Genomic DNA, 57,671 nt, shown 5'->3' on the forward strand with positions numbered 1-57,671 from the left:
ATAGCGGAGCAGAGAGAAATAGAAAAGTTATTAAAGGAATAATCCTGGCGGCGATAGAGCGGTGGTCCCACCTGACCCCATACCGAACTCAGAAGTGAAACGCCGATGCGCCGATGGTAGTGTGGGGCTTCCCCATGTGAGAGTAGGACACCGCCAGGTAGTGAATGTGAACCCCGAGCTGAAGAGCTTGGGGTTTTTGTTTATAGATTTTTATTAAAAATTATATAGAATGATCTCAATTTTAATTTCTCAATATAAACCATGAAAAACTTTAGATATTTTGCGCAACGTTATGTTGATTGGGTTATTCGATTAGGTCGAGTTCGTTTCTCTTTACTTGGTATCGCTATTCTTGCGATTTTAGCTATCTGTATACAAATCTTATTAAGCACGCTCCTTAGTGATGGTATTCACTGGAGTGACATAGCTCGGTCGATCACTTTTGGTTTATTTACTGCTCCTTTTGTTATCTATTTCTTTACGCTACTTGTTGAACGACTAGAACGTTCCCGTTTAGAACTCTCTAAAACGCTTGCTAGATTAGAAAAAAATAGCCGTGATAAAAGTACCTTACTTGCAACGATTAGCCATGAATTACGTACGCCTTTAAATGGAATCATTGGCTTAAGTCGAATTTTATTAGATGATAAATTAACCGAACAACAACAGAATTATCTGAATACGATTAATCTAAGTGCGGTCAGTTTAGGCCATATTTTTAGTGATATTATTGATTTAGATAAGATTGATTCTAAGCGTATTGAATTAAATATTCAGCCTTGTGATTTCCATTCATTACTTAATGATTTCTATAATTTTGGCACCCTGATGGCAGAACAAAAGGGGCTAAAATTCTCTTTAAAGCTGGATGATAATTTACCTAATTGGCTTTATCTCGATCGTGCTCGCCTTAGCCAAATTCTTTGGAATTTAATTAGTAATGCCGTCAAATTCACTGACAAAGGTGAAGTCATTCTAAGGGTGCAGAAAATGCAAGATAATCAGTATCAATTTAATGTTACTGATACGGGGGCAGGTATTGCACCTTGTGAATTAGATAAGATTTTTACCATGTATTATCAGGTTAAAGATAATATTCATCGTTCTGCAGGAAGTGGCATTGGTCTTGCAATTTCTAAGAATTTAGCTCAATTAATGCAAGGGGATTTAACGGTTGAAAGTGAATTAGAAAAAGGTTCAACCTTTTACTTAACGATCATTGCAGAAAAAGCTCAGGCTCATGATGGTAATGCTGAAAAAGCCATGCAGCATCTTTCTATTTTATTAGTAGAAGACGTTGAATTGAATGTGGTTGTGGCCAAAAGTATTCTTGAAAAGCAAGGCCATTATGTTGATGTTGCGATGAATGGTGAACAGGCTATCCAATTATTTGAGAAAAATACTTATGATATTGTTTTTCTTGATATTAAGTTACCAGATATGTCAGGTTTTGATATTGCATACTATCTACGTAAAAACTACGAAGAAGGAATTTATGATTTTCTTCCACCTTTAATTGCCTTTACAGCAAACGTGATGCACAGCGAAGAAGAATATCAAGAGCAAGGAATGGATGGTGTATTACGTAAGCCACTTTCTTTGGTTGAATTACGTCAGTGCTTTAAAACTTTTTTAGGCGATGATATTGAATGTATCTCTGATGAAGAAGAAATTTCTCAAGTTCAAGAAGGCATCAATATTTCACTTATTGAGTTAATAGGAAAATCTCAAGCTAAAGCTAATGTGGTGTTATTTAAACAATGGATGCCAATTTATTTAGATGAATTAGAAACAGCTTATGAGGATTATCTTGCAAATTCAGATATGCAACAAACAGTGTCAGATGTCGCACATAAAATTAAAGGTGCAGCTGCCTCGGTAGGGCTTGTTAATGTTCAAAATATCGCAAAACAGGCTCAAGATACCTCATTGCCAAATTGGACATTGGATATTGCTTCATGGATAAAGCAACTCAGTAATGAATGGCCTCAAAATGTAGCTGAATTAGAAGCGTATTTAGAAAAGTAATTCATGACCCGTCATTTTCAAATTTTGATCAGTGAGAATATGCCGTCTAATTTGCCGGCAAATACCTTGATCATTAATGAGTTTTCTAAAATTCAAAATCTTCTTGGGCAAGAGTTTGAGACGATCTTGTTTGATGCCCGAAAAGGCATCCATTTAGAGGCGCTCGCTATTGCGGCAGGTACATTGAAAATGAATGGCGTCTTAATTGTATTGCTATCAAATTGGGAGAAACTTCATTCTCAAATAGATGAAGATAGTCTCCGTTGGTCAGGTTCGCTTGAGGCAATTGCTACGCCAAGATTTATGACATATTTTAAGCATTGTATTCATAAATATGGCTTCTCCATCCTTTATCATCAAAATGATTTAAAATTTGACCGCACTTTTCAACAATCATTTGTCAATCACAACGCGACCTTAGATCAGCAGAAAATCATTGAGCAAATCTTACAAAAAGAATCTGAGCTCTACTTTCTTACTGCCAAACGAGGAAGAGGGAAATCAGCTCTAGCAGGTTTATTAACGAATCAACTGGATACTAAAATTTACCTCACCGCACCGAATAAAAGTGCGGTTAAAATTTTGGCAGAATTTTCACAAAAAGAGATTATCTTTATTGCACCAGATGAGCTTTTCCTTGCTTTGCAAAATACTCCTTCTTTTTCTGAAAATGCTTGGCTTTTTGTTGATGAGGCGGCAATGCTACCGATTGCTCAACTTACTGCTTTTTCCCACCATTTTAAGCATATTTTATTTACGACTACCATCCATAGTTATGAGGGAACTGGGCGAGGCTTTGAGCTTAAATTTAAGCAAAAAATTAACCGCACTTTTTCTGACTTTGAGCTTATTGAACCGCTACGTTGGTCTAAAGATGATGTTTTAGAGGCATTTATTGATGAGCTTTTATTATTGAATATAGAGGATGATTTTAAACAAACGCCATACGATAAAAGCAAAATATGCCAAATCACTGAACGATCACAAGAGGAAATACTTTCTTCATTGCCCCAATTCTATGGCTTGATGACATTAGCTCATTATCGTACATCACCATTAGATCTACGGCGATTATTTGATGCCAATTCACAGTGTTTTTTTACTGCTGAAAATGAGCAAAATTTACTAGGCGCAGTTTGGGCATTAAAAGAAGGCGGGATTGAAGATTCATCGCTTATAGAGGCCATTAATCTAGGCATTAGACGCCCTAAAGGTAATCTTGTCCCGCAAGCACTTTGTTTTCATGCTCAACAACAAAAGGCTTGTGAATTGCATTCTTTACGTATTTCGAGAATTGCGGTTCAGCCTATGTGGCAGCAACATGGTATTGGTACACAACTTATTGAATATATCACGCAAAATGCCAATGTAGATTATTTATCAGTGAGTTTCGGTTATACCAAAGAACTGGCTCAATTTTGGCAGAAATGTGGTTTTTCTCTTGTTCATTTAGGCGAGCATTTAGAGGCAAGTAGTGGTTGTTATTCAGCTATCGCTCTAAAAGGACTTTCTACACAAGGCATTGAATTAGAAAAAGAAGCAACACAATCTTTTCAACGGAATATACCTTTGTCTTTCCATCCTCTCGTTCAGGAATTTAATATCACATCAGTAAATTGGGAATTGATTGACGAAGACTGGCTCAGCTTAAAAAATTTTGCTTATTTTCACCGCACTTTAGCTTCCGCTTTGCCAGCAATTCGTCGATTTTTAATGAATTTAGATGAAAAAGATTGCCCTTTAATGAGAGATTATTTCATTACAAAACAAATACCCTATAACAAGAAAAATGGGTTAAAATTATTACGTTCGGAAATTGCACAAAAATTAAAAAAGGAGGCAAAATGAGCGAACAAGAAAAAAAAGGTTGGTTCCGTAAAGCAGTAGATGAATATAATAAATTTTGCAGTGAGCTTGGTTTAGATAAAGGTAGTTGTCGAGGTTGTATGCCACGCATTGAATTTGATGATGATGGTAAGGTAAAAAAAGAGAAACCACTAGAACCACTCAAAAAATAAAAGAAAACAGGGTTACTTAAACCCTGTTTTTTTATACAGATAATTATTGAAAAGTAGAATTAATTTGCTAAACTAATCAACTGTTCACTCAAAAATGAGATAAAAATTGACCGCACTTATGAAAACAACCTATTTTAATTTTGATATTCCGACTCAGCCCAATGATCATAAAATTCTTGGCAATGTATTAGCGAGTGCAGATGCACTTGCTGTTAGTGAAATTGCTGAGCAATACGATGGATTGACTGTAGTTGTGACACCGGATACCAAAAGTGCGGTTCGTTTATCACAAGTTTTACCGGATTTAACTTCTCAGCCCGTTCAGTTTTTTCCTGATTGGGAAACGTTGCCTTACGATTCTTTTTCTCCTCATCAAGAAATTATTTCTTCGCGTTTAAGTGCGTTATTTCATTTACAAAATACTAAAAAAGGTATCTTTGTTTTACCTATTAGCACATTAATGCAGCGAGTGTGCCCGCCGAAATATCTACAGCACAATGTCCTTCTAATTAAAAAAGGTGACCGTCTTGTCATTGAAAAATTGCGATTACAATTAGAGTCAGCAGGATATCGTTCCGTAGAGCAAGTACTAGAACATGGTGAATATGCTGTGCGCGGATCACTTTTAGATCTTTTCCCAATGGGAAGTGCGGTTCCATTTCGCTTAGATTTTTTTGATGATGAAATTGATTCGATTCGTACTTTTGATGTTGATACGCAGCGAACGTTAGATGAAATTCAATCTATTAATTTATTACCTGCACATGAATTTCCAACTGATGAGAAAGGCATTGAATTTTTCCGTACACAATTTAGAGAAACCTTTGGAGAAATTCGTCGCGATCCAGAACATATTTACCAGCAAATCAGTAAAGGCACACTAATCTCAGGGATTGAATATTGGCAGCCGCTATTCTTTGATGAAATGGCAACATTGTTTGATTACTTGCCAGAAAAAACGTTGTTTGTGGATATGGAAACAAATCAAGCACAAGGTGAACGTTTTTATCTTGATGCTAAACAGCGTTATGAGCATCGCAAAGTTGATCCAATGCGCCCTCTTTTGCCGCCAGAACGTTTGTGGCTAAGCATTGATGCGGTAAATCATGCATTAAAAAATTATCCTAAAATTAATTTTAAAGCAGAAAAAGTGCGGTCATCTGTTCGTCAGAAAAATTTAGCGGTGTCCGCATTACCAGCCGTGACCATTCAATCACAGCAAAAAGAACCGTTATCCCAACTTCGTCAGTTTATTGAGCATTTTAAAGGAAATGTTTTATTTTCAGTTGAAACCGAAGGACGACGTGAAACCTTACTGGATTTACTTTCACCCTTAAAAATTAAACCTAAACAGATTAAAACCTTATCTGAAGCCAATCAAGACAAGTTTAATCTGTGGGTAAGTCGTCTTGAGCAAGGTTTTATTCTTGATGAGGCTAAACTCGCCGTTATTACTGAACATGAAATTTTAGGCGAGCGAGTACAACAACGTCAGCGTGATAAACGTAAAGCGGTGAATCCAGATACCTTAGTGCGTAATCTGGCTGAATTAAAAATTGGGCAGCCTGTGGTGCATTTAGATCATGGTGTTGGGCGTTATGGTGGCTTAGTGACACTCGATACTGGGGGATTAAAAGCAGAATATTTGCTGATCAATTATGCGAATGAATCCAAACTTTATGTGCCTGTTGGTTCTCTTCATTTAATTAGTCGCTATGTCGGTGGCTCAGATGAAACCGCACCATTGCATAAATTAGGTAATGAATCGTGGGCGAAAACGCGCCAAAAGGCAGCAGAAAAAATTCGTGATGTGGCCGCTGAATTACTTGATGTATATGCCCAACGAGAAGTGAAAAAAGGCTTTGAGTTTAAATATGATCGTGAGGAATTCCAGCAATTCGCTGCAACCTTCCCTTTTGAAGAAACGCACGATCAAGCTATGGCGATTAACGCAGTCATTTCGGATATGTGCCAGCCTAAAGCGATGGACCGTTTAGTTTGTGGTGATGTAGGCTTTGGGAAGACGGAAGTGGCGATGCGTGCCGCATTTTTGGCTGTAATGAATCATAAACAAGTCGCTGTATTGGTTCCAACAACCTTGTTAGCTCAACAGCATTACGAGAATTTTAAAGATCGTTTTGCTAATCTTCCGGTTAATGTGGAAGTGCTTTCTCGCTTTAAAACAGCCAAAGAGCAAAGACAAATCTTAGAAAATTTAGCCGAAGGAAAAGTCGATATTCTGATTGGAACCCATAAATTGATTCAGTCCGATGTGAAGTTTTCTGATCTTGGCTTACTTATCATTGATGAAGAACATCGCTTTGGTGTGGGACAGAAAGAGAAAATTAAACAACTTCGAGCGAATATTGATATTTTAACGCTGACCGCAACACCAATTCCTCGTACTTTGAATATGGCGATGAATGGTATTCGCGATCTTTCTATTATTGCGACGCCACCGGCTCGTCGAGTGAGTATCAAAACATTTGTTCGCCAGAAAGATGATTTAATTATTCGTGAAGCGATTCTTCGTGAGATTTTGCGTGGTGGGCAAGTTTATTATTTGCATAATGATGTGGCAAGTATTGAAAATACGGCAGAAAAACTGACCGCACTTGTACCAGAAGCTCGTGTCGTGATTGGTCATGGTCAAATGCGAGAGCGTGAACTTGAACGCGTGATGAGTGATTTTTATCATCAACGTTATAACGTATTAGTTTGTTCTACCATTATTGAAACAGGGATTGATGTACCAACGGCAAATACGATCATTATTGAACGTGCAGATAATTTTGGTTTAGCTCAGCTTCACCAGTTGCGTGGTCGAGTGGGACGTTCTCACCACCAAGCTTATGCCTATTTACTTACACCTCCGCCGAAATTAATGACGAAAGATGCGAAACGTCGTTTAGAGGCATTAGAAAGTTTAGATAACTTAGGTGCAGGCTTCATTCTTGCGACGCACGATTTAGAGATCCGCGGTGCAGGTGAATTATTAGGGAATGAACAAAGTGGGCAAATTGAAAGCATCGGTTTTTCACTTTATATGGAATTACTTGATGCGGCAGTCAAAGCCTTAAAAGAGGGCAGAGAACCTTCATTAGAAGAGATTACACATCAACAAGCTGAAATTGAGCTACGTGTTCCAGCTTTATTGCCAGATGATTATCTTGGCGATGTGAATATGCGTTTGTCATTCTATAAACGGATTGCGGCAGCGGAAAGTAAGCAAGAGTTAGACGAATTAAAAGTTGAATTAATTGATCGCTTTGGCTTATTACCTGAAGCAACTAAAAATCTTTTACAAATTGCTGAGATGCGTTTAATGGTGAAACCATTAAAAGTACTGAAAATCGATGCAGGGGCTCAAGGTGGCTTTATTGAATTCTCTCCTTCAGCAAAAGTTGATCCAGAAAAATTCATCAAATTAATTCAACAAAATCCAATTGTTTATCGCTTTGATGGACCATTAAAATTTAAGTTTGTGAAAGCGCTTCCAGAAAATAAAGAGCGGTTAGAATTTGTGATGGATTTAGTCAAGACGCTGACTGAGTAGCAAGTAAATAAAAAGGCTGACAACATGTCAGCCTTTCTTTTTTACGTTTTATTAGTGAAGCGCTTCAACAACGCTTAAGAACATTTTTAAGATACCGGCATTTAATAAGTCGATAAAGAATGCCCCTACCATTGGTACAATTAAGAACGCTTTGTGAGATGGTCCAAAACGGCTGGTAATCGCTTGCATGTTAGCAACGGCTGTTGGTGTAGCACCGAGACCGAAACCACAGTGACCTGCACTTAATACAATCGCATCATAATCTTTACCCATCATACGGTATGTGACGTAGATAGCGAAGAAAGCCATGAAGACAACTTGAACCGCTAAGATAACCAATACATCTGTTGCAAGACCTGCTAGCTCCCAAAGTTTTAGAGACATTAAAGCAATCGCTAAGAAGATAGATAAACCTACGCTGCCTAATACGTCAATCGCTGAATCAGCCACTTGGAATTTGAATAAGTGGGTTAAGCTGTTACGAATGATTACACCTGTAAATAAACACCATACGAAGGTTGGTAATTGAATGTGTGTACCTTTTGTTAAGCCATCTAAGTATTGACCGATGAGTAAACATAAAGAAAGCATTGCGATGGTTTCAATGATTGAGCGCGCATTAATTTTACGTTTGTAAGTTGGGTGCTCAAATGCTTCTTGTACGTCATCTATTTCATCATTCTCTGGATTTTCACCTTGTTTTTGATGATTTAATAAATAACGAGATACTGGACCACCTAAGATACCACCAAAGACTAAACCGAATGTGGCACATGCCATGGCGATTTCTGTGGCAGCAGGTAGATTAAATTCTTTAGTGAAAGTTTCTGCCCATGCCGCACCTGTACCATGACCACCAGTTAGGGTAACTGAACCGGCAAGTAAACCGTAAGCAGGATCAATGCCTAATAATTGAGTACCCAGAATACCGATAATATTTTGGCAAACAATGAGTATTGCCGCTGCCAAGAGGAAGATAACTAATGGTTTTCCGCCTTTAATTAAGCGAGCAAAGTTTGCACTTAAACCGATAGAGGAGAAGAAGACTAACATCATCGATGTTTGTAAGCTTTTCTCAAAAGTGAATGAAGTGCCATTTACTTTGTATAAAACCGTTAATGCAATAGCCACAATAAAGCCGCCAACAACAGGCTCAGGGATATTAAATGTTTGTAAAACTCGAATGCGTTTTACTAGAAAAAAACCGAGTAATAATACAAAACTTGCTAAAGCAAGTGTTTGATAGGTATCAAAAACAATATTCACGAAATATCCTCCTATTTAGTTTGGTTTCGAGAATTCTTATGAGTTGTGTTCAGGTTCAACCACCACAATGTCAACATTACTATGTAATCCACGTGGTAATTGGGAGCCTTTTCTGCCACGTTCAGCACGGAATTTTTGCAGATCTTCCGGTTTTAGAGTAATTTTTCGTTTACCGGAATGGAACTCAAGGCTGGCTTGCTCTGAAATTAAGAACAATTTCACCAATAATTCTGACCGCGCTTTTGCATTCGCTGCTGGAATACTGATGATTTTGTTGCCTTTCCCTTTTGATAATGCCGGTAAATCCCGTACCGGAAAAATCAGCATTCGGCCCGCTGAAGTGAGGGACACAAGAAGTGAGGCCGACTCGGAAAGTGTCTCAGGTTTCAAGACTTTCGCATTTTCTGGCAAAGAAATCAAGGCTTTTCCAGCTTTATTACGTGCAATTAAATCTTCAAATTTGCAAATAAAACCATATCCTGCATCTGATGCCATCAATAATTCTTGTTTTTCAGGTTCCATAATAACCTGTTCAATAGTCGCACCAGCTGGTAATGTAAGTTTACCGGTGAGCGGTTCACCTTGGGAACGCGCAGAAGGCAAGCTTAATGGATCTAAAGCGTAGCTACGACCAGTACTATCAATAAAGATTACGGGTTGATTGCTTTTACCACAAGCGTGAGCGAGATATTTATCGCCTGCTTTATAACTTAAGCCTGCCGGATCAATGTCATGCCCTTTTGCACAGCGTACCCATCCCATTTCAGATAAGATAACAGTAACGGGTTCAGCCGGAGTCATTTCACTTTCAGAAATGGCTTTTGCTTCTTCACGTTCAACTAATTGAGACATTCTAGGGCTGGTGTATTTTTTTGCGTCTTCTTGAATTTCTTTTTTGATCAAAGTATTTAAGCGACGCTCAGATCCTAAAATTAACTCTAAATTTGACCGCTCTTCTTCGAGTTTATCTTTTTCAGCTTGTAATTGATGTTCTTCTAATTTAGCTAAATGGCGTAAACGTAAGTTTAAAATGGCTTCTGCTTGTTCATCACTTAAGTTAAAGCGAGTCATTAAAACTTGTTTAGGTTCGTCTTCAGTACGAATAATCTCAATGACTTCATCAATATTGAGGAAGGCAATCATTAAACCATCTAAAATATGTAAACGAGCGAGTACTTTATCCAAACGATGTTGTAAACGACGAGTCACGGTAGTGCGACGGAATGTCAGCCATTCAGTAAGGACTTGAAGTAAGCCTTTCACGGCTGGTTTATGATCAAGCCCGATCATATTCATATTCACACGATAGCTTTTTTCAAGATCAGTCGTCGCAAATAAATGCGCCATCAAGGCATCTGTGTCAACGCGATTTGAACGTGGTACAAGCACGATACGCACAGGATTTTCGTAATCTGCTTCATCACGAATATCTTCCACCATTGGCAATTTTTTTGCTGTCATTTGCTCAGCAATTTGCGCAATGATTTTTGATGGTGAAGATTGATGAGGAAGTGCACTAATGATGATTTCACCGTCTTCTTTATGCCATGTTGCCCGCATTTTGATAGAACCACGACCAGTTTCATACATTTTGCGAATATCATCTTTTGGCGAAATAATTTCCGCTTCAGTTGGGAAATCAGGGCCTTGAATAATATTGAGTACATCATCTAATCCTGCTTTTGGATTATCTAATAGCAGGACAGTTGCATCTGCCACTTCATTAATATTGTGTGGTGGAATATCTGTTGCCATACCAACGGCAATCCCGGTAGTACCGTTTAACAGAATATGAGGCAAACGAGCAGGCAAATATTGTGGTTCTTCTAAGGTGCCATCAAAGTTTGGTTGGAAATCAACAGTGCCTTGACCCAATTCAGTTAATAGAATTTCAGAAATTTTGGATAAGCGAGATTCTGTATAACGCATTGCCGCAAATGATTTAGGATCATCTGGTGCCCCCCAGTTTCCTTGGCCATCTACCAAAGGATAGCGGTAAGAAAAGGGCTGAGCCATTAATACCATGGCTTCATAACAAGCGGAGTCGCCGTGCGGATGGAATTTACCTAACACATCACCGACAGTACGTGCAGATTTTTTAAATTTTGCCGCGGCATCTAAACCCAGTTCAGACATCGCATAGACAATACGGCGTTGAACGGGCTTTAAGCCATCGCCAATAAAAGGCAGGGCACGATCCATGATGACGTACATGGAATAATTAAGGTAAGCCTTTTCTGTAAAGGTGCGAAGTGGTATCTGTTCGATGCCTTCGTAATTAATATTGTTCATATTCTTCTAATCTATTTTCTGGTTGCACCGGAACTCGCATCAGAATGTTCGTGATGAGAATGCCCCATATCCATTCCTTTATGACTGTCAATTTCGTAAGGAACAGGTTGTGGTTTTTGTGGATTGGCTTCTTTAAAGGCTTCGTCTTTTAGTTTTCCGGAATAAATATTCGGATTTTTTTCGCCTTCGACCACGATTTGTCCCATTGTGCCTTTATTTACAGCACGGAAAATCGAGTGATCCATAAAGACATAAGTGCCCGGTACATCAATTCGAGTTTCCACCATGGTAGCACTGCCAGATGGAACCAAAGTTGTTTGAACATTATGATTAACAAGCGTACCGCCTTCCACATACACATTATCAAATACGGCACCAATTAAGTGGAAAGAAGAGCATAAATTTGGTCCTGCATTTCCTACGAATAGACGAATGGTTTCACCGGTTTTCGCTTTTAAGGCATTTCCATCCATTGTTGCGCCGACTTTGCCGTTGAAGAGGACGTATTCAGGACGTTCATCAATGGCTTTTTGCATACTGAATGGTTGCAAGCCGGGATCGCCAAATTCACCTTTGGTATAGAATTCACTTTGCATGATGTAAAATTCGCGATCCACTTTTGGCAAGCCTTCTTTTGGCTCAACTAAAACTAAACCATACATCCCTTTAGCAAGGTGAATATCCACAGGCTGACTGCCACAGTGGTACAAATAAATGCCCGAACGTAATGCTCTAAATTGAAAGGTGGATGTGCGGGTTGGAGGGGTTTCACTCGCGATAGCACCGCCCATTGGCACAGCAGCTGCATGGAAATCGATACTGTGGGGCATCATTGAACTCGCTGAGTTGGAAAGTTGTACTTCCACCATATCGCCTTCACGTACTCGAATGAATGGCGCAGGTACACTGCCGTTTAATGTCCAAAATTTAAATTGTACACCATCCATTAAATCCATAATTTGTTCAAGTGCGGTCAGTTTTACCACGACTTTTGCCGGATAGTTACGTTCAATCGGTTTTGGCACATTTGGCGCAAGCGTCAGTTCAGCTTCAATCTCTGGTAAATTCTCAACTGCAGTGGTTGTTGTATTTGAGGCTTTTTCTTCCGCTTGAGCAGAAGGAATAAGGCTTAAACCAGCACCTAATGTAATTGTTGCTAGGCCTAGTGCACTGTTTTTAAAAAAATCTCGACGTTGTTCGTTCATGATTGACCTCAAATAATTAAACGGTTAAATCCACTTGATCGCCATTGGTTTGTAACCAATTTTTGCGATCTTCCGCTCGTTTTTTGGCGAGTAACATATCCATTAATTCTAATGTTTCTGCGCCTTGATCTTCGCCTAGCTCATAGGTTAATTGAACTAAACGGCGTGTATTCGGATCCATGGTGGTTTCACGTAATTGTGATGGATCCATTTCACCTAAACCTTTGAATCGTTGTACGTTTAAAGTGCCTTTTTTACCTTTTAAGCGTTCTAAAATTGCTTCTTTTTCGTTTTCATCGAGGGCATAAAAGACTTCTTTACCTAAGTCGATACGATAGAGTGGTGGCATTGCCACATAAACGTGTCCATCTTGAACCAATTTAGGGAAGTGACGTAAAAAGAGTGCACAGAGTAGGGTGGCAATATGCAAACCATCAGAGTCCGCATCGGCTAAAATACAAACTTTCCCGTAACGAAGTTGAGATAGGTCTTCATTATCAGGATCGATACCAAGCGCCACAGCAATATCATGAATTTCCGTTGAGCCAAGCACTTGATCACTAGCTACTTCCCAAGTGTTTAAGATTTTTCCGCGTAACGGCAGGATAGCTTGATATTCACGATCACGCGCCTGCTTGGCCGATCCACCCGCAGAGTCACCCTCTACTAAGAATAATTCGGTTTTTTCTAAATTTTGTGATGCACAATCGGCTAATTTACCTGGTAGAGCAGGGCCACTCACTAATTTTTTACGTACGACTTTTTTGGCTGCATTCAGACGACGTTGTGCAGAACTGATCGCCATTTCAGCTAAGCGATCCGCATCTTGTACGTTTTGGTTTAGCCATAAACTGAAGGCATCTTTTAAAACCCCCGCAACAAAGACCGCACTTTGACGGGAAGATAAACGCTCTTTCGTTTGGCCAGCAAATTGAGCATCTTGCATTTTTAGTGAAAGAATGTAAGCACAGCGATCCCAAATATCGTCTGCCGTTAATTTCACCCCACGTGGTAATTTATTGCGGAATTCGCAATATTCGGTCATGGCATTAAGCAAGCCTTGGCGAAGACCATTTACGTGTGTTCCGCCTTGTACTGTTGGAATCAAGTTTACATAGCTTTCTGCAATAAGCTCACCACCTTCAGGTAACCATAATAATGCCCAGCTTACCGCTTCTGTGGATCCTTTAAATTCACCGACAAAAGGTTTTTCAGGTAAGGTTTCAAAACCATTTACTGCTTCGGTTAAGTAATCCGATAAACCATCTTGATAGCACCACACATCTTCGGTGTTATTCACTTTATCGACAAATTTAATTTCTAAGCCAGAACAAAGCACGGCTTTCGCACGTAATAAGTGGCGTAAACGACTAACAGAAAAATTCTTACTATCGAAATATTTTGGATTAGGTTTGAAGTGAACGGTGGTACCGGTTGTACGTCTGCCACAAGTCCCGATGACTTCTAATTCTTCTACTTTTGTGCCATTTTCAAAAGCAATTTTATACACTTCACCGTTACGTTTAACTTGAATATCAACGCGTTCAGAAAGGGCATTGACGACAGAAATCCCCACGCCGTGTAAACCACCAGCAAATTCATAGTTTTTATTCGAAAACTTACCGCCAGCGTGAAGCTTGGTTAAGATGACTTCCACACCTGAAACCCCTTCAGTTGGGTGAATATCCACTGGCATTCCGCGTCCATTATCAATGACTTCAAGTGATTGATCAGCATGTAAAATCACTTCAACTTTAGTGGCAAAACCTGCAAGGGCTTCATCCACACTGTTATCGATAACTTCTTGAGCAAGGTGATTTGGACGGGTAGTGTCCGTGTACATACCGGGGCGAATTTGCACCGGTTCGAGATCTTTTAGAACCGTAATTTCTTGAGCAGAATAATTTGTAGTCATTTTTAAAATTAGTTACTTATTTATAAAAAAATTAGCATGATTTTATCAAAAAATGACGCGTTTATAAAATCAAAGATGAGAAAAGATAAGGATACTATATCAAGTAAAAGTGCGGTCAAAATTTGACGTGAATTTTGACCGCACTTTGGATTCATTTGAATCTATTTAATCTGTGATAGATTGAGTTATCTCGATACTAAGCTTTTGCTTTTGTTGCTAAATATTCCTGTAAGCCTTTATCTCTTAATTTACAGCTTGGGCATTCTCCACAGCCACCTTCAATACCTTCATAGCAAGTGTGGGTATGCTGACGAACATAATCTAACGCACCTAATTCATCAGCTAATGCCCAAGTTTGTGCTTTGGTGAGATACATTAGCGGTGTTTTTAAATTGAAGGGATAATCCATGGCTAAATTAAGGGTGACATTCATGGATTTGATAAATACATCGCGACAATCGGGATAGCCACTGAAATCTGTTTCACATACGCCTGTGATAATGTCATTAATACCTTGGCCTTTTGCATAAATTGCCACATACAATAAGAAGAGCGCATTTCGGCCATCCACAAAGGTATTAGGTAATTCACCGTCTTTTTGCTCAATATCAGCGTTTGCATCCATTAAGGCGTTGTGGGTGATAGATTTGATAACCGATGTATCAATTAACGTTTGCTTTACGCCGAGATCTTTGGCGATCCAACTGGCTTTTTCTAATTCAATGGCATGGCGCTGGCCATATTGAAAGGTGACGGTTTCGACATTTTCCACGCCATATTCGGCAATGGCTTGAATTAAACAGATTGTGGAATCTTGTCCACCAGAGAAGATCACAAGGGCTTTACGATTGAGATTAGGATTTGAAATATTCATAGGATACCTAGTTTTTTTATGTAGGAGGTTTGCGAACTACAAGGTTAAAAATGAGGCGGTATTGTAGAAGTCAAAGATAAATTTTGCAAGAAAAGGACTAATTTAAGCAGGAAAAATCGGAGAAAATTGTGATACAATTTAGGCAAGCTAGTTTTAAAAAAGGTAAATACAATGAAAAAATTGATTCTTATTGTTATTGGTGCATTAGTGATTTCAGCTTGTGCAAATAAAGACGTTTATTTTAATGGTTCAGAAGGATCGCATTCAGGCATGAAATTTGATAAAGATACTCGTCATTGGGGCGTTAATCAATAATTGTTTTGATAAAAGAAAAGCCATACAGTTGTATGGCTTTTTTATTAAATCACTTCTTCTTGGCAATGTGGGCAAGTCATTAAATGTTCTTCATTATTATGCACAATATAATGCCCCATTTTTTTTGCTTTAGTATCAAGATATTTCGTATTGTAACGGTTTTCACCTACATTCAACGGTACACGTTCTACGATATTAATTCCCGCTTTTTTCATGGTTTCTACTTTTTGCGGGTTGTTTGTCATCAAGCGAACTTGCTTCACACCTAATAATTCAAACATATCGGCACATACATTAAAGTTACGTTCATCAGCTTTAAAACCTAACGCAAGGTTAGCTTCAATAGTATCCATGCCTTGATCTTGTAATGAATAGGCACGAATTTTATTAATTAGACCAATACCTCGCCCTTCTTCACGATGATAGATCAACACACCTCGACCCGCTTCGCTAATTTGACGTAATGCGGCTGCAAGCTGGAAACCACAATCGCATTTTAAACTGTGCAATGCATCACCCGTTAAGCATTCCGAATGAATGCGAGCGAGTACAGGCTCATCTTGGTTTGAAATATCACCCATTACTAATGCAACATGTTCTTTTTTTGTATCGGGAAATTCAAATCCGACCATTTTAAATATGCCATATTCGGTAGGTAAATTGGCTTGAGCAACCAGTTGGATTTTTGACATAACGTATCCTTTTTTCAACTTTATTCTGCTAAAATATGTACTTTATTTTTATTATCAAGAGGCAACAATGTTTAAAAGGCTATCATTATATACGTTATTCCTTTGTCTTGTACCATTTTTTGTTTGGGGTTTTGCTTATCATTGGCATGGAAACAACCAATTAATGGAATGGGATTATTGGCTTTATCTTCTAACCGAAACGGGTAGCGTACCTTATGCTTTAATTACCTGTGGTGTGTTTGCTTTACTTTTCCGTTTTCTTTTTGAAGACCGTAAACAGTGGATTATGGGTGTGATTGTAATGGGCCTGTCGGTATTATCTACACAAGTAATTAAAACAGGTTTAAAAACGGTTTTTGCCGAGCCTCGTCCTTTTACCGTCTATTTAGCGGAAAAAACAGAAAGTACTACGGATGCTTTTTATCATCAAGATCGTTCAGAACGTGCGAAATTAGTGGATAAATTTTATTCTACACAAGCGGATACACCTGCCTGGTTAAAAGCTCATTATGAAGATGAAACCGGTTATTCTTTCCCATCTGGACATTCTATTTTTGCCGCCACTTGGCTTATGTTAGCCGTCGGATTTAGCCAATTATTAGGGAAACGTTCTTTTAAAGCAGAATTACTGATTGGTGCTATAACCATTTGGAGCGTATTAATGTTGATTAGCCGAGTCCGCCTTGGAATGCATTATCCTATCGATTTATTTGTGGCGATAATTTCGGCATGGATTGTTCATTTGATTATTTTTGGTTTCTTACAGAAGAAAGGCTTATTTAACAATAAATAGCATCAAAGACCGGTTTTAGTAATAAAGCCGGTCTTTTTATTGCTTGTCGAAAATATGATTTTTATCATGGATTTTCATTTTGATTTCAAGGAAAATGCAACCTATATATTCCAACAATTTTGACCGCTATTTTGAGGAGACAATATGTACTACGGTATTGATATCGGTGGCACAAAGATTGAATTAGCTGCTTTTAATGAAAAATTAGGAAAACTTTATACCGAACGCGTGCCAACGCCACAAACAGATTATCAAGATTGGTTACAGGCGATTAAAACTTTGGTCGAACGTGCGGATGCCCACTTTGGTGAAAAAGGAACGGTAGGCCTTGGGTTGCCAGGTTTTGTTAATTTGACAACAGGGCTTGCTGAAGTGACGAATATTCGTGTTGCAGATAATAAGCCTATTTTAGCCGATCTTGAACGCGTTTTAGATCGTGAAGTGCGGGCAGAAAATGATGCAAATTGTTTTGCACTCTCTGAAGCTTGTGATGAGGAAAATACCCAATATCCTTCCGTATTAGGGCTGATTTTAGGCACTGGTTTTGGTGGTGGCTTTGTGATTAATGGCAAAATTCACTCAGGACAAGTGGGAATGGCAGGAGAGTTAGGCCACCTTCAATTAAATTATCATGCCTTAAAATTATTAGGCTGGGATAAAGCGCCAATTTACCAATGTGGTTGTGGCAATCAGGCCTGTTTAGATACGTATATTTCTGGTCGCGGTTTTGAAATGTTGTACCGTGATTTAAAAGGGGAAGAATTATCAGCCAAAGATATTATCGATCGTTTTTATGCGAAAGAGGAAAGTGCGGTTGATTTTGTTCGCATTTTTGTTGAATTAGCGGCTATTTCTATCGGCAACATTATCACTGCATTTGATCCGCATATGATTGTACTCGGCGGTGGTTTATCGAATTTTGATTATCTTTATGAAGCGTTACCAAAATCATTGCCAGCTCATTTAATGCGTAGTGCAAAAGTGCCTCCAATCAAAAAAGCAAAACATGGTGATTCCGGTGGTGTTCGTGGTGCTGCAGCATTATTTTTAAACTGTGAATAGATTTAATCTAAAAATACAGTGAAAATTTGAATAAATTTTATGTTATAGGATAAGAATCCAGTTCTCCTCTAAGAAAACTGGATTTTTTCTTTTGTCTATTTACAATCAGAATGTGGATTTTTTAAGTGAGGTTTTTATGCTGACAGAATTTGGGAACTGGATTGAACAAGGATTGACATGGATTATCGAACATTTTGATGAGCCATTATGGAATATCACCATTGTTATTTTATTAGGTGTAGGTCTATTTTTTACCATTACTACTGGGTTAGTGCAGTTACGTCTTTTCCCTGCAAGTATTCGCGAAATGTGGTTTGGTCGTGCAGCAGAGGGAAATTCTTTAACGCCATTTCAAGCTTTTGCAACTGGGCTTGCTAGTCGAGTTGGCGTAGGTAATATCAGTGGTGTGGCAACAGCTATTGCGCTTGGTGGTGAAGGTGCCGTATTTTGGATGTGGGTAACGGCATTTATTGGCATGTCGAGTGCCTTTGCGGAATCGACTTTAGCACAGGTATTTAAAATTCAAGATAAAGATGGCTCTTTCCGTGGTGGCCCCGCTTATTATATTACACAAGGTTTAAAATCACGTTGCTTAGCGGTAGCATTTGCCGTATCACTTATTTTTACTTTTGGTTTTGCATTTAATTCAGTGCAAGCAAACTCAATCGTAGAAGCAACTAAAAATGCTTGGGATTGGCAAGGTGAATATGTTGGTCTTGTTTTAGTGGTATTAACTGCTGCCATTATTTTTGGTGGCGTGAAGCGTATTGCAACAATTTCTAGTAGCGTAGTACCAATGATGGCGCTCTTTTATTTAATCATGGCGGTAATTATCTTAGGCATGCATATTGATATGATCCCGACGGTAATCGCTAATATTTACAAAAGTGCCTTTACTTTCCAATCTGCCGCAGGTGGGATGCTTGGTGCTTTAGTCTCCAAAGCCATGATGATGGGGATAAAACGTGGATTATTCTCTAATGAAGCAGGGATGGGGTCTGCACCAAATGCGGCCGCTGCAGCACATGTAAAACATCCAGTAAGCCAAGGTTTAGTGCAAATGCTTGGTGTGTTTGTGGATACCATGATCGTCTGTACTTGTACGGCAGTGATTATCCTGCTTTCAGATAATTACGGCAGTGAAACACTGAAAAGTATTTCCTTAACACAAAATGCCTTGCGTTATCATGTAGGGGAGTTTGGCGTACACTTCTTAGCTTTCATCTTATTGCTTTTCGCTTATTCCTCTATCATTGGTAACTATGCTTATGCGGAAAGTAACATTCGCTTTATTAAAAATAAACCTTGGTTTGTATGGTTGTTCCGCTTATCGGTATTGTTCTTTGTTTATTTCGGTTCAGTAAAATCAGGCAATGTCGTGTGGAATTTTGCGGATACGGTGATGGCCGTGATGGCAATTATTAACTTAGTCGCGATCGTTTTACTTTCCCCGATTGTGTGGAAGTTAATGAAAGACTATCAACATCAATTAAAAGCAGGAAAAGAGCCTGAATTTAAAATTGACCTCTATCCTGAAATTAAAAAGCGAGTATTAGAGCATCGAATTTGGAAATAAGCATTTAATGAAATATGAAAAGGCGGGAAATTCCCGCCTTTATTGTTTTAAATTGATCTGAAAATTGACCGCACTTTATCGTTCATTTCGATAAGTAAGGAAGTAATAAGAAAGAGCAGAAATAACCACGCAAGCTGTCATTGTATAGAGCATTGGTGCAGCGGTTTCCATTTTAAAGCTCGCTACCAAGGAACCCATCACCGCACCGACACCAAAACGTACACTTCCCATTAATGAATTTGCAGTTCCTGCCATCGTTGGGAATTTTTCTAGAATAGAGGCGGTAGCATTGGATGAGATTAATGGGTTTTGACCGACAAAAAAGGCCACACCAATTGCCATTGACCAAAAACCAAAATCAAAAAGTGCGGTTAAAAATAGCCAGATTCCTGAAATAAATTGTACGGCAATACCAATTCGTAACATGGTTTCAGCACCTAGCTTCAATACAAATTTTCCATTTAGATAAGAAGCAGCGGTCATAATCGCGATATTGATCATAAAGAAATAGCCAAATTGATCGACTGGAATGCCATAAATACCGATATAAACAATCGAACCAGCAGTGACGAAAGCAAATAAACCACCAAAGCCAAAAGAAGCTGCCGCCATATAACCTAACACTTCTTTTTGTTTGGAAAGCGTCATGAAGTTACGGGCAATGATATTAAGACGCAGGGGAATACGGTTTTCTTTTTTATGGGTCTCGGGAATAATGAAAAAGACAAGCAATGCCGCAAGAAATCCCATGATGCCAATCACATAAAAAATCATATGCCAGTGGAAATATTTCACGATATATCCACCAATTATTGGCGCAACAAGCGGTGCGATCATAAAGACAAGCGTGATGGTGGACATGATTCGAGACAGTTGATCTTTGCTAAATAAATCTCGTAATAAAGCCCCAGAAAGCACAACAGGCGCAGCTCCAAAGAAACCTTGAACGAAACGCAGCGCAGTGAAACTGCCAATAGAATGAATACCCGTTAAAATGATGGCCGTGATAGCACCAATAATGACACCTAATAAAATAATCGGTTTGCGACCAAAACTATCCCCAAAGGGACCCCAGAATAATTGTCCTGCAGCCATGCCGTAAGCAAAGAATGTCAGCGTGTGCTGAACTTGCTCGGAGTTGATATTTAGGTCTTCAGCAATATTTAAAAAGGACGGAATATACATATCCACGCCCAAAGGCGGTAGCATCGAGAGGATGCCGAGCGTGGCGATAAAAATAAAGGTAGGTTTAATATTTTGGCTCATATTATTTCACTAAATTGTCGATTTCTTCCTGAGTGAGTGGACGAAATTCGCCTTCATCTAAGCTTTCATCTAATTCAACGTTGCCTATTCTCCAACGGTGTAGCGCAACGACTTTATTGCCCAGTGCAGCAAACATTCGTTTCACCTGATGATAGCGCCCTTCAGAGATAGTCAGATTCACGTTGTAATCATCTAATACTTCTAATTTCGCCGGCTTAGTGGGTTCTTTTTCACCACGTAGCAGAATACCTTCTTCACAGGCTGAAGCATAATGGTTTTCAACTGGATCGGCTAAAGTGACTAAATAGGTTTTTTCGCATTGATGTTTTGGTGAAGTAATACGATGTGACCATTGACCATCATCCGTTAATAGTACGAGTCCTGTGGTATCCACATCTAATCGCCCTGCACTGTGTAACTTACCAGAAAGCGGCGGTTCAAAGAATTGATAAATAGCAGGGTAGTCACCATCATCATTAGAGCAAACGTAGCCTTGTGGCTTATGCAACATAAAATATTGCCCTTCTTCTACCCAAGGCAACAATTCATCTTCAAAATAAATTTCATCTTCTAGGCTTACTTTGGTCGCACCATTTTTCACAATTTCACCATTAATTTTGACCGCACTTTGGCGAATGGCCTTGGTGGCTTGTGAACGGGTTAAACCTGTATTCTCAGCAATAAATTTATCTAGTCGCATCGTAAACTCTTATTTTTGATTGAACCAGCTGACGTAATCAAACTGATCGTAATATTTTTCGCCATTCCAACCAGAAAAAGTAAATAAATCGCCCACTTCGCCTTTGTTTTCAAAGCCTTTAATGTAGAAAGCAGATTTTAATTCGGGATATGGCTTGTGGGTAAAGACAACTTTGTTTGGATAAGGCAAGTTATCAAAGGCTTGCAAGTCTTCATATTTTGCACCTTTTCCACCATCTTTATCTGTCATCATAATAAACAAGTTATCGAGGTTTAAACGCTGTGAGCGTGCTTCCCACTTTTCCCGAGCCTCTTGTTCGGAGTGGTAGTGCATAAAGTGCACCTTAAGATCACCTAATAAACCAACAGGATATGGTTTTTCTGTTTGTATAAATTGAAGCGGTTGTGCTTGATAGAATGTGATGTTCTGTAGATAGCGAACAAAATCGCTTGGGTCTAAATAAAGGTTAACAAACGGAGAATTAAAAGGCTGATTTAGATCGTGCAAAATAAATGCACCGACACAGTTAGCAGAAATCACTGACATGCCTTGGTTAGTTAACCGTTTTTGAAAGGTTTTATTAATCGCTTTCCGTTGTAATTTATTGATGGCACTTCTAAATTTAGAAAACAAACTCATTATTTATATCCTGTATATTTTTTGCGATATAGTAACGTTTTTGCTTCTGAATGTGAAGAAAAGACAAAAGTGCGGTCGATTTCACTCATATTTTTGTAATAATTTTGTAAAATTTTTGCGGTATGTCACAAAATTCTGTTTAAAAGAGAGTATAATGGCGCAAATTTTATTTAGCCTAAGTGAAAATGGAGTATTTTTATATGAGCGAACAATTACGCCAAGCCGCATTAGATTTTCATGAATTCCCAATTCCGGGGAAAATTGCCGTTACCCCAACCAAATCGCTAGAAACCCAACATGATTTAGCCCTTGCATATTCTCCCGGTGTTGCTGAGCCTTGCTTAGAGATTGAAAAAGATCCTTCAGCGGCAAGTCGTTATACTGCGCGTGCTAATTTAGTGGCCGTTATTTCAAATGGTACTGCTGTATTAGGGTTAGGAAATATCGGTGCGCTTGCCTCAAAACCTGTTATGGAAGGGAAAGGGGTATTGTTCAAAAAATTTGCCGGCATCAATGTATTTGATATTGAAATCAATGAACATGATCCAGATAAATTAATCGATATTATTGCTTCATTAGAACCTACTTTTGGTGGAATTAACCTTGAAGATATCAAAGCACCGGAATGTTTCCACATTGAAAAAGCGTTGCGTGAACGTATGGGAATTCCGGTATTCCATGATGACCAACACGGTACAGCTATCATCGTCGGTGCGGCAGCATTAAACGGATTAGAAATTATTGGAAAAAACATTGCAGATGTTCACTTAGTGGTAAATGGCGCAGGTGCTTCAGCCATTGCGTGTACTAACTTGCTTCGAGCATTAGGTTTCAAAAAAGAAAATATCACCATGTGTGACTCTAAAGGTGTAATTTTCAAAGGCCGTGGCGATAACATGGATGAAACCAAGCAATTTTACGCAATTGAAGATAATGGTTGGCGCACATTAGCGGATGCCGTTAAGGGAGCCGATGTGTTCTTAGGTTGCTCTAAAGCCGGTGCATTAAAACCTGAAATGGTGAAAACCATGGCGGAGAATCCATTAATCTTAGCATTGGCTAACCCAGTACCTGAAATTACCCCAGATGAAGCGAAAGCAGTACGTCCGGATGCGATTGTTTGTACTGGTCGTTCCGACTATCCAAACCAAGTAAATAACGTACTTTGTTTCCCATTCTTATTCCGTGGTGCATTAGACGTAGGCGCAACCGCGATTAATGAAGAAATGAAATTAGCGGCTTCTCATGCAATTGCAGGTTTGGCGAAAGAACCCGTTCCATTAGAAATTATTGCTAATTATGGTGCGTTATCTTTTGGACCGGATTATGTGATTCCAACTCCGTTCGATCCTCGTTTATTATTTACCGTGTCTTCTGCGGTAGCGAAAAAAGCGATGGAAACAGGCGTAGCAACTCGTCCAATTACAGATTGGGCAGCTTATGAAAAACAATTAAAAGCATTAGTTGCAGCTTAATCTTTCTCTTTCAAAGTGCGGTTAAAAAATGATGATATTTTTAACCGCACTTTGTGTTTTTTTATCTGTCTATGGAAGGAATAGCACATTTGCGTGCTTTAAATTAATCAAAGGGTAGCGATACCTTCAGGACTTATGAGTGTCAAAATGAAACAAACACGTTCTCCTTTATATCCGATTTTTCTCTTCGTCATCATTAATCTGATTATTTTCACCTTATCTCGTCTTGGGCTTGCGATTTGGCAGGCCGATCGTGTTTCTGCGGTATCGGGCTGGGGACAATTATTCTTACAAGGCTTGCGTATGGACATCGTAGCTTTGTGTTACCTATTTGGTGTACCAGCATTATTTACGGTGTTATTTCATAATAGCCGTATTTGGAAAATGATTTTACGCATTTGGCTCACCCTAGGTAGTGTGTTTATTCTGTTTATGGAATTGGCTACACCGGCATTTATCGAAACCTATGATTTCCGTCCAAACCGTCTTTTTATCGAATATCTAATTTATCCGAAAGAAGTCTTTTCAATGTTGATGGAAGGCCATTTAACTGCGGTCATTTTTAGCCTTATTTTTACCGTTACGGCTTTCTTCTGTTATTGGAAACTCTCGGGTTATGCGGTGAAAAACTTACGCCCAATGAGCTGGAAATTACGTCCTGTTGTCGCATTGCTTGTTGTTGCAGTTGCCTTTTTAGGGGCGCGTTCGAGTTTTCAGCACCGTGGTGTGAACCCTGCAATGGTGGCTTTTTCTTCCGATGGGTTAGTCAATTCGCTCGTGTTGAATTCAGGCTATTCTGTTCTTTATGCCGCCCAACAATTTAAAGACGAAGGGGCATCTTCTGAAGCCTATGGCAAAATGGATACCGATGAAATGTTGCGTATTGTTAAAGCAAGCCGTGGCCGTCCTGAAAGTGATTATATTTCAGAGAAGATTCCAACCTTAACGAAAAACCAAGCCACTTATCAAGGTAAACCGAAAAATATCGTCATTATTTTGGAAGAAAGTTTTGGCGCGCAATTTGTCGGTACATTAGGCGGAAAACCACTTTCACCTGAATTTGATAAATTAGCCAAAGAAGGCTGGTTATTTGAAAATCTCTATGCAACTGGTACACGATCTGTACGTGGTATTGAAGCCACGACAGCTGGTTTTACACCTACTCCAGCACGTGCGGTAGTGAAATTAAATAATAGTCAAAGTAGTTTCTTTACCATTGCAGATTTACTTGCTAAACAAGGTTATAACACGTCTTTTATTTATGGCGGTGAAAAACACTTTGATAATATGGCAAGCTTCTTCTATGGCAACGGTTTCCAAAATATTATCGATCAAAAGGATTATCAAAATCCAAAATTTACTGCGACTTGGGGCGTGAGTGATGAGGATTTATTTGATAAAGCGAACGAAACCTTTACCCAATTACAGAATGAAGGAAAACCATTCTTTAGCTTAGTGTTCAGTTCAAGCAATCACGATCCTTTTGAATTTCCTGATGGTAAAATTGAGCTTTACGAGCAACCAAAAGCAACCCGTAATAACAGCGCAAAATATGCAGATTATGCGATTGGTTATTTCTTCAAATTAGCGAAACAATCTAATTATTGGAAAGATACCGTGTTCTTGGTGATTGCCGACCATGATTCTCGTGCAGCTGGGGCAAGCTTGGTGCCAATTAAGCATTTCCATATTCCTGCGTTAATTTTAGGTGATCATGTTGAGCCACGCCGAGACAGTCGTTTAGTGAGCCAAATTGATATGCCAACGACCTTACTTTCTATTGCGGGTGTAAGTGGTAATTATCCGATGATTGGGTTTGATTTAACGCAAGATGTGAATCCGAATCGTGCCTTTATGCAGTTTGATCAAACTCAAGCCTTAATGAAAGGCAATCATGATGTTGTTATTCAAACACCAAATAGCAAAGCAAAAGGCTATGTGTATGATAAAGAAAAAGATACATTGACTGAAAAAGAGGTGCCGGAAGAAATGAAAAAAGAAGCATTGGCACATGCTTTACTTGGTAGCTATTTGTATAAAAACCGTTTATATAAAGGCAGTGAAGAGAAATAAAGTGCGGTCAGTTTTAAGCTAAATTTAAAGGGCGAATGATTTCGCCCTTTTTCTTTATATGATTTGCTCTTAGTGATTTTCAGCAATAACACGTGGGAATAAAATATTGTTTTCACGGTGAATATGCATCATTAAATCATCTGCAAATTCTTGGATGCCGCTGTAAAGCGCACGCCATGTATTGCAAGCATCAGCCGGAGGCGTCATATTGTTTGTTAATGATTTCAATACATCTAAATGTTCGCCGTGTTCAGCGTGTTCCATTTCCATCATACGAATTGGCATTTGCGCCATCATATAGTTACCTGCTTTGATCATAGGGAAAAGCACGTGCTCTTCTTTCATCATATGGTTGCTCAAATCCTCATAGATATTGCGTAATTCAGCCGCCACACCTATTGGGCAATTTTCACGATCGCCATGAACACTTTCTACACGATCCGCTAAGACGATTAATTCTTGAAGTTGTTCACGGTGACGTTGGTGGTAGCGAACTAAAATATGATCGATAATTTCAGGATAAGTTGCATTAACCCAATATTCTTCAGGATTTTCTGCTTTGCTATTTTGAAGCTCGGTTAAACGGGTTTCAATTTCTGCTAAATTTAATCCTTTTTCTGCCGCTGCATTTGCAAGTGTATCAGAACCACCACAGCAGAAATCCAAATCGTATTCACGAAGTAGAGAAGTTGAGCCGGGTACGCTGACAGCGATTTCACTTAATTTTTTATCTCCAAAAGACATAATGAATCTCCTTATTGATGAGGTAGAGTTAAAAAGTTGAGTGAAATACTAAGATAATGAAAGAAAAATGCAACGGATTTTTTAGCAAAGTATGATTTAAATCAAAGCTAAAAGTTAAAGTTACCGTGTTGTAGGTAGGTATTGATGCGTATTAAAGTGAAAGTTGCATTGCTTTGATGAGGTGTTATTATTCGAGCATAGAGAGGGGATAATAATGAAGCGAATCTATCGATTTTTGGCTATTGGCTTGGTATTAGTAGTTTTAGGTGTTGGATATTTTTTTACAAATTTAACGATTTTTGACGGTACATTTATTCAACTAAATACGTCACAAAAAGTGAGTTATATTCCTTTTGAAAACAAGTTAAATATGAAATGTGACAAGGCTGGCGATTCAGTGCCTAAATTAGCCTCTTCTCGTTTTCATTTAATAACTTGGAATGTGCATAAAGGGCAAGATAAGGGTTGGCAAGAAGATTTAGCACGACTCTCTAAACAAACTGATTTTTTGTTATTGCAAGAGGCAACGCAGCATCAAAATTTAAACACATTTTCGACCGCACTTTTTGTGTCCTCTTTTTCTTTTAAAGATCTCTTATCAGGTGTAAAAACATTCACCAAAACGCAACCAGAATGGTATTGCGGTGGTGGCGTAGCAGAACCATTAATACAAATTCCCAAAGTGGCAAGTGTGATGAGTTTTCCATTAGAAAAAGGCGATAGCTTACTACTTATTAATGTGCATTTGATTAATTTTGAATGGGGGATTTCCGCTTATCAAACTCAGTTAGAGCAGCTTTTTTCCTTTGTCGAAAATCATCAAGGCCCCATCATCATATCTGGCGATTTTAATGCATGGAATGAGCGTCGTCTGAATTTAGTCAATAATTTGATGCAAAAATATGGACTAGATGCAGTGACGCTATCTCAAGATGAGCGGGTTAGATTTTTAGGTTATCCACTGGATTATATTTTTACGCGAGGCGTAAAAGTGGTAAGTGCGACATCAGAAGTGGTTACTTCGTCAGATCATAATCCGTTACTGGTTGAATTCGAATTGGAATAAAGCGCGGTCAGATTTTGAGAAAATTTTAGGGCTAACGTTATGTTAGCCCTATGTGTTAATTACTTGGTTTGATTAATTAAAAATTGTGTTAATAGAGACACTGGACGACCTGTTGCACCTTTATTTGCACCTTGAAGCCAAGCTGTCCCAGCGATATCTAAATGTGCCCAAGTGTACTTTTTCGTAAAGTTAGAGAGGAATGCGCCTGCAGTAATAGCACCGCCCCAACGACCGCCAATATTCGCTAAATCAGCAAATGGGGATTTTAATTGTTCTTGATATTCTTCACTTAACGGTAAACGCCAAGCTTTGTCAGTGGTTTGCTGTGCAGCTTGTAATAATTGTTCTGCTAAGGTATCATCAGTTGAAACTAAGCCACTGTTATGTTGGCCTAGCGCTACCACGCAAGCGCCTGTTAGGGTCGCGATATCAATCACATATTGCGGTTCAAAACGTTCTACATAGGTGAGTGCATCACAAAGCACTAAACGTCCTTCTGCGTCAGTATTTAACACTTCTACAGTTAAACCATTCATCGTGGTGAGAATATCACCTGGACGATAAGCATTGCCATCTGGCAAGTTTTCACAACCTGCTAATACACCGATAACATTGAGTGGAAGATTTAATTCAGCAATGGCTTTCATTGTACCGAATACTGAAGCTGCACCGCACATATCGTATTTCATTTCATCCATATCTGCGGCAGGTTTTAAAGAAATACCGCCTGCATCAAAGGTTAAGCCTTTACCCACTAATACGATTGGTTTCGCATTTTTATCAGGTGCATTGTTGAAATGTAAAATAGACATATAAGCCGGATTTTGTGAACCTCGAGATACGGCTAAATACGCATTCATGCCAAGCTTTGTCATGTCTTCTTCATCAATCACATCGAGGGAAAGTGCGGTTGATGTTTCAGATAATTTTTTAGCTTGTTCTGCTAAATAAGCCGGTGTGCAAATGTTAGGTGGCATATTCGCGATATTACGCGCAGCTTTTACACCATTTGCAATGGCTTGTGCTTCTGCGATGGCTTGCTTAACTTGTGCGTCATCGGTATTAAAAACGATTTCTTGAAGTGAGATAGCATCCGCTTTTTTACTCTTAAATTCATCAAATTGATAAAGGTTATGTTCGATGCTTTCAACAGTAAAACGCACATTCCAAAATAGATCGCGATCTTTAATTTCTACATCGGTTAAATTATTCACCGCTTGCTGAATATTTAACTCTTTTAATGTTTGGGTAACACGCTGGATAATTTGTTTAAATTGGCGTTCAGTCGTTTCACCTTTTTTGCCACAACCTGCTACTAATACGCGTTTAGCGGCAAGATTTGGTAACGAATGAAGCAGAGTCGCTTGGCCAATTTTGCCTGAAAGATCTTGGCTTTGGGCTAACTGACTGAGGTAGCCTTGTGTGATTTGGTCGATTTCATTGAAACTTTTTGTCAATTCATTGTTCTCATAAATGCCGATGATAAGGCAATCGGTTGATTGAGAAAGTGCGGTTGAGTTTGCTTGATATTTCATGTTATTTCCTTATGTTGCTAATTTGCTATTTAAATCAGTGAAAATAAGGTATCATACGCCATCTAAATTAGCCAGTTTCCCGTGTTTTTTAGTTAGAAAAAAGAATGATATTAACCCGATATTTAACAAAAGAAGTCTTTAAAAGCCAAATTGCAATTTTGTTTATTTTGCTTTTAATTTTCTTCAGCCAACAGCTTGTTCGCGTGCTTGGTTCAGCAGCAAATGGCAAAGTGCCTGCCGATCTTGTGTTCTCTCTACTCGGATTAGGGATGCCAACAATGGCACAATTAATGTTGCCATTATGTTTGTTTATCGCCATTTTGCTGACTTTCGGTCGACTCTATGCAGAAAGTGAGATTACGGTAATGCGTGCTTGCGGTGTGGGACAACGTATTCTTGTTCGTGTGGCGTTAATTCTTTCTTTGTTCACAGCTGGCTTGGCTGCTTACAACGCATTGTGGCTTTCTCCATGGGCCATTCAAAAGCAAGCGGCGATTGTCGAAGATGCTAAAGCGAACCCAACAATGGGTGCATTGGCTTCTGGTCAATTCATGTCCACAAGCAATAATAATTTCGTCTTATTCATTGATAAGATTAACGGTAATCAAATCAGTGATGTTTATCTTTTTCAAATGAAAGCCAAAGGTCAAACGAAACCGTCAGTAGTTACCGCTGAAAAAGGTGAGTTAAAAGCGTTACCAAATGGCGACCAAGTCTTGAATTTACAGAATACCTTGCGTGTAGAAGGTACCTCGGTACTTCCTGATTTCCGTATTACGCATTTTGATGATTACAAAGCGTATTTGGGTCATCAAGAGACAAATACAGAAAGTGATGAAGCGGCTGAATTATCTTTTGAGCAATTATTAAAAGATAAAAGTCCTGCAGCCAAAGCTGAATTGCATTGGCGAATAACCTTAATTTTAGCCGTGCCTTTAATGGCGCTTATTGCTGTACCAATGAGCAAAGTAAATCCTCGCCAAGGCCGTTTTGCGAAAATCTTACCGGCATTATTACTTTATTTAATTTACTTCTTATTACAAAGCTCATTTAAATCTGCAGGTGGTGCAGGTAAGCTTGATGCAGGTTTGTTAATGCCGGTGGTAAATATCGCCTTTTTAATTTTAGGGATTGTGCTGAATAGTTGGGATAGCACAGTTATGCATAAATTCCGTCGTGTATTCAGAAAAGGATAATAACAATGTTGATGAATACTCTTGATCGTTATATCGGTAAAAGCATCTTAGGGGCAATTTTTGCCACACTATTTACGTTAGTTGGTCTTTCGGCAATTATCAAATTTGTGGAGCAATTTCGTAGCGTCGGGAAAGGCTCTTATGATATTTGGCAAGCCGTGGCTTATACAGGCTTAACGATGCCAAAAGATGTCGAAACCTTTTTCCCGATGGCTGCTTTGTTAGGTGCATTAATTGCGTTAGGTAATTTAGCCAGCCGAAGTGAATTAGTGGTAATGCAATCTGCGGGTTTTTCTCGCTTTAAAATTGGATTAGCTGTCATGAAAACGGCACTTCCACTGGTACTTTTTACCATGATTATTGGTGAGTGGGGAATTCCACAAACTGAACAGTTTGCCCGAGATATGCGTACTCGTGCACTTTCCGGTGGTTCAATGCTTTCGGTGAAAAATGGTGTATGGGCAAAAGACGGTAATAATTTCGTGTATGTGCGTCGAATTAAAGATGATGCAAAATTAGAAGATATTTACATCTATACCTTTGATGACCAGCGTAACCTCACTCATTTGAAGCATGCGAATCAAGCGCAATATTCAGCTGAAAATAATCAATGGCAGTTACGCCAAGTCAATAATTCAGCAGTATCAAAAGAGCAAATTACCACGACAAATCGTTTAACAGAAGATTGGGCAACAAGCTTAACACCAGATAAATTAGGCGCAGTTTCATTACGTCCAACATCATTATCCATTTCAGGCTTGTATGAATATATTGCGTTCTTAAAACAGACAGGACAGGATTCTCGCCGTTTTGAATTAACTTATTGGCGTAAGATTTTACAGCCCCTTTCTGTAGGTGTGATGATGATGCTTGCGTTATCTTTCATCTTCGGTTCATTGCGTAGTGTCACTGCAGGGGCAAGAATCGTAACGGGGATTTGCTTTGGTTTCTTGTTCTATGTCGTCAATGAAATTTTTGGACAAATGAGTGTGGTATTTAATGCACCAGCTTTTTTAGGTGCACTGATGCCAAGTCTCTTGTTTATGGCGATTATTTGGTGGTTACTCGCAAGAAAACGAGACTAATTGATACAATAAACGAAAAAGGCGAGCTGAGAAGGTTAGCCTTTTTGTTCGCTAAAAAAGTGCGGTCAAAATTGACCGCACTTTAGGAATTTAATCTTCTTTAAATTCTCTCATCATTTCTTCTGCTTTTTTCACCATTTCTGCGGAACCAATGAAAAGTGGTACACGTTGGTGAAGTTCACTTGGTTGAATATCTAAAATTCGATTGTAACCATCAGATGCAATACCCCCCGCTTGTTCTGCTAAGAATGCCATTGGATTGCCTTCATAAAGCAAACGAAGCTTACCATTTGGATAGTTAGTTGCACTTGGGTAAATATAGATACCACCTTTTAATAAGTTACGATGGAAGTCAGCTACTAATGAACCAATATAACGTGATGCATAAGGGCGGTTAGTTGCTTTATCTTCTTCTTGGCAGTATTTAATGTATTTTTTTACCCCTTGTGGGAATTTGAGATATTGTCCTTCATTGATGGAATAGATTTTGCCCTCTTTTGGCATCTTCATATTTTCATGAGAAAGACAGAATGTACCGATAGATGGATCATAAGTGAAACCATTTACACCATGACCAGTGGTATAAACCAACATGGTAGACGAACCATATACGATATAACCCGCCGCAACTTGTTTATTACCCGGTTGCATAAAGTCTTCTAAGGTAACAGGTGAGCCAATCGGTGAAACGCGACGGTAAATAGAGAAAATCGTACCAACAGAAACGTTCACATCGATATTGGATGAACCATCAAGTGGGTCGGTCAAAATAATATATTTTGCATTACGAGCGCGTTCAGTATCAAAAGCGATAAAACTTTCTTCTTCCTCTGAAGCAAAACCTGCCACTTCTTCACGTGACATAAGGGCTGCATTCATGGTGTTATGGGCGAACAAGTCCAATTTCATTTGGCTTTCACCCTGCACGTTTTCGACACCAGATTGGCCAAGGATATTGGTTAAACCTGCTTTGTTGATATCACGATGAATGATTTTTGCTAATAAACGAATAGAAGACAAAATACCACTAAGTTCCCCTTTTGCATTTGGGTACTCCGCTTGGCGTTCAACAATAAATTCACTCAATGTTTTCATGTTTATTCCTTTTTTATAATTGTTAAATAAATAATAGACCCTTTTATTATATGTTATTTGGCACTTCTGATTGAGATCAAAATGTGAAGAATGAGATCTGCATCACACTTTATTTTTAATACAAAGCCTTGACAAAACGTATATATCCTTTAAAAAAGATATAATAGATAAATAACGTCACAGTAAAGGAATACTGTTATGAAACTTACTCATTTTCCTTTCAAATCAAGTTTACTTGCTTGCAGTATCGCTTTGCTTACTGCTTGCAATTCAATTACTTATCATCCAACTAAAACGATTGAGCAAATAGATCCACAAAAGGGATATCGCTTGGAAAATGCGATGCAGCAGGCATTGCAAAAAGAAAATTTAGTGATTGTCACTTTTTCTGGTGGAGGATCTCGCGCGGCATCTTTAGGTTATGGCGTGTTAGAGCAGTTCCAAAATGTCTCAGTGCGTCCAACAGAGAAAGGTAGCACCTTATTGCAAAATATTGATATTGTGTATGGGGTGTCTGGCGGCTCAGTATTAGCAGCCTATTTTGCTTTGGAGGGACAGGATATTATCCCTAAATTTAATAATTCTTTTTTGAAAAAGAATTTCCAGAAAAAAGTCATCAATGAAGTATTTTCGATGGGTAATGTGCCTCGGCTTACTTCCCCACAGTTTGGTCGTAGCGATTTGTTGCAGGAACAGCTCAATCTTGCTTTATATCGTGGGAAAAAATTTGCAGATCTTGAACAACGTAAAGGACCTTTTGCCGTGATTAATACCACAGATATGACAGCAGGACAGGAAGTTTCTTTTACGCAAGATTTCTTTGATTGGCTTTGTGTTGATTTAAATGATGTTGAGATTGCTCGGGCAGTAGCGGCATCAAGCGCCGTACCATTAATTTTTTCACCGATTACGCAAAATAATCATGGTGGTTCTTGCCTCGTGGAAAATAAAAAAGAATTATTGATGCAGATGAATCCACCTAATCGGTTGTTGTTGAGTAACTTTGATGCCATGAAAAAACGCATGGAGCCTTATCAAAATAAGGCTGAAAAACCTTATTTGCACTTAGTTGATGGTGGCTTAACGGATAATTTAGGTTTGGCTAGCTTATTGGATGTGTCAAATTTACTTAGTGTCCGAAAATTATATACTGAGCTTAAGAATTATAATTTACGTAATATTGTCGTGGTAAACGTTAATGCTCAAAATGAACTTACTAGCGATATTGATAAATCAGCTGATGTACCGGGAATCAAAGATGTCGTGAATACAGTGATTAATGTACCAATTGATAAAACGACAGCATCGACAGTGAAATATTCACAACAATTTGCGGATCAATGGAATGCTTACGCTAAACGTAAAAAAGGAATAAAAATTAAAGCTCATTTTGTGAATTTAAATTTAAAAGATTTGCCAGAGGGGCAATTGAAGAATGATGTTCTTAATATCGGTACATCGTTATATTTGCCAGAATCGGATGTGGATAAACTGCGCGAAGCGGCTAAGATTTTATTGGAACAATCAAAAGAATACCATAAGGCAGTGAAAGCATTGCAATAGTTTATAGGCTTAAAGTGTGGTTAGAAATGACCGCACTTTTTCTTTTTAAATGTTATATCAATTCCATTCATATAAAATCACAATAAAATTCACATCCATCTAGACGTCTAAATCTTTAATGAAGACATTAATTTTGTTACACTCAGTCTATCATTAGAATGAATAAAATATAGGAAAGCAAAATGAGTAAACTTTTTCCAAATGCCACTATTCGCACTTCTGCACCATATCGTTTTGATATTGTAGGAAGTTTTTTACGTCCAGAGACTTTAAAACAGGCTCGTCATCAATGCAGCTGTGGTGATATTTCTTGTGCTGATTTAACGCAAGTTGAAGATGCAGAAATTGCTAAATTGGTTGAGCATCAAAAAAATGTTGGATTGCATGCGGTGACTGATGGTGAATTTCGTCGTACTTTTTGGCATTTAGATTTCTTAGCTGCATTAGATGGCGTGAAAGAAGTGGATGCGGAGAAATTCTCAGTGCAATTTAAACACGATAATGTACGCCCGAAAACATTAAAAATTGTGGATAAGATTGGTTTCTCAGAGAGCCATCCTTTCGTTGAACATTACCGCTCATTGCAAAAAATGGCAGGGGAGAGTGAAGTTAAATTAACCATTCCTTCTCCGTCAATGCTTCATTTAATTTGTACAGTACGAGCCACAGATTATCAGCCAATTGAACGTTATAAAGATAACAATCAGTTGTTATTAGATGATATTGCCGATACTTATATTGATGCAATGAATATCTTCTATAAATTAGGCTGTCGTAACTTACAGTTGGATGATACAAGTTGGGGCGAATTCTGTGCGGAAGATAAGCGTAAAACTTATACTGAACGCGGTTTAGATCTAGATCAAATTGCCAAAGATTATGTATATATGTTAAATAAAATTGTGGCAGCGAAACCAGCTGATTTAGCGATTACAATGCATATTTGTCGTGGTAATTTCCGTTCAACTTGGTTCTCTGCTGGTGGTTATGAGCCTATCGCAGAAACCTTATTTGGTCACTGTAATGTGGATGGTTTCTTCTTAGAGTACGACAGTGATCGTGCGGGAGATTTTAAACCTTTACGCTTTATTAAAAATCAACAAGTGGTATTAGGATTGATAACCTCTAAATCGGGCGAGTTAGAAAACCGTGATGAAATCATTGCTCGTATTAAAGAAGCGGCACAATATGTTGATATCAATCAACTTTGCTTAAGCCCACAATGTGGTTTCGCTTCAACGGAAGAGGGTAATATCCTGACTGAAGAACAACAATGGAAGAAACTCGAATTTATCCGTAGTATCGTGGAAGAAGTTTGGGGGTAAATAATTTCAAATTGGAATGTAAAAGAGATAATCGTTAAGATGGTTATCTCTTTTTTTCATGAAAGTGCGGGTAAAAATGACCTCACTTTTACACAATAAAAAAGGAAGTCGATAGACTTCCTTTTATGTTATTTCAATTTAATTATTTTTGACGCATTGCAGGGAATAGGATCACATCACGGATAGATGGTGCATTAGCATAAAGCATTACTAAACGATCAATACCAATACCTTCTCCTGCTGTTGGTGGTAAGCCGTGTTCAAGTGCGACAACGAAATCATCATCTTTAAACATTGCTTCATCATCACCAGCATCTTTTGCTGCGACTTGAGCATCGAAACGTTCATTTTGGTCTTCTGCATCATTTAATTCTGAGAAACCATTACCAATTTCACGACCACCAATAAATAATTCAAAACGGTCTGTCACCTCTGGATTTTCATCATTACGACGAGCAAGCGGTGATATTTCTGCCGGATGAGCCATTAAGAAAGTTGGTTGAATTAAGTGATGCTCTGCTACTTCTTCAAAAATCGCATTCACGACAGAACCTAACCCCCAAGATTTTTGCACTTCGATACCTAAACGTTCAGCAGTTGTTTTTGCGCGGTCGAAATCATAAAGATCTTCTTTTACAATGCCTTTATCTGCACCATATTTGATAACTGCATCATGCATTGTGATTCTTTCAAATGGTTTACCGAAGTCAAATTCTAAATCACCGTATTTCACAATAGTTGTTCCTAGAATATCAATTGCTAGTTGGCGGAATAATTCTTCGGTGTTATCCATTAAATCATGATAGTCAGCGTAGGCTTGATAATATTCTAGCATTGTAAATTCTGGATTATGGCGAACTGAAACACCTTCATTACGGAAGTTGCGATTAATCTCAAATACACGTTCAAACCCGCCTACAACTAGACGTTTTAGGTAGAGCTCTGGTGATATACGGAGATACATATCTACATCTAATGCATTATGGTGAGTTATAAATGGTCTTGCTGAAGCTCCACCAGGAATTGGTTGTAGCATAGGTGTTTCAGCCTCAATAAAGCCTCTTGAAATGAAATAGTTACGAATACCAGCAATTACTTTTGAACGAATCACAAAAGCACGGCGAGATTCTTCATTAGAAATTAAATCTAAGTAACGCTGGCGATAACGAGCTTCCGTATCAGTTAAACCATGGAATTTATCTGGTAATGGACGAAGTGCTTTTGTTAAAAGTTGAACTTCAGTTGTTTTAATGGTTAATTCATTAGTTTGGGTTTTGAAAAGCGAGCCTTTTACCCCAATAATATCGCCTAAATCCCAAGAGTCTACATCGTTGTCATAAATTCCCTCAGGAAGATTATCACGTGCGACATATAATTGAATTTTTCCACTCATATCTTGTAAGGTAATAAAAGTTGCTTTTCCCATAACTCGACGAGTCATAATACGACCAGCAACCGCTACCTCAATGGCGGTGTCTTTTAACATATCACCATTTTTTTCGTCATATTTATCATGTAAATCTTGAGCAAGAGAATCACGACGGAATTGATTTGGAAACGCATTTCCTTTGGTGCGTAATGACGCTAATTTTTCACGACGAACCCGCATCTCACCGTTCAAATCTAATTCTTGGATTTGTTGTTCTAACATTTTTTTTACCTCTGTAGTCTGTAAAACAGGATGTTATTAAAAAACCTTTAGCGTCATTCGATTTTTATATACTAAAATAATACCGATGTTACTAAGGGACTGGACTATTACTTCGATACTTAGCCAATAAGTTAAAAATTGGATAATTTAACTATATCATTCAATTTAGGATTATCAAGTAATTACTTACATTTCAAGTGATTTAAACCTCACCTAAGGTAACATCTAGTAATTAAAAGATTAAATGCATAGTATCTGAAGTATTATGAAACCTTGAAATAACAATAATATATTAGGACTAAGACAAACCCATACATATTATGCTACATCAATTCGCTCATTCGTATAAATCGATTTAGTAACCATCCTGTTTAAATAAACAACATAATGACAGTAGGATGGTTAGCCATTTTAAAATTACATCAAAAAATTTTAACTTTATTTTAAATTTGTGATGTACATCTCATTATTGAGTATTTGTTCTTGGTAAGATTAATACCAGATAGATATTGTTGTCAATATTTATCTAATTACAATATACAATAGGTTGCTTTTAATATGCCTATTGTATCGTTTTTTGTTAAGACTTATTTAGAGGTGTAGTATGACTTCTGCAAAGAAAATCGGATTATTCACTTGTATCGCAGTTGTTGCAGGGAATATGATGGGAAGCGGTATAGCATTGTTGCCAGCTAGCTTGGCTAAAATAGGCTCCATTGCTATTTTTGGGTGGCTTATAGCCATGGTCGGTGCTGTGTCTCTTGCGTATGTGTTTGCAAGACTAAGCGTTAAAAATCCACAAGAAGGAGGTCCAATTGCCTACGCAGGGGAAGTGTCTCCAATACTAGGTTATCAAACTTCAATTATGTACTATCATGCCAACTGGATTGGCAACCTTGCTATTGCTATCACCGCAGTGGCATATTCTTCAACATTCTTTCCAATATTAAATGAACCTATTCCAGCAGCTATTGCAGCTATAGTTGTAGTCTGGATATTTACTTTTGTAAATTTATTAGGAGGTGCTTGGGTTAGTCGTTTAACGTCTATAGGCTTAATCTTAGTACTTACTCCTGTTGTGGGAACAGCTGTTTTTGGTTGGGCGTGGTTTGATATTGAAACATATAAAGCTAATTGGCTAGCTAATTCTGATATGGAGCCATCAAAAGCCATTATAAGTTCTGTTCTATTATGCTTATGGGCGTTTGTGGGAGTTGAGTCAGCTTCAGTAAGTAGTGGTTTGGTTGATAATCCGCAAAGAACAGTTCCGTTAGCAACGTTATTAGGTACAACTTTTGCTGGTATTGTGTATGTATTAGCCTCACAAGTTATTGCAGGTATGTTTCCAAATGCCGAAGTTGCAGCTTCAGGTGCGCCTTTTGGTTTAAGTGCATCGAAGATGGTGGGAGAGTGGGCAACTCCAGTTGTTTCTGCTTTTACTTCTATTGCATGCTTAACTTCTCTAGGTTCCTGGATGATGTTGGTAGGTCAGGCTGGTCGCCGTGCAGCAAATGATGGCAATTTCCCAAAAATGTTTGGTGAAGTAGATGCAAATGGCGTACCAAGAAAAGGTTTAATTGTGGCGTCTACAATGATGACCTTACTGATGATATTGCTTACAATTGTAAGTGCTAGTGGTGCAAATGCTGCAGATCTATTCACTCAACTAACAAGTATCGCAGTTATGCTTACTATGTTCCCTTATTTCTACTCTGCGATTAATCTAATAAGATTTGAAGGAATGACAACGAAAAGCGTACTAAGTGCATTTGCATCAGTATTCGCAATTTTATTTTGTTTCGTTGCTCTTGCAGGAGCAGAAAATTATCAAATTACAGCGACCATCCTGATTGCTTTAGCGATCTTCGCATTTTATGCAAAAAAATCAGGAGAAGAGCTTAATCCAAACACCCGTCGTGATCATAATTAATTATATAAGGAGTATATTATGAAGACTGTATTAATTGCTTATAAAAGAGAAAACAGTTATATAAACGAATTGACCTCATTGTTAGAACAGCAAGGATATTCTTTAATTGTTGTTGATAATTCTGAAGAGCTTTTAACGATTGTCCGCAACAATGCTAGATTAGCAAGTGTTTTATTTACTTATGATATTTTCGAAGATGGTTTGTCTGATAAAATTATTGAGCTTAATGAAAGTTTACCAATCTTCTTACTCAAAGATACAAATGATTGTCATGCTGTTGACTATCATAAAATTGGGAATAATGCTCAATTTATCGATTGCAATTTATATACTCAAACAGAAGTTATTAGTAAAATCCAAAAAGCCATTCGACAATACATCCAAAATATTATTCCTCCTCTCACAAAAGCATTATTTAAATATGTTAATGAAGATAAATACACTTTCTGTACCCCTGGGCATATGGGGGGGACAGCATTTTTAAAATCACCAATTGGTACATTATTTTATGATTTCTTTGGTGAAAATACCATGAAGTCTGATATATCTATATCAGTTGGAGAATTAGGATCTTTGTTAGACCACAGTGGGCCACATAAAGATGCGGAAGAGTACATTGCAAAAGTGTTTAATGCAGACAGAAGTTATATTGTCACTAATGGTACGTCTACAGCAAATAAAATTGTTGGGATGTATTCAGTACCATCTGGTAGCACCGTATTAATTGATCGTAACTGTCATAAATCTTTAACCCATCTATTAATGATGAGTGATATTACCCCAGTTTATTTAAAACCAACTCGTAATGCGTATGGTATCTTGGGTGGTATTCCTGAAAGTGAGTTCCGAAAGGATACTATTAAGCAAAAATTATCACATATTGGCTCAGATAAGTGGCCAGTTCATGCTGTAATAACCAATTCAACATATGATGGTTTATTCTATAACACAGATAAAATTAAAGAGAATTTAGATGTAAAATCTATCCATTTTGATTCTGCGTGGGTGCCTTATACAAACTTTAGTCCTATTTATGAAGGAAAAACAGGTATGGGAGGGAAAAGAGTTCCAAATAAAGTTATTTATGAAACTCAATCTACTCATAAGTTGTTGGCCGCATTCTCTCAAGCATCAATGATTCATGTTAAAGGCGATATTAATGAAACTACTTTTAGTGAAGCATATATGATGCATACTTCAACGTCTCCACATTACGGTATTGTTGCATCTACTGAAGTTGCTGCTGCAATGATGAGTAATAATACTGGTAAACGTTTAATTCAAGATTCTCTTGAACGAGCTGTTAAGTTCCGCAAGGAAATTAAGCAACGTTATAATGATGCTCAATCTTGGTACTTCGATGTGTGGCAGCCAGAGAATATTAATAGTATTGAGTGTTGGAAATTAGATCAAAATGCTACATGGCATGGTTTCCATAATATTGATGCTGATCATATGTATCTTGATCCTATCAAAGTCACCATTCTAACTCCAGGGCTAGATAAGGATGGTAATTTAGAAGAAAGAGGTATTCCTGCATCCTTAGTTTCTAAATTCTTAGATGATAGAGGTATTATTGTTGAAAAAACAGGGACATACAATTTATTAGTCTTATTTAGTATTGGTATTGATGATACTAAGGCTATGTTGTTGCTTCAAAGCCTTAACGAATTTAAAGAACTTTATGATCAAAATCGGTTTGTAAAAGAAATGTTACCGAGTGTTTACGCTGAAGCCCCTGATTTCTATGAAAATATGAGAATTCAAGACTTAGCTCAAGGTATTCACAAGTTAATATGTAAATATAACTTACCAGAATTGATGTTCTCAGCCTTTGAGGTTTTACCGAAGATGGTGATGACACCAAATAAAGCATTCCAATTAGAATTACAAGGCAAAGTAACTGATTGTTATATTGAGGATATGATTGGTAAAGTTAATGCAAATATGATTCTTCCGTATCCTCCTGGTGTGCCACTTGTTATGCCAGGTGAAATGATTACAGAAGATAGTCGTCCAATTCTTGAATTCTTAATTATGCTTTGCGAAATTGGTGCACATTATCCTGGATTTGCAACAGATATTCATGGTGCCTATAAGCAAAAAGATGGACGTTATAAAGTGAAAATTATTGCAGAATAAATTTTTGTAGTTTAAATAATAAAGAGCGAATTTACTAATTCGCTCTTTATATATATGTCAGCATCAATTAAAGATCGAAATCACCGAAATCATTGGTATCAACTTTAGAGTCAATTTGACCAACAAGGTAAGAACTCACTTCGACTTCTTGTGGTGCCACTTGTACGTTGTCAGAAACAAGCCATGCATTAATCCATGGAATAGGGTTTGAACGTGCACCAAATGGCAATGGAAGACCAACGGCTTGCATACGGATATTAGTGATATATTCCACGTATTGCACTAAAATGTCTTTATTTAAACCAATCATTGAGCCATCTTTGAACAAGTAATCTGCCCATTCTTTTTCTTGTTCCGCTGCGGCTAAGAATAAATCATAGGCTTCTTGTTTACATTCTTCTGCAATTTCTGCCATTTCAGGATCGTCTTGACCTGCAGCCATAATGTTTAAAATGTGCTGTGTACCAGTTAAGTGTAAGGCTTCATCACGAGCGATAAATTTAATGATTTTCGCATTACCTTCCATTAATTGACGTTCTGCAAAGGCAAAGGAACAAGCAAAGGATACGTAGAAACGAATCGCTTCAAGTGCATTGACGCTCATTAAGCAAAGGTAAAGTTGTTTTTTCAAATTACGCAATGTGACGACACATTCTTTGCCATCCACGGTGTAAGTGCCTTCGCCGTACAGGCTGTAAAGTTGGCTATCACGGATTAAATCATCGTAGTAAGAAGAAATATCACGCGCGCGTTTGATGATTTCTTCGTTGGTCACGATGTCATCAAACACGATAGATGGATCGTTCACAATATTACGAATAATGTGCGTGTAAGAACGGGAGTGGATGGTTTCAGAGAATGTCCAAGTCTCGATCCAAGTTTCTAATTCCGGAATAGACACCAACGGCAACAACGCTACGTTTGGGCTACGACCTTGAATGGAATCCAACAAGGTTTGATATTTTAAGTTGCTGATGAAAATGTGTTTTTCATGTTCAGGCAATGCCGCGTAGTCGATACGGTCTTGCGACACATCCACTTCTTCCGGACGCCAGAAAAAAGAAAGTTGTTTTTCAATGAGCTTTTCAAACGTCTCATATTTTTGTTGATCGTAACGTGCAACGTTAACGTTTTGACCAAAGAACATAGGCTCTTTTAATTGGTCGTTTTTAGTTTGTGAGAAAGTAGTATATGCCATGTTATATCCTTACTTATAGCGGGCTTTTACCCACTTAATGATTGATTGCCTAAAAATATCAAAAGGCGGACTTGTAAACAAGCCCACCTAAATTATTAAATCTTACAAGCGCCACCCGCACAGCCATCATCTAAATCTTCTTGGCTGTCTTCAGCACCATCACGAGTATTTTGATAGTAAAGGGTTTTTAAACCGTATTTGTAAGCGGTTAAAAGATCTTTTAACAACACTTTCATTGGTACTTTACCGTCTTCAAAACGTTTTGGATCGTAGTTGGTGTTGGCAGAGATCGCTTGATCCACGAATTTTTGCATAATACCCACTAAGTGTAAGTAACCATCATTGCTTGGGATATCCCAAAGTAATTCGTAGTTATCGCTTAAGTTCTCATAATCTGGTACGACTTGTTTTAAGATACCATCTTTTGACGCTTTAATACTTACATGACCACGTGGTGGTTCGATACCGTTTGTTGCGTTAGAAATCTGTGAAGAGGTTTCTGACGGCATTAATGCAGTTAAGGTTGAGTTACGTAAACCAAATTCTTTGATTTCGTGACGTAATGTTTCCCAATCATAATGCAATGGTTCTTGCGTTAAGCTATCGATATCTTTCTTATACGTATCGATTGGTAAAATACCTTTCGCGTAATTGGTTTCATTGAAGTATTCACATGCACCTAATTCTTTCGCTAAGTTCATGGAGGCTTTCAGTAGATAGTATTGAATCGCTTCAAATGTACGGTGAGTTAAATCGTTCGCTGAACCATCAGAATAACGCACACCATTTTTCGCTAAATAATACGCATAGTTAATTACACCAATACCAAGTGAACGACGACCTAATGAAGAGCGTTTCGCCGCAGGAACAGGGTAGCCTTGGTAATCAAGTAATGCATCTAATGCACGTACTGCAAGATCTGCCAAGTTATCTAACTCATCTAAATTATCTAATTTACCTAAGTTAAATGCAGAAAGCGTACAAAGGGCAATTTCACCATTTTCATCATGGAAATGTTGTAATGGTTTAGTTGGTAATGCAATTTCTAAACATAAGTTAGATTGACGCACCGGTGCAACAAGCGGATCAAACGGTGAGTGAGTATTACAGTGATCCACGTTTTGGATATAAATACGACCAGTTGATGCACGTTCTTGCATTAATAAAGAGAATAACTCAACGGCTTTTACAGAACGTTTGCGGATATTTGGATCCTGTTCGTATTTCACGTAAAGTTCTTCAAATTTATCTTGATCAGCAAAGAAAGCTTCATAAAGTCCAGGTACGTCTGAAGGGCTGAATAAAGTAATGTCTTCGCCTTTAATTAAGCGTTGATACATTAATTTGTTTAATTGTACGCCATAATCCATATGACGAACACGGTTATCTTCCACACCACGGTTATTTTTCAATACTAATAGGCTTTCAACTTCTAAGTGCCAAATCGGGTAGTAAACTGTCGCTGCACCACCACGTACGCCACCTTGTGAACAAGATTTGACGGCACTTTGGAAGTGTTTATAGAATGGAATACAGCCAGTGTGGAATGCTTCACCGCCTCGAATAGGGCTACCTAATGCACGGATGGCACCCGCATTTACCCCGATACCTGCACGTTGTGAAACGTATTTCACGATTGCTGCAGAGGTAGCGTTGATAGAGTCTAAGCTGTCACCACATTCAATCAATACACAAGAGCTGAATTGACGCGTAGGCGTACGAACCCCCGCCATGATAGGTGTAGGTAAAGAAATTTTGAAGGTTGATGTCGCATCATAGAAACGACGAATGTAATCCAAACGGGTTTCTTGCGGATATTTTGAGAATAAGCTTGCCGCAACTAATAAATAAAGGAATTGCGCAGATTCATAGATTTCACCGGTTACACGGTTTTGAACTAAGTATTTCCCTTCTAATTGTTTTACTGCGGCATAAGAAAAGGTCATATCACGCCAGTGATCAATAAACCCATCCATTTCATCCCATTCTTCACGAGTATAGTCGGCTAAAAGTGCAGGATCATATTTGCCCATACGCACTAATTTTTTCACATGATCGTATAAACGAGGTGGATCAAAATGGCCATACGCTTTTTTGCGCAAATGGAAAACCGCAAGACGTGCAGCAAGATATTGATAATCAGGGGTATCTTTGCTGATTAGATCTGCTGCTGCTTTAATAATGGTCTCATGAATATCGGAGGTACGAATACCTTCATAGAATTGAATATGAGAACGCAATTCAACTTGAGAAACAGACACGTTTTCCAAGCCTTCAGCCGCCCAAGTAATCACACGGTGAATTTTGTCTAAATTGATTTGTTCAAGCGTACCATCGCGCTTTGTAACCATTAATCCTTTGTTCATGGAAGATAAAACCTGCTAGAGAGATGACTTTAAAAAAACACAAGATATAGTGTTGTGGAGTATACCGATGCACAAGATAGAGTGTTTTAAAATTGAATTCAAGCAGTAAATTTTTTACTTACATTATTGACAAAAGATAAGTCATTTAAAATAAATAACTTTTTTTCGAAATGATGTTTTTTTAAGCAGGATCTTTTTTGTAAATCTTTGTAAAGAAAAAAAGTGCGGTCAAAAATTAGATGATTTTGACCGCACTTTAAGAGTTAAAAAATTAATTAATTCAAATATTTAAATACTTTTACAACTTTTTGAACACCAGTAACTTTACTTGCAATTTCTGCAGCTGAGTCACCTTGTGATTGTGTGACGTTTCCGAGTAAGAATACTTCACCATTTTCGGTGATCACTTTCACATCTGTTGCTTTTACATTATCGCCTACAAAGAGTTTAGATTTAATTTGTGTCGTAATCCAACTATCTTTTGTAATTTGCCCAAAAGTAATTTTTGGCCCAATACGTAATTCATTGTATACGTCGTTTACACCTTCTACACCTTTTGCAAGACTAGTTGCGGTTTCTTTTACACTTCCATTAGGAACTTGACCAATTAACAGTACGCGACCACTGTAAGAAACAGCATTAACACGACCTTCTGATTTAATTTGTGCATCTTTATCTAATGCGTGTCCAACTTTTAATTCTAGGGTTTCATCATCTACCTGAGTACCCATTGTTCGAGGATCTGTCGCGACTTTTGCGCCCGCAGCAGCGCCACCAACAACCGCAGCAGCACAGCCTTGTAATATAATTGATGTGCCAAGTATGAAGGCTAATTTTTTAAATTGGGTTAGTTTCATATTAATAATCTCCTTATTTATTAAAATGAGTTGGGTCAACTAATTTGTCAATTAGTCTAAGAAACACTCTAGTTAGAAAATCTTTTAATGTCAAGCTCTTGGGAAAAGTGTGCTATCAACAAGCTCACAAAGTGCGTTAATCACGAATAAATGATTTTCTAAAATACGTGTTTCTTTAGTGGCAGGAATGGAGATTTCTAAATCTGTTTCAGCCAATACACCTTGAATAGCATCGTTATTTGAACCCGTTAAAGCAATCACCTGAATTTCTTTATTGACTGCATTAGAAATCGTATTTAGCACCGCTTTTTCTGTCCCTAAAGGGGAAAAAGCGAGCAATAAATCGCCAGGTTTAGCGATAGCGTTAAATTGATGTTGATAAAGTTGATCGGTTGGTTGATCAAAAACCAGTGAAGAACCAACCGCACTTTCAAGGCTAAGTAGTACAGAAGGCAAGCTAGGGCGTTCAAAATCATAGCGATTAAGCAGATTTGATACTAAAAATTGTGCATTAGCGTAAGAGCGAGAGACCCCACAGGCTATCACTTTATGACCACTTAACAAACATTGCATCACCATTTGTGTGGCGGTGGCAATGTTTTCTGATAATAGGCTTGAAGCAGAGATTTGAATCTGAATACTTTCGCTATAAATATCTTTAACTTTTTGTAACATAATCGGAAAAGGTTAATCGAGAAAATTAGGAATCCATTGGATATCACTGGCGGTTTTTCCAAAGGCGATAAGATCAAAACGACAATCCGCATCTTCAAGGCTTAGGTTACGTTTGGCAAGCCATAAATTTGCGGCATTTAGCCATTTTTGTTGCTTTTGCCAATCCACACTTTCAACAGCGGATCCGAATGCTGAGCTGGATCGTTGACGCACTTCAACAAAAACGATCGTTTGACCGTCTTGCATAATGAGATCTAATTCACCGCATTTGAAATGTTGATTCGCTGCGATGAATTTTAGCCCCTTAGCCTCTAAGAAAAGGCGGGCTTGATGTTCAAAGCCCGCCCCTTGTTGACGTTTTAATGAAAACATGGATTAGTTCGCAACCGCTACCACGTTACCATCTTGTACTTGATACCATGTCATATCGCGATCCACATCACAGTTTGAATCTGCGCTAAGCTGACCGGTTAAACCGCTTAAGGTATAACCTGGTACTTGGCGTAATTCATTAAAGTGATTGATGAGCAACCATGCATCAGAACCCATTGCATATAAACGCATTAATTGGAATTCACCACCGGTTGAGCCGGCCACTTTTTGATATTGTGAAGAATCGCTTTGTTTAAAGAATGGTATATCACTAAATTGGACGCCATTCATTTTCGCATAGTATTCTGGTGTATTGCTTGCCGCGTTAGAACGAGAGCTTGCATAAATACGGACATTCGGATTGCTGGTATCTAAATAACCTTTAATTTCAGCCAATTCATCTGGTGAAGAGATGACATAAAGTGCACTTGTATCTTGCGGTGCACCTTGGAAGAAGTAGGTAATGTCAGCCGGTAAGTTATAGTAGCGAATATTCGCATCTGTACCCGCTAAACGTTGCCAACGCACGTTGAAAGCATTACCAACACGTTGTCCTAAATCATTTTGCGGCATGGCAACAATTGGATTGCGAATACCATCTTTCCACATTTTGTTCGCCGCAGACTCTGCTTCATCTTCTGGAGATAAACCGTAATAACAGACTTGGTTAATTGCTTGAGTGTTTGCTGTTGCGTTTAATGTGAGCACATCCATGCCTTGTACTGCACTTGGATTCGCAATGATGGCATCGACGTTTTGTTTAAGTAATGGACCCACTAACGCTTTAATACCCGATGCTTTTGCCTGTGCAATAATGTCATTAATCGGTGTAGTTGATGAGTCAAATACTTGTACAGGGATGGTTGAGTCACCTTTTGCATCGTTAAAACCTGATTGGATAGTTGTACCTAAAATTTGGCCATCGCCGCTTAAAGGTAAGACTAAACCAATTTGAGCTAAATTCGTTTGTTGGAAATTCAACAAGCTTTCTAGCTCTTTAGGGAAAAAGGTTGCCGCAACGTGATTTGGATAAGCGGATTTCCAGCTTTGTAACGCTTGGCTTAGTTGTACTGGCTGACGGATGTTGTCATTATAAGCTTTAATTAGGGTGAGCCAACCGCCTAATGCCACGCTACCTTCATCGGAGGCATTATTGATGACAGCGGTATCCGCAGAACGGAGTAACGACCAAGTTTTATCAACATTATCTTTACGACGTTGCATGTCTGTTAAATTTTCATCCATTTTGATGCGTGCTTTTACCGCTTCAATCACGTCTTTACGATTTTCTGCTGTTTGAGCAAAGGTTTCGTAATAACGAGATTTTTGTGATGGACTTAATTTAGTCAGATCGAGTGCACGTAATTTACCTTCAGCCACATCATTATTGCCTTTTGCTGCGGCGATGCGCGCTTCAATTAACGTGCGATCTAATTGTTGTGCTTCGTTTAAGTCAACTAACTCCGTTAATAGCTCTTCCGCTTGGGGTACTTTATTTTCAGAAATTAATACACGAGCTGCTAAGAGTTTGTATGTTTGTTGATCTTCTTTATCCTGTGTTTGCCCTAATTTGTTCATATAAAATTCAGAACTTGCATTGGCATCACGTTGTAATGTTTGGGTAAAGCTGCTGCCAAATAAGTTAGAACAACCTGCTAACGCAACAGACAATAAAATCGGCATTAAACGTTTTTTAAAACGACCGCCTTGTAATAGAATAGACATATTCGCTCCATAATGAATAAATCAATAATGGGCGATCTTACTTATCTCACAATGTAAAAGCAAACAAAAATGAATGATTTAACCGGAATTTTATATATTGTCGCTACGCCAATCGGGAATTTACAAGATATTACACAACGTGCTTTAGAGACCTTTTCACAAGTGGATTTAATTGCTGCGGAAGACACACGCCACAGTGGTTTATTGCTCAGTCATTATGGTATCAAAAAGCCTTTTTTCGCCTTGCATGATCACAATGAACAAGAAAAAGCACATGTGTTGGTAGAAAAGCTAAAACAAGGCACTAATATTGCATTAATTTCTGATGCGGGAACACCCTTAATTAGCGATCCCGGTTTTCATTTAGTGCGTCAATGTCGTGAGGCAGGCATTAAAGTGGTGCCATTACCCGGCGCTTGTGCTGCGATTACTGCATTATGTGCATCGGGCATTGCGTCAGACCGTTTTTGCTTTGAAGGTTTTTTGCCTGCGAAAACCAAGGCACGTAAAGATAAGTTAGAAAACGTCGCAGAAGAAGACCGCACTTTAATCTTCTATGAATCAACGCACCGCATTTTAGATACCCTTGCCGATATGCAAGATGTATTAGGTGGCGAACGCTATGTTGTACTTGCCCGTGAAATTACGAAAACGTGGGAAACCATTGCAGGGGATAAATTAAGTGATCTTCGTCAATGGTTAAGTGAAGATCCGAATCGCACGAAAGGTGAGATGGTGTTAATCGTGGAAGGCAAACCTAAATTAGAAGATAGCGAAGAATTTTCACCACAAGCAATTAAAGCACTCACTTTGATTGCCAAAGAACTCCCTTTAAAAAAGGCTGCGTCGATTGTGGCAGAACTTTATGGTTATAAGAAAAATGCCTTATACCAATTTGGATTGGATAATTTAGATTAGCCAAAAAACTATCCCACCTCTTTAGAAAAGAAGGGCTAGGGGAGATTTGGTAGAATTAATTTTTATAAATTTCGGAGAACAAATGTTAAAACAGGTTTCAGATACCTTACTTGCACCAAGCAATTTATCGCATCAATCATTGCTTAATATTTTTGATGTGATGTCACATCGTCATATTGATTATGCGGATCTTTATTTTCAATTAAGCCAAGATGAAAGCTGGGTATTAGAAGATAGTATTATTAAAGAAGGTGGCTTTCATATTGATCGCGGTGTGGGTGTACGCGCAGTTTCTGGAGAGAAAACAGGCTTTGCGTATTCCGATCAAATTAACTTAGCGTCATTACAACAATGTGCAGAGGCCGTAAAAGGTATTGCACAAATTAAAGAAGGCAATTTAATTTCGCCTCAAGCATTTAATGCGGTGAATGCGGTTCAGCGTTATGCAGCAATTAATCCGTTAGAAAGTTTAAGTAAAGAGAAAAAGATCGAGTTATTACATCTCGTGGATCGTACTGCGCGATCTGAAGATCCTCGTGTTACGCATGTCTCAGCGGCATTAAGCTCGATTTACGAAGAAGTATTAGTGGTTGCAACAGATGGCACTCTTGCTGCAGATATTCGTCCACTTGTGCGTTTATCTATTTCTGTTCTCGTGGAAGAAGATGGCAAACGTGAGCGTGGTAGCTGCGGTTCAGGTGGACGCTTTGGCTTAGATTGGTTTTTTGAAGTGGTAAATGGGGACATTCGTGCCGTTAATTTTGCCAAAGAAGCGGTTCGTCAAGCCCTTGTGAATTTAAGTGCGGTCGCTGCACCAGCTGGATTAATGCCTGTGGTATTAGGGGATGGTTGGCCGGGAGTGTTGCTCCATGAAGCAGTAGGACATGGTTTGGAAGGGGATTTCAATCGCAAAGAAAGTTCCTTATTTACGGGTAAAATTGGTGAGTTAGTGACGTCGCCATTATGTACAATTGTGGATGACGGCACATTACAAAATCGCCGAGGTTCTTTAACCATTGATGATGAAGGTGTGCCTAGTCAATGTAACGTTTTAATCAAAGACGGGATTTTGCAAGGCTATATGCAAGATAAACTTAACGCTCGATTAATGGGTGTGAAACCAACAGGGAATGGTCGCCGTGAGTCTTATGCGCATTTGCCAATGCCACGAATGACGAATACTTATATGTTAGCGGGTCAAAGCAAATTTGAAGATTTAGTGGCTTCAGTAGATCGCGGTATTTATGCACCGCACTTTGGTGGTGGGCAAGTGGATATCACCTCAGGTAAATTTGTGTTCTCGACTTCTGAAGCTTATCTGATCGAAAAAGGTAAAATCACCAAACCGGTTAAAGGCGCTACATTGATTGGTAGCGGTATCGATGTGATGCAAAAAGTCTCTATGGTCGCAGATAAAACAGACTTAGATCTTGGTATCGGTGTATGCGGCAAAGATGGCCAAAGTGTGCCAGTCGGTGTTGGTCAGCCAGCCTTAAAAATAGATGAAATCACCGTTGGTGGAACCAATTAAATATACAGCCCGATAATCATATCGGGCTTTTTATTTCCTTCGTATATAAGTGCGGTCTGTTTTTTATCTATTTTTGATTAGTCAGTTTCTGATGAATAATCATTGTGTTAGACTAAAAGTTAAGTACCCTACGCGTTTATCTCGATTCTTTTATGATCCCTATCACAATATCTTGTAAAACCAGTTAAAAAAATTCCCCAAATAACCTTAATAAGTGATACATTTACCATCGCATGACTTTTTGTCATTTAAGAGACAGGGACAGGCGTGAGTTTGTCTGAAATTTCATCAACCAGAGGGAAACATTTATGTTAATTGGTGTACCTAGAGAACTGCTTGATAGCGAAAATCGTGTGGCGGCGACGCCAAAAACGGTTCAGCAGATCTTAAAACTGGGCTTTGACGTCATCGTAGAACACGATGCAGGATTCAAAGCAAGTTTTGAAGACCAAGCATTTATCGACGCCGGCGCAAAAATTGGCTCAAGTTCAGAAGTGTGGCATTCGGATGTGATTTTTAAAGTGAATCCACCAACGGATGCAGAAATTGATCAAATGAAGGAAGGTGCAACACTTGTGAGCTTCATTTGGCGGGCACAAAATCCGGATTTAATGAAAAAACTCACGTCGAAAAAAATTAATGTATTAGCGATGGATTCTGTGCCACGTATTTCCCGTGCGCAAGCGCTTGATGCATTAAGCTCTATGGCGAATATTTCTGGTTATCGTGCGGTGATTGAAGCAGCTCATGAATTTGGTAGTTTCTTCACTGGACAAATTACTGCAGCAGGTAAAGTACCACCGGCAAAAGTGTTAGTCATTGGTGCGGGTGTTGCAGGTCTTGCGGCGATTGGTGCAGCGAATAGCCTTGGTGCGATTGTACGTGCTTTTGACTCTCGTCCTGAAGTAAAAGAACAAGTACAAAGTATGGGCGCGTCTTTCTTAGAAATTGATTTTAAAGAAGAAGGCGGTAGTGGCGATGGTTACGCGAAAGTGATGTCAGAAGAATTTAACCGTCGTGCGATGGAGCTTTATGCGGAACAAGCCAAAGAAGTGGATATCATTATTACCACCGCGGCGATTCCGGGTAAACCTGCACCTCGCTTAATCACAAAAGAAATGGTTGATTCCATGAAACCAGGTGCTGTAGTGGTGGACTTAGCGGCTGCAACTGGTGGTAACTGTGCTTACACTGAAGCAGGTAAAGTCGTCACCACTGAAAACCAAGTGAAAATCATTGGTTACACCGATTTCCCAAGTCGTTTACCAACACAATCTTCCCAACTTTACGGTACAAACTTAGTTAATTTATTAAAACTACTTTGTAAAGAAAAATACGGCAAGATCAATATCGATTTTGAAGATGTGGTATTACGCGCAGTGACTGTGGTACTTGATGGTGAAGAAATTCCACCAGCGCAAATCCAAGTGTCAGCACAACCAAAACAAGAAGCGAAAGCGGCACAAAGTGCGGTTAAAAAAGAGGAAGAAAAACCAGCAGATCCTCGCATCAAATATGGTGTGATGGCGGGTGTAGGTGTGTTATTCCTCTGGCTTGCATCTGTGGCGCCAGCGGCATTCCTTTCTCACTTCACCGTATTCGTATTGGCTTGTGTAGTTGGTTACTACGTGGTTTGGAACGTTAGCCACGCTCTACACACCCCGCTTATGGCGGTAACCAATGCGATTTCAGGTATCATCATTGTGGGTGCATTACTGCAAATTAGACAACCAACAGGCAACTTCTTTATTGATGCATTAGCCTTTGTGGCAATCTTGGTGGCAAGCATCAACATCTTTGGTGGTTTCCGTGTAACCCAACGTATGTTGGCGATGTTTAGAAAAGGTTAAGGAGAAGACGATGTCTGAAGGTTTAGTACAAGCAGCCTATATTATCGCTGCATTACTTTTCATTATGAGCTTAGCCGGTCTTTCTAAACATGAAACGGCAAAAGCCGGTTGTTGGTATGGTATTGTCGGTATGACAATTGCCCTTGTTGCAACCATTTTCGGCCCGCAATCTGAAGGTACATTATGGATCATTATTGCGATGATCATCGGTGGCGTGATTGGTGTTCAACGTGCATTAAAAGTTGAAATGACAGAAATGCCTGAACTCGTTGCGATCCTTCACAGTTTTGTAGGTTTAGCAGCAGTGCTCGTAGGCTTTAACAGTTACGGTTTAACACACGAAACCGATCCTGTGTTAATGAATATCCATAACGTTGAAGTATTCTTAGGGATCTTCATCGGTGCGGTAACATTCACGGGTTCTATCGTAGCATTCGGTAAATTAAGCGGCAAAATCAATTCAAAAGCGTTAATGTTGCCACATCGCCATAAATTAAATTTAGCGGCATTAGTGGTTTCAGCTTTCTTGATGGTGGCATTCTTAAACAACCCAGATAATATCTTCCCAGTGTTACTCATGACCGCGATTGCACTTGCATTCGGCTGGCACTTAGTGGCATCTATCGGTGGTGCGGATATGCCGGTTGTGGTTTCAATGCTTAACTCATACTCTGGTTGGGCAGCGGCTGCAGCAGGTTTCATGCTAAGCAATGACTTGCTTATCGTCACTGGTGCATTAGTGGGTTCTTCTGGTGCGATTCTTTCTTACATTATGTGTAAAGCGATGAACCGCTCATTTATCAGCGTTATTGCGGGTGGTTTTGGTAATGATGTTCAAGTATCTTCTGATGAAGAACAAGGCGAATACCGTGAAACAACCGCAGAAGAAGTGGCTGAATTACTCAAAAATGCAAGCTCTGTGATCATCACGCCAGGATATGGTATGGCGGTAGCACAAGCGCAATATCCAGTGGCTGAACTTACGGCGAAATTGCGTGAGCGTGGTATTAACGTTCGTTTTGGTATTCACCCTGTTGCAGGTCGTTTACCGGGTCATATGAACGTACTTTTAGCGGAAGCGAAAGTGCCTTATGACATCGTGCTTGAAATGGATGAAATCAATGATGATTTCGCGGATACCGATGTGGTATTAGTTATCGGTGCAAACGACACCGTAAACCCAGCAGCGATGGAAGATCCAAACAGCCCAATCGCAGGTATGCCGGTGTTAGAAGTATGGAAAGCACAAAACGTTATCGTATTTAAACGCTCTATGGCGGTAGGTTACGCGGGAGTTCAAAACCCATTATTCTTCAAAGAAAACACTCAAATGCTCTTTGGTGATGCAAAAGAACGTGTTGATGACATTCTTACTGCATTAAACAAATAAGCAAAAAACTGAAATAAAACTGACCGCACTTTGAGAGATTAAAGTGCGGTTTTTTATCGATTGAATTTTTCTTGTAATTATTTAGAATGATTCAATATTTAATTTTTAAAGAGAATTTTATGAATAAATCCTTATTTTTCTTATTGCTTTTTTCTTTTTCAACTTCTGCTTTCGCATTATTTCCAATTGAGAATGATTGGACAAAGCATCACTTGCAAGGAAAAGTGAAATCAATTAAATCCAAGGATGAAGGTAATTCAGCCTTGCCCGATAATGGGACAGTAAGTTATCTAGATAGCTTTTATAACGAACAAGGCTTTTTGATAAAAGAAAAGGAACAGGGCGTTCTTTTTGATAAAAAAAAGATCACAATTCGTTACTATAAGTATGATGATCAGAATCGATTATTAGAAATTCAGGATGATAATGTGACTGAAACTAATCCAGAGCTAAAAACCTTTAGTAAATTTTATCGTTATTTAGAAAATCAGGATGGTAGTGGTGTCGTGCAGTTTGTAGAATATAAGGATACACCAGATTTTTCATCATCATATAAAGAACATTTTTATGATAAAGCGGGTACTTTGCTCAAAACTCAAGAGTATGATGTAGAGAATAAAACAACATCAGATATAAAAAAATACGACTATGAGAATGGCAAACTGAGTAAAATATGTCGTATTGAAGATAATGTAGAAAGAGATTGCGATACTTATCATTACGAAAATGATGGTTCATTTACCGAATCTTTAAACGTTTTTATCAATAGTGTGAAAAATTCTTTTGATAAAAATTATCGCTTATTAAAAAGTGAAATGTTTAGCGTTGGAATACGCATCAACTGGATAACCGTATCATACCAATTTGATAAACATGGCAATGTTATTGAAGAGATAATCTATAATAAAGATGGTGTATGGAAAACCAAAAAGACTTATCAATATGAGTATTATGAATAGGATTCAATGTAAGCGCTGATAGTAAAATGGAGTTGTTTTTTATCAGATGTGTCTTGCTAAAAAATATAAAAGTGCGGTCAAAATTGACCGCACTTTTTACATTAACGTTGAATCAAATAGCGTAATTTAGTGCCATCTTGTTCCACGCTTAATAGTGTGTAACCGTGGTTTTTAGTATCAACAGGAATGTTGTTGATGGATTGGGCACAGTCACTTAATAGCTCTAAAATTTCGCCTTTTTGTAATTGTGGCATAGTTTCGAGCATCACGATCGCTGGATACGGGCAAGGTTCACCTAGCGTATCTAACGTATAATCTGGGGTGATGTCTTTTGGATCTTTATCTAATTTTTGAACAACGGTAAATGCCATAATAATGTCCTCTTTTTTTGAATGAATTCGTTAATATTTAATTAGCAACCACAAGCTTGTGGATTTGCTGCAGCGATTTTTGCTTTGGCTTTTTTCAAGAAGTGGTGTTCCCACCAAACAACAGCGATTAAGCAGAGAATAAGCAAGCCGTAATTTACTAATAAACCGCCAACAGGGCCAAAGGATTTCAATAAGTTAAGTTTTTCGTAATCTAACGCAAGCACAGGGGCAAGATCGTCCCAGGCGTAGGCTAAATAGGTTGAACCGATAACATTGCCTAAGCCCACCCACATAAAGTGAACTTGACCTTCCATTGAGCGATACATCCAACCGGTTTCACATCCGCCCGCTAATACAATACCGAAGCCAAATAATAAACCACCGATAATTGCATTTGGACCCGCCCACATGATTTTGGCTGGTACGCCTAATTGAATGTAGCTGAATACGCCGAGCGTACCCACGATAATACCGAAGATAATCGCTTTTGCCATATAAGCACGGCCAGTTACCCATAAATCACGGAAGGCAGAGGTAAAGCAGATTTGAGCACGTTCAATTAATAAGCCAAAAGCTAACCCACAAAGCATTGCAAAACCGAGTTTGACGGAGTTTGTCATCACATAAAGTGAAGCAATCAGGTAAGCAAAAAAGATCACCATACCAATCCAAAAACGACGACTCGCTTGTTTCGGGTCAGTTTCTTGTAATTTTGCCGCGCCTTTTTTCAATTCTAATTTCACGCGAAACATCGGTAGTAAGGTCACTTTTACCCCGGCATAAGTACCTACGGCAGTGGCAATAGTGAAAAACCAAGCATGAACAGAAAATTGTGGAATACCCGTGAAGAGAGAGGCAAGGTTACAGCCCATTGCTAAACGTGCACCAAAACCGGCTAATGCACCACCAATGAGAGCTTGAACAATACGACGTTTGTGCGGTTGATTACGCCATTTCACGTTGTTTGCCCAAAGTGCAGCAGAAATACATCCCGCGAACATACCTAAGATCATCACGCCATCAATACGGGTGAAGATCGTGCCTTGCATACCGATAATTTTATAATAGCTCCAGTCGGATACATCGACGCCTAGCGCTTGCAAAGCATGGCCACCCCAACGGGTAAATTCCCCGGTAACCGCCCAATAAGTGCCAGTTACCCCAAAGTAATAAGCTGAAATTAGCCCTGCAGCAATAACTGCAGCGACAGGATTCCAGTATTTGATCAGATAATTTTGTTTGAATTGCTGCAAAATCTCTTTCATGAATGAGTAAATCCTTAAAATGAAATGATGATTTGCAAGTGTGGTATAAAATGAAGAGATTTTTGAAGTGTCTGCCATTTTCCTATACACAAAACTTGCGATATAAGACAAATGAATTGTCGAGCGAAATAATAGCATTTGTTTTTTGTTAATGCACGAGGGGAGGGATAATTATTTGTGGGTAATTTTGAATTTTAAGATGAGAGAATAAAGTCAATCTATAGTCCTTATTTTTTCCGCAATATCAATTTTTCAATTAAAAAAACGAAGACTAGGGTAATAAGCATCGTAAGTCCACCAGCTAGAATAGCTAATAAACAAATTACCCAGGCAGATTTGTCCATATTAAGGAAAGCAAAGAAATAGAAACCAAATAGTAGGGAAAATATACACCATAATCCCCAACTTAATTTGGAATATTTATTGAATAGAAATTCAAATAACCCTTCAAAAAATAAATGGAAAAAACATTCAAAGATAATATTACCCATACGTTGTTTCAATGCTAAGTCATAATAATGATTTGTTTAGACAAACTTTCTGTCTGCCTAAATGTTAAGAGAAAACTTAAACAGGCAATTTCATTTCTCGGATACGCATGGTTAATCCATCGATTAACAATAAACGTCCGCATAAATTTGAACCGATTTTTAACCGCACTTTGATGGCTTCTAAGGCTTGAATAGAGCCAATAATACCCACAATTGGCGCGAGTACGCCCGCCTCTACACAACTTAAAACATTTTGCCCAAAGAGCTGGCTAAGTTGGCGATAGGTTGGGGTATTGGGTTCATAAGTAAAGACGGATACTTGTCCTTCTAAACGAATCGCCGCACCTGAAATTAGCGGGATCTTCGCTTTCTCACAACCACTATCGAGCGCATTACGAATATCCACGTTATCGGTACAATCTAATATCACATCAAAGTGCGGTATGATTTCCGCGAGTTTTTCTTCGGAAAGTTGCGCATAGATGGTTTCAATTTCGACATGAGGATTAATCTGTTGTAACGCGATTTTAGCCGATTCCACTTTAGGCATATTTAATCGGCTATCAGTATGTAACACCTGACGTTGCAAATTAGAAAGCGATACGGTGTCGAAATCCAACAAAGTT

At 38.6% G+C, this 57,671-nt stretch carries 44 protein-coding genes and 1 rRNA gene (1 of these 45 running past the window's edge); 23 read left to right on the plus strand and 22 right to left on the minus strand.

Features of this window, described 5'->3' with window-relative positions; all coding sequences use genetic code 11:
• Window positions 1–43 precede the first annotated feature (43 nt).
• The 5 genes from rrf to mfd all read left to right on the plus strand — a co-directional run bounded on the left by rrf (window position 44) and on the right by mfd (window position 7,602).
• Window positions 44–159: ribosomal RNA gene (gene rrf / locus DPV85_RS07425) — 5S ribosomal RNA — on the plus strand.
• A 102-nt stretch (window positions 160–261) separates the two neighbouring features.
• Complete coding sequence (locus DPV85_RS07430) at window positions 262–2,028, plus strand: ATP-binding protein (protein ID WP_111327580.1); 1,767 nt, start codon at window positions 262–264, stop codon at window positions 2,026–2,028.
• Between the two features lie 3 nt (window positions 2,029–2,031).
• Window positions 2,032–3,876, plus strand: a complete 1,845-nt coding sequence (locus DPV85_RS07435; RefSeq protein ID WP_207798040.1) for a tRNA(Met) cytidine acetyltransferase TmcA — start codon at window positions 2,032–2,034, stop codon at window positions 3,874–3,876.
• The gene (locus DPV85_RS09940) at window positions 3,873–4,046 is read left to right on the plus strand and encodes a DUF5363 family protein (protein WP_014065161.1); all 174 of its coding nucleotides are present in this window, start codon (window positions 3,873–3,875) and stop codon (window positions 4,044–4,046) included. The genes DPV85_RS07435 and DPV85_RS09940 overlap by 4 nt, the downstream gene beginning before the upstream one ends.
• Window positions 4,047–4,164: 118 nt before the next feature.
• On the plus strand, window positions 4,165–7,602 hold the full coding sequence (gene mfd / locus DPV85_RS07440) for a transcription-repair coupling factor (RefSeq protein WP_111327659.1): 3,438 nt from the start codon (window positions 4,165–4,167) through the stop codon (window positions 7,600–7,602).
• A 51-nt stretch (window positions 7,603–7,653) separates the two neighbouring features.
• Here the strand turns inward: mfd and gltS are convergent, their stop codons facing one another.
• The 5 genes from gltS to queC form a co-directional block, all read right to left on the minus strand.
• Window positions 7,654–8,868 (minus strand): sodium/glutamate symporter, encoded by a 1,215-nt coding sequence (gene gltS / locus DPV85_RS07445; protein WP_049368873.1) that lies wholly within the window; start codon window positions 8,866–8,868, stop codon window positions 7,654–7,656.
• Window positions 8,869–8,904: 36 nt separating this feature from the next.
• Window positions 8,905–11,160, minus strand: a complete 2,256-nt coding sequence (parC, locus tag DPV85_RS07450; protein WP_111327581.1) for a DNA topoisomerase IV subunit A — start codon at window positions 11,158–11,160, stop codon at window positions 8,905–8,907.
• An 11-nt stretch (window positions 11,161–11,171) separates the two neighbouring features.
• On the minus strand, window positions 11,172–12,365 hold the full coding sequence (gene nirK / locus DPV85_RS07455; protein ID WP_111327582.1) for a copper-containing nitrite reductase: 1,194 nt from the start codon (window positions 12,363–12,365) through the stop codon (window positions 11,172–11,174).
• A 16-nt stretch (window positions 12,366–12,381) separates the two neighbouring features.
• A complete protein-coding gene (gene parE, locus DPV85_RS07460) occupies window positions 12,382–14,280 on the minus strand; it encodes a DNA topoisomerase IV subunit B (protein WP_111327583.1) in 1,899 nt (632 codons plus the stop codon).
• A gap of 196 nt (window positions 14,281–14,476) precedes the next feature.
• Window positions 14,477–15,154, minus strand: a complete 678-nt coding sequence (queC, locus tag DPV85_RS07465; protein WP_111327584.1) for a 7-cyano-7-deazaguanine synthase QueC — start codon at window positions 15,152–15,154, stop codon at window positions 14,477–14,479.
• Between the two features lie 171 nt (window positions 15,155–15,325).
• Between queC and DPV85_RS07470 the strand changes: the two genes are divergently transcribed.
• Complete coding sequence (locus DPV85_RS07470) at window positions 15,326–15,469, plus strand: hypothetical protein (RefSeq protein WP_014065561.1); 144 nt, start codon at window positions 15,326–15,328, stop codon at window positions 15,467–15,469.
• A gap of 44 nt (window positions 15,470–15,513) precedes the next feature.
• Here the strand turns inward: DPV85_RS07470 and ribA are convergent, their stop codons facing one another.
• On the minus strand, window positions 15,514–16,161 hold the full coding sequence (gene ribA, locus DPV85_RS07475; RefSeq protein ID WP_005696347.1) for a GTP cyclohydrolase II: 648 nt from the start codon (window positions 16,159–16,161) through the stop codon (window positions 15,514–15,516).
• Between the two features lie 67 nt (window positions 16,162–16,228).
• On the opposite strand from ribA, the gene DPV85_RS07480 reads away from it, so the two are divergent.
• From DPV85_RS07480 to DPV85_RS07490, 3 genes are all read left to right on the plus strand, one after another.
• Complete coding sequence (locus DPV85_RS07480; protein ID WP_165816489.1) at window positions 16,229–16,954, plus strand: phosphatase PAP2 family protein; 726 nt, start codon at window positions 16,229–16,231, stop codon at window positions 16,952–16,954.
• A 144-nt stretch (window positions 16,955–17,098) separates the two neighbouring features.
• Window positions 17,099–18,016 (plus strand): N-acetylglucosamine kinase, encoded by a 918-nt coding sequence (gene nagK / locus DPV85_RS07485; protein ID WP_111327586.1) that lies wholly within the window; start codon window positions 17,099–17,101, stop codon window positions 18,014–18,016.
• Window positions 18,017–18,152: 136 nt separating this feature from the next.
• On the plus strand, window positions 18,153–19,592 hold the full coding sequence (locus DPV85_RS07490; protein WP_111327587.1) for an alanine/glycine:cation symporter family protein: 1,440 nt from the start codon (window positions 18,153–18,155) through the stop codon (window positions 19,590–19,592).
• Between the two features lie 75 nt (window positions 19,593–19,667).
• On the opposite strand, the gene DPV85_RS07495 is transcribed toward DPV85_RS07490, so the two are convergent.
• The 3 genes from DPV85_RS07495 to DPV85_RS07505 are packed head-to-tail and all read right to left on the minus strand — an operon-like array spanning window position 19,668 to window position 22,197.
• Window positions 19,668–20,858 carry a Bcr/CflA family multidrug efflux MFS transporter gene (locus DPV85_RS07495; RefSeq protein WP_111327588.1) on the minus strand — a complete coding sequence of 397 codons (1,191 nt, stop codon included), beginning with the start codon at window positions 20,856–20,858 and terminating at the stop codon, window positions 19,668–19,670.
• Between the two features lies 1 nt (window position 20,859).
• Entirely contained in the window at window positions 20,860–21,558 is a 699-nt protein-coding gene (gene rsuA / locus DPV85_RS07500; RefSeq protein WP_111327589.1) for a 16S rRNA pseudouridine(516) synthase RsuA, read from the minus strand.
• Window positions 21,559–21,567: 9 nt separating this feature from the next.
• On the minus strand, window positions 21,568–22,197 hold the full coding sequence (locus DPV85_RS07505; protein WP_111327590.1) for a DUF1919 domain-containing protein: 630 nt from the start codon (window positions 22,195–22,197) through the stop codon (window positions 21,568–21,570).
• Window positions 22,198–22,397: 200 nt separating this feature from the next.
• On the opposite strand from DPV85_RS07505, the gene DPV85_RS07510 reads away from it, so the two are divergent.
• Window positions 22,398–23,672: a malic enzyme-like NAD(P)-binding protein gene (locus DPV85_RS07510; protein WP_111327591.1), complete on the plus strand. Its 1,275-nt coding sequence runs from the start codon at window positions 22,398–22,400 to the stop codon at window positions 23,670–23,672.
• Window positions 23,673–23,819: 147 nt separating this feature from the next.
• On the plus strand, window positions 23,820–25,745 hold the full coding sequence (locus tag DPV85_RS07515) for an LTA synthase family protein (protein ID WP_165816490.1): 1,926 nt from the start codon (window positions 23,820–23,822) through the stop codon (window positions 25,743–25,745).
• 69 nt (window positions 25,746–25,814) lie between these two features.
• Here the strand turns inward: DPV85_RS07515 and ytfE are convergent, their stop codons facing one another.
• The gene (gene ytfE, locus DPV85_RS07520) at window positions 25,815–26,489 is read right to left on the minus strand and encodes an iron-sulfur cluster repair protein YtfE (protein ID WP_111327593.1); all 675 of its coding nucleotides are present in this window, start codon (window positions 26,487–26,489) and stop codon (window positions 25,815–25,817) included.
• 214 nt (window positions 26,490–26,703) lie between these two features.
• Between ytfE and DPV85_RS07525 the strand changes: the two genes are divergently transcribed.
• Window positions 26,704–27,555 carry an endonuclease/exonuclease/phosphatase family protein gene (locus DPV85_RS07525; RefSeq protein WP_111327594.1) on the plus strand — a complete coding sequence of 284 codons (852 nt, stop codon included), beginning with the start codon at window positions 26,704–26,706 and terminating at the stop codon, window positions 27,553–27,555.
• A gap of 59 nt (window positions 27,556–27,614) precedes the next feature.
• On the opposite strand, the gene DPV85_RS07530 is transcribed toward DPV85_RS07525, so the two are convergent.
• Window positions 27,615–29,090, minus strand: a complete 1,476-nt coding sequence (locus DPV85_RS07530) for a leucyl aminopeptidase (RefSeq protein ID WP_111327595.1) — start codon at window positions 29,088–29,090, stop codon at window positions 27,615–27,617.
• Window positions 29,091–29,194: 104 nt separating this feature from the next.
• Here DPV85_RS07530 and lptF point away from each other — a divergent pair, with 104 nt between their 5' ends.
• Together lptF and lptG are read left to right on the plus strand one after the other, a co-directional pair.
• The gene (gene lptF, locus DPV85_RS07535; RefSeq protein ID WP_111327596.1) at window positions 29,195–30,286 is read left to right on the plus strand and encodes an LPS export ABC transporter permease LptF; all 1,092 of its coding nucleotides are present in this window, start codon (window positions 29,195–29,197) and stop codon (window positions 30,284–30,286) included.
• An 11-nt stretch (window positions 30,287–30,297) separates the two neighbouring features.
• On the plus strand, window positions 30,298–31,371 hold the full coding sequence (gene lptG / locus DPV85_RS07540) for an LPS export ABC transporter permease LptG (protein WP_207798041.1): 1,074 nt from the start codon (window positions 30,298–30,300) through the stop codon (window positions 31,369–31,371).
• 90 nt (window positions 31,372–31,461) lie between these two features.
• Here lptG and fbp read toward each other — a convergent pair whose 3' ends face one another.
• The gene (gene fbp, locus DPV85_RS07545; protein WP_065243994.1) at window positions 31,462–32,466 is read right to left on the minus strand and encodes a class 1 fructose-bisphosphatase; all 1,005 of its coding nucleotides are present in this window, start codon (window positions 32,464–32,466) and stop codon (window positions 31,462–31,464) included.
• A 198-nt stretch (window positions 32,467–32,664) separates the two neighbouring features.
• On the opposite strand from fbp, the gene DPV85_RS07550 reads away from it, so the two are divergent.
• Both DPV85_RS07550 and DPV85_RS07555 read left to right on the plus strand, forming a co-directional pair.
• Window positions 32,665–34,029, plus strand: a complete 1,365-nt coding sequence (locus tag DPV85_RS07550) for a patatin-like phospholipase family protein (protein WP_111327597.1) — start codon at window positions 32,665–32,667, stop codon at window positions 34,027–34,029.
• Window positions 34,030–34,211: 182 nt separating this feature from the next.
• Window positions 34,212–35,354: a 5-methyltetrahydropteroyltriglutamate--homocysteine S-methyltransferase gene (locus DPV85_RS07555; RefSeq protein WP_111327598.1), complete on the plus strand. Its 1,143-nt coding sequence runs from the start codon at window positions 34,212–34,214 to the stop codon at window positions 35,352–35,354.
• 142 nt (window positions 35,355–35,496) lie between these two features.
• Here the strand turns inward: DPV85_RS07555 and lysS are convergent, their stop codons facing one another.
• Window positions 35,497–37,005, minus strand: a complete 1,509-nt coding sequence (gene lysS / locus DPV85_RS07560) for a lysine--tRNA ligase (RefSeq protein ID WP_111327599.1) — start codon at window positions 37,003–37,005, stop codon at window positions 35,497–35,499.
• Between the two features lie 604 nt (window positions 37,006–37,609).
• Here lysS and cadB point away from each other — a divergent pair.
• Together cadB and DPV85_RS07570 are read left to right on the plus strand one after the other, a co-directional pair.
• Window positions 37,610–38,935, plus strand: a complete 1,326-nt coding sequence (cadB, locus tag DPV85_RS07565; RefSeq protein WP_111327600.1) for a cadaverine/lysine antiporter — start codon at window positions 37,610–37,612, stop codon at window positions 38,933–38,935.
• Window positions 38,936–38,953: 18 nt separating this feature from the next.
• A complete protein-coding gene (locus DPV85_RS07570) occupies window positions 38,954–41,077 on the plus strand; it encodes a lysine decarboxylase LdcC (protein WP_111327601.1) in 2,124 nt (707 codons plus the stop codon).
• A gap of 67 nt (window positions 41,078–41,144) precedes the next feature.
• Here DPV85_RS07570 and nrdB read toward each other — a convergent pair whose 3' ends face one another.
• The 6 genes from nrdB to DPV85_RS07600 form a co-directional block, all read right to left on the minus strand.
• Window positions 41,145–42,275 carry a class Ia ribonucleoside-diphosphate reductase subunit beta gene (gene nrdB / locus DPV85_RS07575; RefSeq protein WP_014065539.1) on the minus strand — a complete coding sequence of 377 codons (1,131 nt, stop codon included), beginning with the start codon at window positions 42,273–42,275 and terminating at the stop codon, window positions 41,145–41,147.
• A gap of 95 nt (window positions 42,276–42,370) precedes the next feature.
• A complete protein-coding gene (nrdA, locus tag DPV85_RS07580; protein WP_111327602.1) occupies window positions 42,371–44,641 on the minus strand; it encodes a class 1a ribonucleoside-diphosphate reductase subunit alpha in 2,271 nt (756 codons plus the stop codon).
• Window positions 44,642–44,916: 275 nt separating this feature from the next.
• Window positions 44,917–45,498, minus strand: coding sequence for a division/outer membrane stress-associated lipid-binding lipoprotein (gene dolP / locus DPV85_RS07585; RefSeq protein ID WP_111327603.1), 582 nt, complete (start codon window positions 45,496–45,498; stop codon window positions 44,917–44,919).
• A 90-nt stretch (window positions 45,499–45,588) separates the two neighbouring features.
• Complete coding sequence (locus DPV85_RS07590; RefSeq protein WP_111327604.1) at window positions 45,589–46,173, minus strand: D-sedoheptulose-7-phosphate isomerase; 585 nt, start codon at window positions 46,171–46,173, stop codon at window positions 45,589–45,591.
• A gap of 12 nt (window positions 46,174–46,185) precedes the next feature.
• On the minus strand, window positions 46,186–46,545 hold the full coding sequence (locus DPV85_RS07595; protein WP_049365807.1) for a YraN family protein: 360 nt from the start codon (window positions 46,543–46,545) through the stop codon (window positions 46,186–46,188).
• 3 nt (window positions 46,546–46,548) lie between these two features.
• Window positions 46,549–48,270 carry a penicillin-binding protein activator gene (locus tag DPV85_RS07600; RefSeq protein ID WP_111327605.1) on the minus strand — a complete coding sequence of 574 codons (1,722 nt, stop codon included), beginning with the start codon at window positions 48,268–48,270 and terminating at the stop codon, window positions 46,549–46,551.
• Window positions 48,271–48,339: 69 nt separating this feature from the next.
• On the opposite strand from DPV85_RS07600, the gene rsmI reads away from it, so the two are divergent.
• The 5 genes from rsmI to DPV85_RS07625 all read left to right on the plus strand — a co-directional run bounded on the left by rsmI (window position 48,340) and on the right by DPV85_RS07625 (window position 54,918).
• On the plus strand, window positions 48,340–49,188 hold the full coding sequence (gene rsmI, locus DPV85_RS07605; protein WP_111327606.1) for a 16S rRNA (cytidine(1402)-2'-O)-methyltransferase: 849 nt from the start codon (window positions 48,340–48,342) through the stop codon (window positions 49,186–49,188).
• Between the two features lie 82 nt (window positions 49,189–49,270).
• A complete protein-coding gene (gene tldD / locus DPV85_RS07610) occupies window positions 49,271–50,719 on the plus strand; it encodes a metalloprotease TldD (protein WP_111327607.1) in 1,449 nt (482 codons plus the stop codon).
• Between the two features lie 308 nt (window positions 50,720–51,027).
• Window positions 51,028–52,569 (plus strand): Re/Si-specific NAD(P)(+) transhydrogenase subunit alpha, encoded by a 1,542-nt coding sequence (pntA, locus tag DPV85_RS07615; RefSeq protein ID WP_111327608.1) that lies wholly within the window; start codon window positions 51,028–51,030, stop codon window positions 52,567–52,569.
• A 10-nt stretch (window positions 52,570–52,579) separates the two neighbouring features.
• Complete coding sequence (pntB, locus tag DPV85_RS07620; RefSeq protein WP_049368844.1) at window positions 52,580–53,959, plus strand: Re/Si-specific NAD(P)(+) transhydrogenase subunit beta; 1,380 nt, start codon at window positions 52,580–52,582, stop codon at window positions 53,957–53,959.
• A 119-nt stretch (window positions 53,960–54,078) separates the two neighbouring features.
• Window positions 54,079–54,918: a hypothetical protein gene (locus tag DPV85_RS07625; RefSeq protein ID WP_111327609.1), complete on the plus strand. Its 840-nt coding sequence runs from the start codon at window positions 54,079–54,081 to the stop codon at window positions 54,916–54,918.
• Between the two features lie 101 nt (window positions 54,919–55,019).
• Here DPV85_RS07625 and yedF read toward each other — a convergent pair whose 3' ends face one another.
• The 3 genes from yedF to moeB form a co-directional block, all read right to left on the minus strand.
• Window positions 55,020–55,289 (minus strand): sulfurtransferase-like selenium metabolism protein YedF, encoded by a 270-nt coding sequence (gene yedF / locus DPV85_RS07630; protein WP_005696304.1) that lies wholly within the window; start codon window positions 55,287–55,289, stop codon window positions 55,020–55,022.
• A gap of 41 nt (window positions 55,290–55,330) precedes the next feature.
• The gene (yedE, locus tag DPV85_RS07635; protein ID WP_070775294.1) at window positions 55,331–56,554 is read right to left on the minus strand and encodes a selenium metabolism membrane protein YedE/FdhT; all 1,224 of its coding nucleotides are present in this window, start codon (window positions 56,552–56,554) and stop codon (window positions 55,331–55,333) included.
• Between the two features lie 567 nt (window positions 56,555–57,121).
• Window positions 57,122–57,671 carry the 3' portion of a molybdopterin-synthase adenylyltransferase MoeB gene (moeB, locus tag DPV85_RS07645; RefSeq protein WP_111327611.1) on the minus strand. The gene runs 173 nt beyond the window's last position, so the window shows 550 of its 723 coding nt (coding positions 174–723); its start codon lies off the right edge, out of view — the gene reads right to left on this strand; it ends in the stop codon at window positions 57,122–57,124.

The sequence above is a fragment of the Haemophilus parainfluenzae genome, assembly GCF_003252725.1.
In the GTDB taxonomy this organism is placed as follows: Bacteria; Pseudomonadota; Gammaproteobacteria; order Enterobacterales; family Pasteurellaceae; genus Haemophilus_D; species Haemophilus_D parainfluenzae_L.

Excerpts from the sequence above, each read along its gene's own strand:
- DPV85_RS07430 (WP_111327580.1), top strand. The coding sequence starts at position 262 with ATGAAAAACTTTAGATATTTTGCGCAACGTTATGTTGATTGGGTTATT.
- DPV85_RS07435 (WP_207798040.1), top strand. The coding sequence starts at position 2,032 with ATGACCCGTCATTTTCAAATTTTGATCAGTGAGAATATGCCGTCTAAT.
- DPV85_RS09940 (WP_014065161.1), top strand. The coding sequence starts at position 3,873 with ATGAGCGAACAAGAAAAAAAAGGTTGGTTCCGTAAAGCAGTAGATGAA.
- mfd (WP_111327659.1), top strand. The coding sequence starts at position 4,165 with ATGAAAACAACCTATTTTAATTTTGATATTCCGACTCAGCCCAATGAT.
- parC (WP_111327581.1), bottom strand. The coding sequence starts at position 11,160 with ATGAACAATATTAATTACGAAGGCATCGAACAGATACCACTTCGCACC.
- nirK (WP_111327582.1), bottom strand. The coding sequence starts at position 12,365 with ATGAACGAACAACGTCGAGATTTTTTTAAAAACAGTGCACTAGGCCTA.
- parE (WP_111327583.1), bottom strand. The coding sequence starts at position 14,280 with ATGACTACAAATTATTCTGCTCAAGAAATTACGGTTCTAAAAGATCTC.
- queC (WP_111327584.1), bottom strand. The coding sequence starts at position 15,154 with ATGAATATTTCAAATCCTAATCTCAATCGTAAAGCCCTTGTGATCTTC.
- DPV85_RS07470 (WP_014065561.1), top strand. The coding sequence starts at position 15,326 with ATGAAAAAATTGATTCTTATTGTTATTGGTGCATTAGTGATTTCAGCT.
- ribA (WP_005696347.1), bottom strand. The coding sequence starts at position 16,161 with ATGTCAAAAATCCAACTGGTTGCTCAAGCCAATTTACCTACCGAATAT.
- DPV85_RS07480 (WP_165816489.1), top strand. The coding sequence starts at position 16,229 with ATGTTTAAAAGGCTATCATTATATACGTTATTCCTTTGTCTTGTACCA.
- nagK (WP_111327586.1), top strand. The coding sequence starts at position 17,099 with ATGTACTACGGTATTGATATCGGTGGCACAAAGATTGAATTAGCTGCT.
- DPV85_RS07490 (WP_111327587.1), top strand. The coding sequence starts at position 18,153 with ATGCTGACAGAATTTGGGAACTGGATTGAACAAGGATTGACATGGATT.
- DPV85_RS07495 (WP_111327588.1), bottom strand. The coding sequence starts at position 20,858 with ATGAGCCAAAATATTAAACCTACCTTTATTTTTATCGCCACGCTCGGC.
- rsuA (WP_111327589.1), bottom strand. The coding sequence starts at position 21,558 with ATGCGACTAGATAAATTTATTGCTGAGAATACAGGTTTAACCCGTTCA.
- DPV85_RS07505 (WP_111327590.1), bottom strand. The coding sequence starts at position 22,197 with ATGAGTTTGTTTTCTAAATTTAGAAGTGCCATCAATAAATTACAACGG.
- DPV85_RS07510 (WP_111327591.1), top strand. The coding sequence starts at position 22,398 with ATGAGCGAACAATTACGCCAAGCCGCATTAGATTTTCATGAATTCCCA.
- DPV85_RS07515 (WP_165816490.1), top strand. The coding sequence starts at position 23,820 with ATGAAACAAACACGTTCTCCTTTATATCCGATTTTTCTCTTCGTCATC.
- ytfE (WP_111327593.1), bottom strand. The coding sequence starts at position 26,489 with ATGTCTTTTGGAGATAAAAAATTAAGTGAAATCGCTGTCAGCGTACCC.
- DPV85_RS07525 (WP_111327594.1), top strand. The coding sequence starts at position 26,704 with ATGAAGCGAATCTATCGATTTTTGGCTATTGGCTTGGTATTAGTAGTT.
- DPV85_RS07530 (WP_111327595.1), bottom strand. The coding sequence starts at position 29,090 with ATGAAATATCAAGCAAACTCAACCGCACTTTCTCAATCAACCGATTGC.
- lptF (WP_111327596.1), top strand. The coding sequence starts at position 29,195 with ATGATATTAACCCGATATTTAACAAAAGAAGTCTTTAAAAGCCAAATT.
- lptG (WP_207798041.1), top strand. The coding sequence starts at position 30,298 with ATGAATACTCTTGATCGTTATATCGGTAAAAGCATCTTAGGGGCAATT.
- fbp (WP_065243994.1), bottom strand. The coding sequence starts at position 32,466 with ATGAAAACATTGAGTGAATTTATTGTTGAACGCCAAGCGGAGTACCCA.
- DPV85_RS07550 (WP_111327597.1), top strand. The coding sequence starts at position 32,665 with ATGAAACTTACTCATTTTCCTTTCAAATCAAGTTTACTTGCTTGCAGT.
- DPV85_RS07555 (WP_111327598.1), top strand. The coding sequence starts at position 34,212 with ATGAGTAAACTTTTTCCAAATGCCACTATTCGCACTTCTGCACCATAT.
- lysS (WP_111327599.1), bottom strand. The coding sequence starts at position 37,005 with ATGTTAGAACAACAAATCCAAGAATTAGATTTGAACGGTGAGATGCGG.
- cadB (WP_111327600.1), top strand. The coding sequence starts at position 37,610 with ATGACTTCTGCAAAGAAAATCGGATTATTCACTTGTATCGCAGTTGTT.
- DPV85_RS07570 (WP_111327601.1), top strand. The coding sequence starts at position 38,954 with ATGAAGACTGTATTAATTGCTTATAAAAGAGAAAACAGTTATATAAAC.
- nrdB (WP_014065539.1), bottom strand. The coding sequence starts at position 42,275 with ATGGCATATACTACTTTCTCACAAACTAAAAACGACCAATTAAAAGAG.
- nrdA (WP_111327602.1), bottom strand. The coding sequence starts at position 44,641 with ATGAACAAAGGATTAATGGTTACAAAGCGCGATGGTACGCTTGAACAA.
- dolP (WP_111327603.1), bottom strand. The coding sequence starts at position 45,498 with ATGAAACTAACCCAATTTAAAAAATTAGCCTTCATACTTGGCACATCA.
- DPV85_RS07590 (WP_111327604.1), bottom strand. The coding sequence starts at position 46,173 with ATGTTACAAAAAGTTAAAGATATTTATAGCGAAAGTATTCAGATTCAA.
- DPV85_RS07595 (WP_049365807.1), bottom strand. The coding sequence starts at position 46,545 with ATGTTTTCATTAAAACGTCAACAAGGGGCGGGCTTTGAACATCAAGCC.
- DPV85_RS07600 (WP_111327605.1), bottom strand. The coding sequence starts at position 48,270 with ATGTCTATTCTATTACAAGGCGGTCGTTTTAAAAAACGTTTAATGCCG.
- rsmI (WP_111327606.1), top strand. The coding sequence starts at position 48,340 with ATGAATGATTTAACCGGAATTTTATATATTGTCGCTACGCCAATCGGG.
- tldD (WP_111327607.1), top strand. The coding sequence starts at position 49,271 with ATGTTAAAACAGGTTTCAGATACCTTACTTGCACCAAGCAATTTATCG.
- pntA (WP_111327608.1), top strand. The coding sequence starts at position 51,028 with ATGTTAATTGGTGTACCTAGAGAACTGCTTGATAGCGAAAATCGTGTG.
- pntB (WP_049368844.1), top strand. The coding sequence starts at position 52,580 with ATGTCTGAAGGTTTAGTACAAGCAGCCTATATTATCGCTGCATTACTT.
- DPV85_RS07625 (WP_111327609.1), top strand. The coding sequence starts at position 54,079 with ATGAATAAATCCTTATTTTTCTTATTGCTTTTTTCTTTTTCAACTTCT.
- yedF (WP_005696304.1), bottom strand. The coding sequence starts at position 55,289 with ATGGCATTTACCGTTGTTCAAAAATTAGATAAAGATCCAAAAGACATC.
- yedE (WP_070775294.1), bottom strand. The coding sequence starts at position 56,554 with ATGAAAGAGATTTTGCAGCAATTCAAACAAAATTATCTGATCAAATAC.